Origin of the sequence: Nonomuraea phyllanthi, from assembly GCF_006334985.2 — a bacterium.
GTDB classification, from domain to species: domain Bacteria; phylum Actinomycetota; class Actinomycetes; order Streptosporangiales; family Streptosporangiaceae; genus Nonomuraea; species Nonomuraea phyllanthi.
Genome location: NZ_VDLX02000006.1, coordinates 400911 through 457949, shown reverse-complemented (window position 1 = coordinate 457949; position 57039 = coordinate 400911). Strand labels below are relative to the sequence as shown.

At 70.1% G+C, this 57039-nt stretch carries 50 protein-coding genes and 1 pseudogene (1 of these 51 cut by a window edge); 35 read left to right on the top strand and 16 right to left on the bottom strand.

Translation table 11 applies throughout. The features are described 5' to 3' along the window. Positions 1-295 precede the first annotated feature (295 nt). The 5 genes from FH608_RS19175 (at position 296) to FH608_RS19155 (ending at position 3050) form a co-directional block, all read left to right on the top strand. Positions 296-787, top strand: coding sequence for a DinB family protein (locus FH608_RS19175; RefSeq protein WP_139631892.1), 492 nt, complete (start codon positions 296-298; stop codon positions 785-787). An 87-nt stretch (positions 788-874) separates the two neighbouring features. Continuing rightward, entirely contained in the window at positions 875-1222 is a 348-nt protein-coding gene (locus FH608_RS19170; protein WP_139631891.1) for a YciI family protein, read from the top strand. Beyond that, entirely contained in the window at positions 1219-2457 is a 1239-nt protein-coding gene (locus tag FH608_RS19165; protein WP_139631890.1) for an RNA polymerase sigma factor, read from the top strand. Before FH608_RS19170 ends, FH608_RS19165 begins: the two co-directional genes overlap by 4 nt. Positions 2458-2490: 33 nt before the next feature. Then, a complete protein-coding gene (locus tag FH608_RS19160) occupies positions 2491-2859 on the top strand; it encodes an NADPH-dependent F420 reductase (protein ID WP_226899683.1) in 369 nt (122 codons plus the stop codon). Between the two features lie 23 nt (positions 2860-2882). Then, positions 2883-3050, top strand: a complete 168-nt coding sequence (locus FH608_RS19155; RefSeq protein WP_226899682.1) for a hypothetical protein — start codon at positions 2883-2885, stop codon at positions 3048-3050. A 410-nt stretch (positions 3051-3460) separates the two neighbouring features. Here the strand turns inward: FH608_RS19155 and FH608_RS19150 are convergent, their stop codons facing one another. Next, positions 3461-4915, bottom strand: coding sequence for an alpha/beta hydrolase family protein (locus tag FH608_RS19150; RefSeq protein ID WP_139631889.1), 1455 nt, complete (start codon positions 4913-4915; stop codon positions 3461-3463). A 79-nt stretch (positions 4916-4994) separates the two neighbouring features. Between FH608_RS19150 and FH608_RS19145 the strand changes: the two genes are divergently transcribed. Both FH608_RS19145 and FH608_RS19140 read left to right on the top strand, forming a co-directional pair. Continuing rightward, the gene (locus FH608_RS19145; protein WP_139631888.1) at positions 4995-5558 is read left to right on the top strand and encodes an ArsR/SmtB family transcription factor; all 564 of its coding nucleotides are present in this window, start codon (positions 4995-4997) and stop codon (positions 5556-5558) included. 229 nt (positions 5559-5787) lie between these two features. Continuing rightward, the gene (locus tag FH608_RS19140) at positions 5788-6483 is read left to right on the top strand and encodes an MOSC domain-containing protein (protein WP_226899681.1); all 696 of its coding nucleotides are present in this window, start codon (positions 5788-5790) and stop codon (positions 6481-6483) included. A 95-nt stretch (positions 6484-6578) separates the two neighbouring features. On the opposite strand, the gene FH608_RS19135 is transcribed toward FH608_RS19140, so the two are convergent. Further along, positions 6579-7805: an MFS transporter gene (locus FH608_RS19135; RefSeq protein ID WP_139631887.1), complete on the bottom strand. Its 1227-nt coding sequence runs from the start codon at positions 7803-7805 to the stop codon at positions 6579-6581. A gap of 283 nt (positions 7806-8088) precedes the next feature. Between FH608_RS19135 and FH608_RS19130 the strand changes: the two genes are divergently transcribed. Then, positions 8089-8271 (top strand): MFS transporter, encoded by a 183-nt coding sequence (locus FH608_RS19130; RefSeq protein ID WP_139631886.1) that lies wholly within the window; start codon positions 8089-8091, stop codon positions 8269-8271. A 689-nt stretch (positions 8272-8960) separates the two neighbouring features. Here the strand turns inward: FH608_RS19130 and FH608_RS19125 are convergent. Beyond that, the gene (locus FH608_RS19125; RefSeq protein WP_226899680.1) at positions 8961-9479 is read right to left on the bottom strand and encodes a YceI family protein; all 519 of its coding nucleotides are present in this window, start codon (positions 9477-9479) and stop codon (positions 8961-8963) included. A 54-nt stretch (positions 9480-9533) separates the two neighbouring features. On the opposite strand from FH608_RS19125, the gene FH608_RS19120 reads away from it, so the two are divergent. Further along, positions 9534-9959, top strand: coding sequence for a MarR family winged helix-turn-helix transcriptional regulator (locus tag FH608_RS19120; protein ID WP_193318503.1), 426 nt, complete (start codon positions 9534-9536; stop codon positions 9957-9959). Positions 9960-10249: 290 nt separating this feature from the next. On the opposite strand, the gene FH608_RS19115 is transcribed toward FH608_RS19120, so the two are convergent. Next, on the bottom strand, positions 10250-10939 hold the full coding sequence (locus FH608_RS19115) for an MBL fold metallo-hydrolase (protein WP_139631883.1): 690 nt from the start codon (positions 10937-10939) through the stop codon (positions 10250-10252). Between the two features lie 365 nt (positions 10940-11304). Here FH608_RS19115 and FH608_RS19110 point away from each other — a divergent pair. Continuing rightward, a pseudogene (locus tag FH608_RS19110) lies at positions 11305-13158 on the top strand (DHA2 family efflux MFS transporter permease subunit); the annotation flags it as partial. A 189-nt stretch (positions 13159-13347) separates the two neighbouring features. Here the strand turns inward: FH608_RS19110 and FH608_RS19100 are convergent. From FH608_RS19100 to FH608_RS19090, 3 genes are all read right to left on the bottom strand, one after another. Continuing rightward, positions 13348-15630 (bottom strand): family 43 glycosylhydrolase, encoded by a 2283-nt coding sequence (locus tag FH608_RS19100; protein ID WP_226899679.1) that lies wholly within the window; start codon positions 15628-15630, stop codon positions 13348-13350. 23 nt (positions 15631-15653) lie between these two features. Beyond that, positions 15654-17297: a right-handed parallel beta-helix repeat-containing protein gene (locus FH608_RS19095; protein ID WP_226899678.1), complete on the bottom strand. Its 1644-nt coding sequence runs from the start codon at positions 17295-17297 to the stop codon at positions 15654-15656. A gap of 141 nt (positions 17298-17438) precedes the next feature. Beyond that, positions 17439-17657 carry a cellulose binding domain-containing protein gene (locus FH608_RS19090; RefSeq protein WP_226899677.1) on the bottom strand — a complete coding sequence of 73 codons (219 nt, stop codon included), beginning with the start codon at positions 17655-17657 and terminating at the stop codon, positions 17439-17441. A gap of 1159 nt (positions 17658-18816) precedes the next feature. Here FH608_RS19090 and FH608_RS19085 point away from each other — a divergent pair. The 6 genes from FH608_RS19085 (at position 18817) to FH608_RS19060 (ending at position 26139) form a co-directional block, all read left to right on the top strand. Continuing rightward, positions 18817-20181, top strand: a complete 1365-nt coding sequence (locus FH608_RS19085) for an ABC transporter substrate-binding protein (protein ID WP_139631882.1) — start codon at positions 18817-18819, stop codon at positions 20179-20181. Next, positions 20181-21134: a carbohydrate ABC transporter permease gene (locus tag FH608_RS19080; protein ID WP_226899676.1), complete on the top strand. Its 954-nt coding sequence runs from the start codon at positions 20181-20183 to the stop codon at positions 21132-21134. The genes FH608_RS19085 and FH608_RS19080 overlap by 1 nt, the downstream gene beginning before the upstream one ends. After that, positions 21131-22021, top strand: a complete 891-nt coding sequence (locus tag FH608_RS19075; protein WP_226899675.1) for a carbohydrate ABC transporter permease — start codon at positions 21131-21133, stop codon at positions 22019-22021. The genes FH608_RS19080 and FH608_RS19075 overlap by 4 nt, the downstream gene beginning before the upstream one ends. Positions 22022-22185: 164 nt before the next feature. Then, positions 22186-24537 (top strand): beta-galactosidase, encoded by a 2352-nt coding sequence (locus FH608_RS19070; RefSeq protein WP_226899674.1) that lies wholly within the window; start codon positions 22186-22188, stop codon positions 24535-24537. Then, positions 24534-25178: a bifunctional 4-hydroxy-2-oxoglutarate aldolase/2-dehydro-3-deoxy-phosphogluconate aldolase gene (locus FH608_RS19065; protein WP_139631881.1), complete on the top strand. Its 645-nt coding sequence runs from the start codon at positions 24534-24536 to the stop codon at positions 25176-25178. Before FH608_RS19070 ends, FH608_RS19065 begins: the two co-directional genes overlap by 4 nt. Then, on the top strand, positions 25171-26139 hold the full coding sequence (locus tag FH608_RS19060; RefSeq protein ID WP_139631880.1) for a sugar kinase: 969 nt from the start codon (positions 25171-25173) through the stop codon (positions 26137-26139). The genes FH608_RS19065 and FH608_RS19060 overlap by 8 nt, the downstream gene beginning before the upstream one ends. 70 nt (positions 26140-26209) lie before the next feature. Here the strand turns inward: FH608_RS19060 and FH608_RS19055 are convergent, their stop codons facing one another. Continuing rightward, complete coding sequence (locus FH608_RS19055; RefSeq protein ID WP_139631879.1) at positions 26210-26929, bottom strand: FadR/GntR family transcriptional regulator; 720 nt, start codon at positions 26927-26929, stop codon at positions 26210-26212. 181 nt (positions 26930-27110) lie between these two features. Here FH608_RS19055 and FH608_RS19050 point away from each other — a divergent pair, with 181 nt between their 5' ends. The 6 genes from FH608_RS19050 to dgoD are packed head-to-tail and all read left to right on the top strand — an operon-like array spanning position 27111 to position 33340. Continuing rightward, positions 27111-28445, top strand: a complete 1335-nt coding sequence (locus FH608_RS19050; protein ID WP_139631878.1) for an ABC transporter substrate-binding protein — start codon at positions 27111-27113, stop codon at positions 28443-28445. 1 nt (position 28446) lies between these two features. Further along, on the top strand, positions 28447-29328 hold the full coding sequence (locus tag FH608_RS19045; protein ID WP_139631877.1) for a carbohydrate ABC transporter permease: 882 nt from the start codon (positions 28447-28449) through the stop codon (positions 29326-29328). After that, complete coding sequence (locus FH608_RS19040) at positions 29325-30182, top strand: carbohydrate ABC transporter permease (RefSeq protein WP_139631876.1); 858 nt, start codon at positions 29325-29327, stop codon at positions 30180-30182. Before FH608_RS19045 ends, FH608_RS19040 begins: the two co-directional genes overlap by 4 nt. A 13-nt stretch (positions 30183-30195) precedes the next feature. Next, entirely contained in the window at positions 30196-31434 is a 1239-nt protein-coding gene (locus tag FH608_RS19035; RefSeq protein WP_139631875.1) for a cellulase-like family protein, read from the top strand. Beyond that, entirely contained in the window at positions 31431-32183 is a 753-nt protein-coding gene (locus FH608_RS19030; RefSeq protein ID WP_139631874.1) for an SDR family NAD(P)-dependent oxidoreductase, read from the top strand. The genes FH608_RS19035 and FH608_RS19030 overlap by 4 nt, the downstream gene beginning before the upstream one ends. Positions 32184-32194: 11 nt before the next feature. Further along, on the top strand, positions 32195-33340 hold the full coding sequence (gene dgoD, locus FH608_RS19025; protein ID WP_139631873.1) for a galactonate dehydratase: 1146 nt from the start codon (positions 32195-32197) through the stop codon (positions 33338-33340). Positions 33341-33435: 95 nt separating this feature from the next. Here the strand turns inward: dgoD and FH608_RS19020 are convergent, their stop codons facing one another. Both FH608_RS19020 and FH608_RS19015 read right to left on the bottom strand, forming a co-directional pair. Then, positions 33436-33861 (bottom strand): sensor histidine kinase, encoded by a 426-nt coding sequence (locus FH608_RS19020; RefSeq protein ID WP_139631872.1) that lies wholly within the window; start codon positions 33859-33861, stop codon positions 33436-33438. A 1371-nt stretch (positions 33862-35232) separates the two neighbouring features. Continuing rightward, positions 35233-36435: a DUF5685 family protein gene (locus FH608_RS19015; RefSeq protein ID WP_139631871.1), complete on the bottom strand. Its 1203-nt coding sequence runs from the start codon at positions 36433-36435 to the stop codon at positions 35233-35235. A gap of 108 nt (positions 36436-36543) precedes the next feature. Here FH608_RS19015 and FH608_RS19010 point away from each other — a divergent pair, with 108 nt between their 5' ends. The 6 genes from FH608_RS19010 (at position 36544) to soxR (ending at position 42668) form a co-directional block, all read left to right on the top strand. Further along, positions 36544-36753, top strand: coding sequence for a hypothetical protein (locus FH608_RS19010; protein ID WP_139631870.1), 210 nt, complete (start codon positions 36544-36546; stop codon positions 36751-36753). A 538-nt stretch (positions 36754-37291) separates the two neighbouring features. Further along, positions 37292-38098, top strand: a complete 807-nt coding sequence (locus tag FH608_RS19000) for an LLM class flavin-dependent oxidoreductase (protein WP_139631869.1) — start codon at positions 37292-37294, stop codon at positions 38096-38098. 446 nt (positions 38099-38544) lie between these two features. Next, positions 38545-40215, top strand: coding sequence for a YncE family protein (locus FH608_RS18995; protein ID WP_139631868.1), 1671 nt, complete (start codon positions 38545-38547; stop codon positions 40213-40215). Between the two features lie 138 nt (positions 40216-40353). Next, positions 40354-40497, top strand: coding sequence for a hypothetical protein (locus tag FH608_RS51550; RefSeq protein WP_193318501.1), 144 nt, complete (start codon positions 40354-40356; stop codon positions 40495-40497). 176 nt (positions 40498-40673) lie between these two features. Then, positions 40674-42164, top strand: a complete 1491-nt coding sequence (locus tag FH608_RS18990) for an MFS transporter (RefSeq protein ID WP_226899673.1) — start codon at positions 40674-40676, stop codon at positions 42162-42164. A 24-nt stretch (positions 42165-42188) separates the two neighbouring features. Continuing rightward, complete coding sequence (gene soxR / locus FH608_RS18985; RefSeq protein ID WP_139631867.1) at positions 42189-42668, top strand: redox-sensitive transcriptional activator SoxR; 480 nt, start codon at positions 42189-42191, stop codon at positions 42666-42668. Positions 42669-42832: 164 nt separating this feature from the next. On the opposite strand, the gene FH608_RS18980 is transcribed toward soxR, so the two are convergent. Beyond that, the gene (locus FH608_RS18980; protein ID WP_193318500.1) at positions 42833-43453 is read right to left on the bottom strand and encodes a TetR family transcriptional regulator; all 621 of its coding nucleotides are present in this window, start codon (positions 43451-43453) and stop codon (positions 42833-42835) included. A 128-nt stretch (positions 43454-43581) separates the two neighbouring features. Here FH608_RS18980 and FH608_RS18975 point away from each other — a divergent pair, with 128 nt between their 5' ends. Continuing rightward, positions 43582-44022 carry a MarR family winged helix-turn-helix transcriptional regulator gene (locus FH608_RS18975; protein WP_139631865.1) on the top strand — a complete coding sequence of 147 codons (441 nt, stop codon included), beginning with the start codon at positions 43582-43584 and terminating at the stop codon, positions 44020-44022. 75 nt (positions 44023-44097) lie between these two features. Beyond that, positions 44098-44994: a haloalkane dehalogenase gene (locus FH608_RS18970; protein WP_139631864.1), complete on the top strand. Its 897-nt coding sequence runs from the start codon at positions 44098-44100 to the stop codon at positions 44992-44994. A gap of 474 nt (positions 44995-45468) precedes the next feature. Here FH608_RS18970 and FH608_RS18965 read toward each other — a convergent pair whose 3' ends face one another. Continuing rightward, positions 45469-46398, bottom strand: a complete 930-nt coding sequence (locus FH608_RS18965) for an acyl-CoA desaturase (protein ID WP_193318511.1) — start codon at positions 46396-46398, stop codon at positions 45469-45471. A 220-nt stretch (positions 46399-46618) separates the two neighbouring features. On the opposite strand from FH608_RS18965, the gene FH608_RS18960 reads away from it, so the two are divergent. From FH608_RS18960 to FH608_RS18940, 5 genes are all read left to right on the top strand, one after another. After that, on the top strand, positions 46619-47974 hold the full coding sequence (locus FH608_RS18960) for a cytochrome P450 (RefSeq protein ID WP_226899672.1): 1356 nt from the start codon (positions 46619-46621) through the stop codon (positions 47972-47974). Between the two features lie 2 nt (positions 47975-47976). After that, positions 47977-49557: a peroxidase family protein gene (locus tag FH608_RS18955; protein WP_139631862.1), complete on the top strand. Its 1581-nt coding sequence runs from the start codon at positions 47977-47979 to the stop codon at positions 49555-49557. After that, positions 49554-51689, top strand: coding sequence for an alpha/beta hydrolase family protein (locus FH608_RS18950; RefSeq protein ID WP_139631861.1), 2136 nt, complete (start codon positions 49554-49556; stop codon positions 51687-51689). The genes FH608_RS18955 and FH608_RS18950 overlap by 4 nt, the downstream gene beginning before the upstream one ends. Before the next feature lie 14 nt (positions 51690-51703). Then, on the top strand, positions 51704-51946 hold the full coding sequence (locus FH608_RS18945) for a hypothetical protein (RefSeq protein WP_139631860.1): 243 nt from the start codon (positions 51704-51706) through the stop codon (positions 51944-51946). 219 nt (positions 51947-52165) lie between these two features. Continuing rightward, on the top strand, positions 52166-53551 hold the full coding sequence (locus FH608_RS18940) for an acyltransferase family protein (RefSeq protein WP_139631859.1): 1386 nt from the start codon (positions 52166-52168) through the stop codon (positions 53549-53551). Here FH608_RS18940 and FH608_RS18935 read toward each other — a convergent pair. From FH608_RS18935 to FH608_RS18920, 4 genes are all read right to left on the bottom strand, one after another. After that, on the bottom strand, positions 53490-54731 hold the full coding sequence (locus FH608_RS18935) for an RNA polymerase sigma factor (protein WP_226899671.1): 1242 nt from the start codon (positions 54729-54731) through the stop codon (positions 53490-53492). The genes FH608_RS18940 and FH608_RS18935 overlap by 62 nt on opposite strands. Next, entirely contained in the window at positions 54713-55090 is a 378-nt protein-coding gene (locus tag FH608_RS18930) for a YciI family protein (RefSeq protein WP_139631858.1), read from the bottom strand. The genes FH608_RS18935 and FH608_RS18930 overlap by 19 nt, the downstream gene beginning before the upstream one ends. Before the next feature lie 17 nt (positions 55091-55107). After that, positions 55108-55686 (bottom strand): dihydrofolate reductase family protein, encoded by a 579-nt coding sequence (locus FH608_RS18925; protein ID WP_139631857.1) that lies wholly within the window; start codon positions 55684-55686, stop codon positions 55108-55110. A gap of 183 nt (positions 55687-55869) precedes the next feature. Then, on the bottom strand, positions 55870-57039 hold the 3' portion of the coding sequence (locus tag FH608_RS18920; protein ID WP_139631856.1) for a ricin-type beta-trefoil lectin domain protein. Its footprint extends 297 nt past the window's final position; 1170 of the gene's 1467 nt are visible here — the last part of the coding sequence; its start codon lies off the right edge, out of view; the stop codon is at positions 55870-55872.

Here is a 57039-nt window from a genome sequence, read left to right as displayed (position 1 = left end):
CTGGCACGCCAGCGGCGAGACGGCCTGGCAGACAGCGGACTGTGCTGACTGCTGGTGGACCTCTCGGTCTTCGGCTCCCCCGCCCTGCGCTCGGCGGGCACCCGCCCCCTCACCGTGCTGTTCACGGCGCTGCCGGGGCGCTACCACGCCCTGGCGGCGAACCGGATCCGTCCGCCGACCCGCCCACGACTGCCGGCACTCCGACGATCGGGAGCCGCCAGCCGTCGGATTCCACGCTGTCCCGATCGTCGTACGGGCAAGAAGATCGAAGATCGCGGCAGATGGGAGATCCGGGATGGGGCGTGAAGCCGAGGTGCTCCTCGGGCGGTTGGCAGGACAGCGCGGGCATGTGCTGGGGATCTTGGAGGGGCTGACGGAGGAACAGCTGCGCCGCCCGGTGTTGCCCTCTGGCTGGCACTGCTTGGCGCTGGTCAGGCATCTGACGCTGTCCGACGAGCGGTACTGGTTCCGCTGCGTGGTGGGCGGCGAGCCGCGGGACATCCTGCCGGCCGAGAAGGGCGGCGACTGGCGCGTCGGTGCCGACGAGAGCGCCGAGCATGTCTTCTCGGCCTACCACGAGGAGATCCGCCGTGCCGACGCCGTCCTCGCGGCGACGGACCTGGACGCGCCGCCCAAGCAGCCGGACCCCGTATGGGCCCGCTGGGGCATGGACTTCCCCGATGTGCGCTCCATCGTGGCGCACGTCCTCGTCGAGACCTCCGTCCACGCCGGGCACCTCGACACGGTGCGCGAGTTGCTGGACGGCCGACAGTGGGTGGTGCAGTGAGGCGACGACCCGGAGCAGTGTCGGATCCGGGATCGCCCCGTTCGTCGTATAGTCGTCCACACCGTTGAGCAGGCAGGAAACCCGCACATGAGGTACATGATGTTCGTCGTCGCCGATCCGGACGCCACCGCCGAGGCCGAGCCCACGCCCGGCGACCTGACCATCGAGGAGTGGCTGGCCGACGTCGACGGCCGCGGCAAGCGGATCATCGGGGAGCGGCTGCGGCCGCTCAGCGATGCCACGACGGTACGGGTCAGCCGCGGCCAGGTGCTGGTCACCGACGGCCCGTTCACCGAGTCCAAGGATTGGATCTGCGGCTTCGACATCCTCGAATGCGAGGACCTGGACGAAGCCATCGCGATCGCAGCGCGGCACCCGATGGCAAGGGGCGGCAAACTCGAACTGCGCCCGTTCTGGCCGGGCGACCACGCGTGACGGCGTCGACGGCCGAGGCGGCTGCCGCGGCGGCGGCTTCGGCCGTCGCCGCGGAGCGAGCGGGCATGGTGGCGAGCCTCATCCGTCTCACGGGCGACTGGGCGTTGGCCGAGGACTGTGTGCAGGACGCGGTGGAGAAGGCGCTGCGGCACTGGCCCGAGGCCGGCCTGCCGCGGTCGCCCGCGGCCTGGCTGACCACCGCGGCCCGCAACCGCGCGCTCGACGTGCTGCGCCGCCGCCGCACAGAGCGGGCCAAACTGACCGAAAGGGCGCTGCTGGACGATGCGGCGCGGACCGACAAAAACCGCGACGACCGACTGAGCCTGATCTTCACCTGCTGCCATCCGGCGCTGCCGCTGGACGGCCGGGTGGCGCTGACCCTGAAGACCGTGGCCGGGCTCAACACCGCGCAGATCGCCGACGCCTTCCTGGTCTCCGAGAGCACCATGTCCCAGCGGCTGCTGCGCACCAAGCGCAAGATCAGCCATGCCGCGATCCCGTACCGGGTGCCGCCTGCCGATCTGCTGGCCGAGCGCACCGACGGGGTGCTCGCTGTCCTCTACCTCGTCTTCAACGCAGGCTACGGACAGCCCGAAGGCCGCCTTGCGGACGAGGCGCTGCGCCTGGTGCGGCTGCTGGCCGACCTGATGCCGTCCTCCGACGAGGCCCGTGGCCTGCTGGCCCTGATCATGTTCCAGCAGGCCCGCCGCGCGACCCGGTTCGACGCCGCAGGTGATCTGGTGCCCATGGAGGAGCAGGACCGTGCCCGCTGGGATCCGGTCCTGACCGCCGAGGCGCACCACGAACTGCGCCGCGCGACACGCTCCGGCCGCCCGCCGGGCCCGTACTGGCTGCAGGCGCGGATCGCGGCCTGCCACGCGTCCGCTCCGTCCGCGCGGGCGACGCCCTGGCATGCGATCGTGCCGCTGTACGACGCGCTGCTCACCGCTCAGCCCTCCCCGGTGGCCGCGCTCAACCGGGCGGTGGCCGTGGGCTTCCGCGACGGCTTCGCGGCCGGGCTCGACGCGCTGGACGCGCTGGACGCCGACGCGCTGGCCGGCTACCACCTGCTTCCCGCGGCCCGCGCGGACTTCCTGCGCCGCCTCGGCCGGACACGGGAGGCCAGGGCCGCGTACGAGGATGCGTTGCGGCTGGTGGCCGAGGACGGACCCGAGGCCCGCTTCCTGCACCGAAGGCTCGCGGCGCTGCCGATCAGCCAAGGCGAGTGCACTTGACGTGGCGAATATGCCTGACGGATCCCCAATACTGTGGGGCAAGTTAGGCGCCGACCTTACCGCGCGCTAGCCCACCGCGAGGAGACCTCGATCGCGCAGGAAGTCGCCAAGGCGGCCCCGGCCGGCGCCGGCGTGGTGAAGGCGTTCAACACCATCTTCCGTCATATCCTGGAGAAGGGTCGGCCCGACGTCTTCATCGCCGGCGACAATGCGCAGGCCAAAGCAAGTGTGGAGGCGTTCATCGAGAGCCTCGGGCTGCGTCCGCTGGACGTCGGCGGCCTGAAGATGGCGCACTGGCTGGAAGGAGCGGGCGTGGTCACGGTGGGCCTCGCCAACCACGGGGTGGGGAACGTGGACTTCGCCCTCAGCATCACCGAACTTCCCATCCGAGCAAACGGTTGACGGGTCACCGAAAGGACTCGCCGATGAAGCTCGGTTTCGCACTTCCCATAATCGGGCCCGCCATCAGCAGCGCCGCCGGCCTGAGCGCGTTCTGCCGCGGGATCGAGGACCTTGGCCAGGGCACGCTGTGGGTCGGCGATCGCCTGGTCCAGCCGGTTCAGGCCGGGCTTGTCGGCGATCTTCCCTCGTAGCTCGCCCCGTTCGAAGTCGCCGAGCTTGTCGGTCTCGGCGATCAGGTCGGCCGGTTGGGCGAGGAGTTGCTCGCGCATGCCGGTACGAGGGCTGTGCGGGGACGCCACCCGGCTCGACGAGCTGGACGCGCCCGGCCCCTACGACCTGTTCTTCGATCTGAGCTGCTACTGCGGCATCCCGCCGCACCGCCGCGAGTCCTACGCCCCCGGGCTCAGCCGCCGCGCCGTCCCCGGGGCGCGGCTGCTGATGTTCGGGTACGGACCCGAGGCGTTCGACGACCTGATCTCCGGCGTCACCGGCGAAGAGCTGCGCGTGCCAGGTCCGCCGGCCGGGAGCTGGCCGACACCACGCGGGGGACGAACGAGGCGCCCACCTTCTGGTTCACGCTGCGCCGTACGGGCTGAGGGCTTCAGGGGAGCAGCAGTCCCCAGTACAGCGCCCACGGCACGAAGACCGCGCCGCCCGCGACCAGCAGCCCGAGCCGTACCTTCTCGCCCCGGGCGGTGACGCGCCGCCAGTGGATCGCCGTGACCGCGGTGGCCACAATCGTCATGACCGTGACCGCCTGGAGCGCGAGCCAGACGACGGGCCTACCCGCCAGCAACGGCCCGGGCGTGGCCAGCTTCCCGCCGGTCATGAGCACGTAGAACAGGTACGAGAACCCGCCCGCCAGCACCGCGAGCCCGCCGGTGCTGACCAGCCGCGCGGCCCGCACCGGCGCCACCTCGGTCCGGGTACGCCTGAACCGCCGGACCAGGGCCACCACGGGATACCCGCCGAATCCCACCAGGAACAGCACCAGCACGAGGAGGTGCACGAACCCGGACTCCCACCACTCGGTCGGCGGCACCCCGACGGAGTCGCCGGCCTGCACCGGAGCCGGCCCCGACACCTGGGCCACGGGAGCGTGCCCCGAGGTGGCCTCGCCCACCCACGCCCCGACCAGCTCCGGGTAGCCGGGAGCCAGCTCGGGCTGCCGGGTGACCCCGCCGTCGGGCGTCAGGTGGGCCGCGTGGTCGGCGCCGGCGAAGAACCGGAACGTGTAGCGGTCGTTCCCGCCCGCCCTGAGGGACTCGGCGAAGATCGGCGGCGTCTCCCTGGGCGGCGTCAGCAGGTCGTGCACCCCCCAGATGGCGAGCACGGGCTGGCGCACCTTCGCGAGGACCGGCGCCGGGTCGTGGTACGGCTCCGGGAACATGCCGCCGTCCGCGACCACCCGGTAGAGGGTGGGCTCGGCCCGGTCCACCATCGACCCGCTCACCCCCGCCTTCCGCAGACCCGCCGCCACCGCCCAGGTCTGCTGCCGCAGCGGGTTCAGGGCGTTGGCGCCGACGACGATAACGAAGGAGATGTGGGCCGAGCGGGAGGCGGCGAGCGGCGCCACCCACCCTCCCTCGCTGAGTCCCCAGATGCCGACCTTGCCGGGATCGACCCCCGGCCGGCTCCGCAGCGTCTCGACGGCTCCGAGCGCGTCGTCCGCGAGCACCGAGTACGACCGCTCGAACGTCGAGTACCCCTCGGACCGCTTGTCGTAGACGAGCACGGACAAGCCTTGCCGAGCGAACGCCACGGCCTCGCCCAGCAGCTTCTCCCGGGGCGTGCCGGTGCCCGCGCCGTGCACCAGCACGATGCCCGCCCGGCCGTCCCTGGCGCCGGCCGGGCTGATCACGCTGCCGTGCAGCAGCAGGTTCCCGCTGCCGCGGAAGCTCACCTCGGCCGAGGTCAGGCCGTCCGGGAGGGAAGGTGGCGCGGTGGCGGCAGCCGCAGCGGGGGTTGCGGCGAGGGCCGGAGTGGCAGCGGCGGCGGGCCCCAGGGGCACGACCAGCGATAGCGCGGCGGCGAGGGCCGCGAAGGCTCGTTTCATGTTGCCGAGAGTAGTCTGCAGAGAAATGTCGGCAAAGCGATGTCTGCAGATATCGTTCTGGAGGACTAGCCTGATCGTCATGAAGGATGACGAGCCGTTCGTGCTCGACGACCCCGGCCGGCTCAAGGCGCTGGCCCACCCGATGCGGCGGCGCATGCTCACCCACCTCAACGTGCACGGCCCCGCCACCTCCACCACCCTCGGCGAGCTGCTCGGCGCCAAGACCGGCACGACCAGCTACCACCTGCGCCAGCTCGAGAAGTACGGCTTCATCGAGGAGATCCCCGAGCGCTCGACGGGGCGCGAGCGGTGGTGGCGCCGCGCCCGGATCCCCCGGGACCTCCGGCTGCCCACCCCCGACGAGGTGGCGCCCGGCGACAGGGCGGTGCTGGAGGAGTTCCACCGGGTCGGGTACGAGGAGGACCGGGCCCTGTTCGAGCGCTTTCCCGCCGCCTACCGGGCCGATCCCGGTTGGGCGCGAGGCTCGCGCGGGCTGGCCAGGATGACGAGGGAGGACCTCGACGCCTTCTACGAGGAGTACATCGCGCTGCTCCTGCGCTACAGCCGCAGGGCCGAGGAGGCGCCGCCGGACGCCCGTCCCGTCTACGTCCGCTTCTTCACCCTGCCCGCGGACGAGGACTGAGGCCGGGCGTTGTGCCGTGGGGCGGCCACCCGGAAAGTTCTGCCTTGATATCGGGTCAGTTTTGAAAGGGAACCGATGCGGAGACCATGGCCACCGTCGTCGAGCTGACCTCCTACTCGATCAAGGGCTGCGCGGGCATGCCGGTCGTGCGCGAGCAGGGCGTGTTCCGTACCCAGCGGCGCGACCCGAAGCCGGCCACGATCCGGCCCGCCGTCAGCGCCGGCGGGCAGTGGCTGACCCTGCGCGCCCCGGGATCGATGACCTCGACCTGCGCGTCGACACCTCGGGCGAGCGGCGCGAGGTGGAGTCGTTCGGGCGGCCGTACCTGGGCATCGACCAGGGTGACCCGGCCGCCGCCTGGCTCACGCACGTGCTCGGCCACGACAGCCGGCTCGTCCGCGTGCCGCCCGAGCACCACCGCGTCACCACCGGCAGGACGCCCGGCACCTCCGGCTACGCCGACAGCACCGCCCTGTTCGTCCTGTCCCGCGCCACCCTCGACCTCCTGAAGGAGCGGCTCGCCGCCCGGGGGCCGCCGGTGCCCATGAACCACTTCCGTCCGAACATCGTCGTCGACGGCTGGGACGAGCCCCACACCGAGGACCGGGCCCACCGGATCAGGATCGGCGAGACCGAGTTCGGGTACGCCAAGATCGCCATCCGGTGTGCCGTCACCATGGTCGGGCGGAAGGCGGGGCCCGAGCCGCTGCGTACCCTGGCGGGCTATCGCCGGGCGGCCAGGGCGGAGTGGCGTTCGGCGCCAAGTACTCCGTGCTCAGGCCCGGCAGGCTGGCGGTCAGTGACCTGGTGGACGTCACCTCGTGGGTGGCGGGCCCGGGTCAGTGTGGGGCGAGTCGGATTCGTGCGCGCGCCACTTCGGCGCCGAGGCGGAGGGCCTCGTCCACCGTGGCCGGGAGGTCGGTGACCGGGTAGAGGACGTGGCGGATCGTCCGGGCGGCGTCGGCGACGATGACGGCCCACGCCCTTGCTTTGCCGTTATGACCGCATCGGATTGACTGGTTAGTCACGCTCGCCCGCATCACGCCGCAGGGCGGAGCGATCGCCGCTGTCGATGCCTCTGGCCTGCGCCGTCTTGGCACACGCCACCCCGGCGGCCACGAGTGCCGCGGTCACCGCGAACGCCGTGCTCCAGCTGCCGGTGTCGGCCAGGCGCACATAGAGCGGCGGCCCGAGAAACGTGCCCAGGCTGCCGGCCTGGGTCACCGCCCCGATGGCCCAGGCGGTGCGGGCACCGGCCACGGCGGGCAGGGCCGCGAACACCGCCGAGACGGCCAGGCCGTTCAGGCCCAGCACGGCCGCCGCACACAGCGCCACCAGCGCTGCCGCCACCGGGGCAGGCGCGGGAACGGGCAGGAACGTCCCGGCGCCGGCGGGCACCATGAGCAGCGCCGCGCCGATCAGCCGACCGGGAGCCGTCCCGGCGCGCAGCGCGGCGCCGGCGGCCAGGCTGCCCGGCACGCTGGCCGCGGCCACCACGGCGGCCAGCAGGCCCGCCGTCGAGCCGGGCAGCCGCAGTTCGGTTGTCAGGAAGGCCGGTAACACGGTGACGACGCACACCCCGACCGTGGCGATCATCGCGAACCCGGCCGCGAGGGCTGCCACCGCCGCCTTCGGCGTGCCTGCCGGTGCAGGCCGAAAGCGCTGGACGTCCGCCGGTGCCAAACCGGGCGAGACTGTTGGCGCGGCGTCGCGGGGCAACGTACCGGCCAGTGCCGCCACGCCCATGGTGAGGGCGCCCACGCCGGCGATCGTGGCGCGCCATCCGGCGGCCGCGGCCAGCGCCCCGGCGGTGTTGGCCAGCGCCAGCCCGGCGGGGATGCACAACCCCCACAGCGCCAGCGCGCCGCGCCGTGCCCGGCCAGTGAGCAGCCGGGCCAGCAGGCCCGGGCCCGCGATCATCACGACGGCGTATCCGGCCGCCTGCGCCAGCCGCAGGGCGGCCAGCATCACCGCGTCGCCCGTGACGGCGGCCATCGATCCCGCCGCCCCCAGCACTGCCAGCGCGGCCATGAAGATCCCCCGCAAGGGGCGGGGGTCCAGCCAGAGACCCAGCGGCAGGCACGCCGCGGCGGCCACCACGGTGATCGCCGACGACAGCCAGCCGACGGTGGCCGGCGGCAGCGTGAACTCCTCGCCCACGACGGTGAGGAACGGGATGAATTCCCCCAGGGCCGTACTGGCCGCCACTCCCGCCGCCAGCACGACGGCAGTGATCCGAACGTTCATCCGGGCGCACCTCCCACAGATCGGGGAGACGCGACCGGAGCACCGGCCCGATCCTCAAGCCCCTCGGGGTGGGGCGACGTCTCGGCGAGGATCCTCTGAGCAGTAGCAGGCGGCCCAGGGCCGCCGACGCCCATCCTAAGCCCACCATTTTCCGATTCGGTCACATCGGTTTGCATGCTGGCACAAACCGATGTGAACTGGGGCTGTTCGTCGTGGTCGAAGCGCGTCTGGCCGGCCCGCCCACCTGGTGCGGCCGCGGGCGATCTGGCCGGCCAACCTGGCGATGCTGCTGACCGGCGCCTGCCTGAACCCGATGTGGTATTTCCCGACCCTGTCCATGCAACGCGTCCTGGGCTATGGCCCGCTGCAGACCGGACTCGCCTTCCTGCCGCCGGATTCCGGTGGCAAGGCACCGTCGAACTCGCAGGGTCCTATCCGGCGGCTGTCCTCGGCCCCGCCCTTTTGATCTCGCTCGCGCCGACGCCGGAGCCGCTTCCGGGCTGTTGAACACCGCCAAGCAGATCGGCGGCGCGCCGGGCCTACCACCCTGATCGCCCTGACCAGCGAGTCGTCCGGCGGCCTCGGCGGCACCGAGCAAGCGCCGGCGGACGGTTACGGCCAGGCCTTCCCGCCCATCGCCCTGCTGATGGTCATCGTCGCCGTGCTCGCCCTCACTCTTCCTGCACGACAGGACGGCTCCCCCATCTCCTCCTCCCCAGCCGACGAAGTAGCCGACCGGCAGCACGTGGACTGACCCACGACGCTGCAGCGGTGCGGGCCCGGAGCACCATCCGCACGGTGAAGCACGCGCACCTGCGATCCGTCCGTCCCAGGCTGGACCGGCGTCGGAGCGAGATCCGCATCGCCGAGCCGTCTCCTCACAGGGTCAGCGAGGATCCTCGCTTGGCGCGCCGAGCGCGGTGGTGCAGTGCCCGACAGGCGTGGACGGCCTCCTGGCACGGCTGACGTCGGTGTGAGGTCGGCGACCAGGTAGCCGGGGAACGAAGCCCCTTCTCCCTGGATACGCCGGTCCTTCAGCGCTCCGTTCCCGCCTCAGCGCCTGGTTTCGGGTTGCCTGCGGAGTGCCGACGTCAGCCTGGCTCACCGGTCGCTCGAATCGTGGGGTGGCTCCCGCGGGGTTCGGCTCCCGGGGTTTCAGCTCTGCTGGAGGATGGCCAGGATCGAGAGTTGGATGGAGACGCGGTCGCCGGCCATGACGCCGCCGGTCTCCAGGACTTTGCTGAAGGTGACGTTGTAGTCGTTGCGGTCGATGTCGAAGGTGGCGCTGCAGCCGGCCCGCGGCACACCGTCGTGGCCGGGCGTGAAACCGCTGATCTCGACCTCGGCCGTGATCCGCCTGGTCACATCCTTGATGGTGAGGTCGCCCTCGACGAGGAAGCCCTCGCCGTGGCGTCGGATGCCGGTTGAGGTGAAGGTCAGGGTCGGATACGTCTGCACCTCCAGGAAGTCGGCGGAGCGGAGGTGGTCGTCGCGCATGTCGTTGTTGGTGTCGATCGAGTCGGCGGCTGGTTGTCGAGGTGCTGCTTGGGGAGAGGGCCGGGTCGGCCGACTCGGTGGGAGACCGTGGCTCCGGGCACCCCGGCCCGGTCGCGGCGATCGCAGGTCGCAAGCGGTGTGCGTGTGATGGTGAACATCAGCGCGAGCCCTCCGCACGGTTATCAGCTCGACTGATACAGTGTTATCAGCCGAGCTGATAACATGTCAACCATGAGCCGACCCCTTCCGCCGTTCATGCAGTTGCAGCACCTCATCCGGGTCCAGTTGCGCGAGGCCCTCGCCAACCTCGACCTCACGCCGGAGCAGAGCACGGTGCTGAATCTCGTCGCCGCCACCCCGGGGATCTCATCGGCCGAGCTCGCGCGGCTCCTGCACGTCACCCCGCAGACCATGCACAAGATCGTCACCGAGCTCGGGCGCCGCAGTTTGCTGGAAATGCACCCCCGCCCAGGGCACGGCCGCATTCTCGGCGCCGAACTGACCGCGCGGGGGCAAACGCTCAAGGGCCAGGCAGACGTTTTCGCCCAGGCCGTCGAAGATCGCATGGTCGCCGATCTTGACGCCCACCAGCGTCGGCAACTCGCCTCCCTGCTGCAGCAATGCGTCACCACGATCGGCGGGCCCTCCAGCGGCTGACGATCGGCGGCTACTGCCCTGACCGGCGGGGCCGCCGACCGCTCTCGTGACGTGACGCGCAGCAGGGCCTCCCCGTCGTCACCGTCGTCCTCGTCGTCACCGGCCAAGACTGCCTACGAACGCAGTCCGTACCAGAGGTCGAAGCCGGGGCACGAGCTGGGTCGTCGGTCCGGCCCTACAGGCGATCGGCCGGCTGGTCGGCGCGCGCCGCAGGTGGCGCGGAGCTCCCGGGCCCTCTCAGCTGGGGTGCGCGAATCCCGCTCGCGCGCTGCCGAACCGGGAGCCGCACGTCAGCGAGGTGGCCGCCAGGGCGGGTTGTGGCTGTCGACGTACCAGGCGAATCCTTCGCCGACCAGGGCCTCGATCTGGTGAGAGTCGACGCCGTCGCCGGGGCGGCGCAGATGGAGAGGCGGCGGGTAGAAGCAGTCGCCGAGCAGCATCACGCCGGAGTCGGGGACGGCCACGACGGTGGAGTCGGGTGCGTGATGGCCGCCGAGGTGGCGTACCTGGATGCCGCCGGTCAGTGTCAGCCGGTCGGTGAAGGTGCGGGAGGCCGGGACGACGGTGAAAACGTCCCAGTCCTGGACGGCGCGGGCGCGGGCGCGGAAGCTGGGGCCCAGCCGGGAGTCGGCGGCGATCTGCTCGCGCAGGTATGCGGGGCTCCAGGGGCGCAGGGCCTCGGCCGCCATCAGGTCGTGGCCCAGGGCGTGCCCGATGATCTCGACGTTCTCCCAGGCGCACGCGCCCCAGGTGTGATCCCAGTGGTGGTGGGTGTAGACCAGGCGGCGCACGGGTGGAAGGCCTGCCTGCGCGATCATCTCGCGGATGTGGCGGGCGAGGTCGGGGCTGTGCCCGGCGTCCACCAGGGTGCTGCCGGCGTCGTCGGCGATGACGGCGACACTGCCCTGGATCATGTCCGGGTCCGGGTCGGCGGGGTGGATCCAGACTCGGCCGGACAGGTGCTGGAGCGAGGTTCGCATAGACAAGGCCGCCTTCCGAAGGGCTATGGCCGATCGTCGCAGGATGCGTCCAGTGGTGCGGCGTTTGAGGAGATGGATGAGCCGGCGGCGCTGCCGCTCCTCGGGCCCGGCCACCATGCGCCCTGGGATGGCTTGGGCCTTGACGCCCTCCCCACATAGGAGCCGTCCTCCCCTGTCGGCCAGGTGAGCGTTCAGGGTGCGGCCGTGGCCCGGCCGATCTGCAGCGTCAGCAAGTCCGGTGACGGCCCGGAGGGTGCTGGAAGTGCAGAGCAGGTGGTTGGTGGTGGGTTCATCCTTGACACAATATCAGCCTGGCTGATAATTCTATATCAGCCAAGCTGATAAACCTATGAAGGGAGGACCTCATGTCACCGTCTATGAGCTCCCGCTCAACGCCTGTGAACAGGCGGTGGTGGGCATTGGCTGTGATCGCCTCAGGCCAGCTGATGGTGGTCTTCGACGTCACGATCATGAACGTCGCGCTGCCGTCGATCAGCCAGGCGTTAACCGTGCCGGCCGCCGACCGGCACTGGCCGATCACGGCCTATACCCTGGCCTTCGCCGGGCTGCTCCTGCTCGGCGGGCGCATCGCCGACCGCATCGGACGCAAGCCCGCCTTTCTCATCGCCCTGGTGGGCTTCGCCCTCGCCTCGGCCGTAGGCGGCATGGCCGCGAACCTGGCCATGCTGGTGGCGGCCCGAGCCTGTCAGGGCGCCTTCGGCGCGTTGCTGGCCCCGACCGCGCTGTCGCTGGTGGCCGCCACCTTCCCCGACCCGCGCGAGCGGGGCCGGGCCTTTGCGGTGTTCGGCGTGGTGATGGGCGGCGGCTCCGGCGTCGGGCTGGTGCTCGGCGGCCTGCTGACGGAGTACCTGAGCTGGCACTGGGTGATGTACCTCAACACTCCGCTCGCCCTGTCGGCCGCGCTCGGCGCCGCTCTCGTGCTGGCGGACAGCCGCAGCACCGAGCGGCCGCGGCTGGACCCGCTCGGCGCGGTGCTGTCCACGACCGCGCTGGTGACGCTGGTGTACGGGCTCGGCTCGGTCGCCACCCACGGCTGGTCGGCCCCCCTGACCCTGGCTGCCCTCGCCACCGGCCTCCTCGCGACGCTCGCCTTCGTGGCGATCGAAGCCCGGGTCGGCGACCCGCTGCTGCCGCTGCGCATCCTGGCTCACCGCACCCGCGGCGGCGCCTACCTCGCCTTCGTCCTGGTCATGATCGGCATGTTCGGCATGTTTCTGCTCGTGTCGTTCTACCTGCAGACCGTCGCCGGCTACACCGCGCTGCGGACCGGCCTGGCCTTCCTGCCGTTCGCCGCGGCCGTGCTGATCACCTCCGTGATCGCCGGCAGGCTGACGGTCCGGCTGCGGCCCGGCCCGCTCCTGTCCGCCGGGCTGCTGCTCGCGGCGGCGGGCACGGCCTGGCTGACCCGGCTCGGCGTCAACAGCGGCTACGCCGCCCATATCCTGCCCGCACTGATCCTGTTCGGAGCCGGACTCGGCACGATTTCACCGATCGCCGCGAACCTTTCCACCATGGAGGTCGCCGACCGCGAGACCGGCGTCGCCGGCGCGGTCTTCAACGCCTCCGAACAGGTCGGCGCTTCACTCGGGCTCGCCTTGATGAGCACCATCGCCGCCACCGGCACGACCGCCTACCTGGCCGCCCACCCGCACGACGGCGACCTGGCCGCGGTCGTGCACGGCTACACCACGGCCACCGCCTGGGCGGCAGGCATCCTGGCGGCCGGAGCGCTGGGCGTGCTGATCCTCCTCAACGCACCGTCGAGTTGGTTGAGCGGCGTCGCCGTTCGTTCCTCGGTGCCCGTCCGGCGCATTCTGCGGCTGTTTCGCCCGCACCGAAGCACGCTCACCACCGTCGCGCTGCTGGTCGGGATGTCCTCCCTGGTGTCGGTGGCTTCCCCGTTCCTGCTGCGCGAGGTGCTGGACACGGCCATCCCGCAGCGGCGCCTCGGCCTGCTCAGCCTGCTGATCGGCGGCATGCAGGCCACCGTCACCTCGACCGCCACCTCACTGGTGTCCAACCTGACCACCGTCGTGGCCACCGTGATCGCGATGCTCGCCCTGGACTGGAGACTGACCATCGTCTCACTGCTCCTGCTACCCCTGTTCGTCGCCGTCAGCAGGCGGGTGGGCGCCGAACGCGAGACCATCACCGCGCGCCGCCACAGCCACCTCGCCACCATGTCCGCCGACGTGCAGGAATCCCTGTCCATCAGCGGCATCCTGCTCGGCCGCACTACCGCGGTATTCCGGCGATGTCCCAGCCGACGTCGCGCCATACCACCGGCACGTCCGCCAGGCAGACGCCGCCTGCATGACGGCTCACCGGTTTCCTGCCGGGCGGCGCAGGCAGAGGCGAACGGCGTGCCTGCGCCGACGTGCGGCAAGCTAGACAGCGGCGCCGATGTCGAGGTAGTCGAGGTTGGGCAGTCCGGATGTGGTGGTCGGATCCAACCGGATGGTGTTGCCGCCGGCGTTCAGCGGGACGTTCACGATCTTGCTGGCCCACGTCGACCAGGCGCCGGTGGACTCGAACGACACCGTCGCCACCGTGGACCCGTTGACGACCAGGTTGGCGGCCCTGGCACCGCCGGCACCGTTGGCGAACCGGATCCCGAGCGCCGCCGTACCACCCGCCGACGCGTTCACCGTGAACTGGGCGTAGGCGCCGACCGCATTGTCGCCGTTGCAGAAACCAGCACCGGAGAAACCAGCCCAATTCGCATCGATCGTGCCCTGACACACCGCCGGCGCGGACTCCGCCTCGTAACGCTGCCCCGCCGGCGGCGTGTCCCCGGACGTCCTGACGAGGGCGAGGCCGTCGACAGTTAGGGTTCCGCCGCTGGTCCGGACAGTGACGGTGGCGGTGCCGGCGGCCAGCGGGACACCGGCGAGTTCGCGACGGGTCCAGCCGCTTGACGAGGGGATGTTGAGAGCGCGCGTGGCGCCGCCGGCGTCGGTGACCGACACCTGGGCGCCGCTGACCGATCCGGCGGTCTTGGCGTACGCGGACAGCGTGTAGGTGCCGGCCGGCACGGTGATCTGTTGCCGCACGCCGGCCGATCCAGAGCCAAGCTGCAGCGCGAAGCGGCTGCCGTTAGCGCCGGGGCTGACGTTGGTCACGCTCCCGCCGGTGTTGGTCCATCCGGTCAGGGTCGAGACGGTGACGCGGTCGGCCTGGAAATCGGGGTTGAGGATGTAGTTGTTGTTCTGCCCGACACGCCATTCGCCGGTCGTGGCGTTGAACTGCCACTGGCTCACCGGGCTCAACTGTGGCCGCGACCCGGACTTGGTCACAGGCATCCACTGGTTGTAGCCGATGCCGTTCCAGGCGAAGTCGGCCCAGCGGTCGCCGGCGAAGATGGCGGTGGTCTGTTTGGTGCCCTTGACCGTGACGAAGAATCCGGTCTGTGTCACGTGGCTGTAGTCCATCTCGGTACCGGCCATCGTGTACTCGCTCGTGTAGGTGCCCTGAATGTTGCTGGAGGTCGATTCGATGACGTGCGCGACCGAGGCGTTCCAGCCGTGCAGGTCCGACGCCGCGTGGTAGTACTTGCCGTCGAGCTTGAACATGGCGTTGCCTTCACGCCCGGCGGAGTTGTAGCCGATCTGCACCGCGGGCTCGATCCGTAGCGAGTCGGACTCTCGCAGTTTGGCGACGAAGGCGCGGGAACGCCCTGACCGGTTGGAGAAGATCAGGTAATCCCTGCCGTCGTCGTCGGTGAAGACGGTCTGGTCCCCGGTGCCCGTCGTCGGCGAGTTGACGACCTGGTTCTGGTAGTAGCCGTAGTCGAAGGTGTCGGTCGGCGAGTCGCCCCGCAGGAACAGCACCCCGTTGCCGTCCCCGCCGAGCGACGGGAGATACACCTGGACGACGAGCACGTACTTGCCGGTGTTCTCGTTGTAGGAGACGCCAAGGCGTCCCACCCAGCCGGCCTGGCCGAGGGTGGCCCCGTTAGCCAGGCTTGTCGACCTGGTGGCGACATTGTTCTCGAACTTCCAGTTCACCAGGTCCTTCGACGAGTAAACGGGGATGGAGACGAACGAGACGTCGCCGTCGTACTTCCTGGTCGGATTGGCTCGGTAGAGCTCGGCGCCGGTGTAATGCACGCCGTACCAGTAGTAGGTGTCACCGAACTTGAAGACACCTCCGCCCTGCGAATAGATGGGGTTGCCGCTCGTGTCGTTCCAGAAGACATCGTTGGTGATGGTCTGGAACGTCCCCTCGTCGGCCGCCACCAGGTTGCCGGCTGCGGTCACCAGCGCCGTCTTGGCGGCGGCGACGTCCGACGCGGTCGCCGACGCGTCGGCGGCGACGCCGTCCGCCTTGGCCAGCGCCTCGGCGAAGGGCGACCAGGAGCCGCCCGTGTACGTGCCGGCGGCACGGGTCTTGTAGTCGGCGACCAGATCCTTCAGGCCCCGAACCATGACCAGGCCATCAGTGGCCTGCTGGAGTCTCTCGCGGGCAGTGGCGTCGGCTCCGCGTTGGGCGAGCGTGTCCCTGGCCGACGTGTAAGCCGCCCACGAACCGGCGGTGTAGTCCGCGGCTGAGTAGTGCGCGTCGGGAGCCGCCAGGGGTTCGGCGGCCGCCGGGGTGGCACCGGCTGCCGCCACCGACATGACCAGCCATGCCGCGGCGACGAGCCCGGTTCTCCGTAAGGTACCGATCATGGTGCTGCCTTTCGTCCGTCGTTCTACGCGTTGGCGTCGAGGTAGTCGAGGTTGGGCAGTCCGGCTGTGGTGGTCGGGTCCAACCGGATGGTGTTGCCGCCGGCGTTCAGCGGGACGTTCACGGTCCTGGTGGCCCACGTCGACCAGGCGCCGGTGGACTCGAACGACACCGTGGCCACCGTGGACCCGTTGACGACCAGGTTGGCGGCCCTGGCACCGCCGGCACCGTTGGCGAACCGGATCCCGAGCGCCGCCGTACCACCCGGAGGCGCGTTCACCGTGAACTGGGCGTAGGCGCCGACCGCATTGTCGCCGTTGCAGAAACCAGCACCGGAGAAACCAGCCCAATTCGCGTCGATCGTGCCCTGACACACCGCCGGCGCGGACTCCGCCTCGTAACGCTGCCCCGCCGGCGGCGTGTCCCCGGGCCGCTCGAAGGCGCCGAGGTCGGGAGCCTGCCCGGTGTACGGGAGGCCGACGTTGATGCCCTTGTCGATCAGGGCGCTGTCGGCGGCAAGGCGGAGGTGCGGCAGCGTGGGCAGGCCACCGTCCGTCCGGCGGGGTGCATCCCAGCCGGAGGTCGACACGCTCTGGAACTGGGAGTCCGAGAGGGTGACGCCGAGGTCCCATGAGTTATGTGCGGAGCTGGTTCCGGTCATGTTCGACGTCAGCGTGCCCGTGTAGGCGATGTTGTTGCGCAGGGTGCCCCGGCCGACGGCGGCGCCGCTCGAGTCGATTCCCAGCATGTTGAAGTCGGGGTGGTTTCCGTAGCTGGTGTTGTCGAAGTAATCGTTGGCCACCGGGTGGTGGTTGGAATAGAAGCCCGCCGCCTTGTTGAGGAACGCCACCGAGAAGCGGACGGTGTGCTTCACCGCGCCGGCGTCGTACTCGCCGCCGAAGCCGCCCACCTTGAAGCCGACGCCGTTGCCCGAGGGCGTCGTCGTCCCCGGCTGGTAGCCGTTGCGCCAGGACCACGAGTTCTCGATGGTCACGGGCGAGTAGGTGGAGATGAGGTCGTAACCGTCATCGGCGTTCCACCATGCGCGGCACCCCCGGAACACGTTGGCGGGACGGCCGGCCGGCGTGTAGTGGGAGCCGAAACCATCGGCGTTCTCGCCGGGCCCGTCCGAGCTGTTCAGGTCGTAGTTGTCATGCGAATCGGAGTTGAGAACCAGGTTGCCGCCCCCGCCACTGATGAACAGGCCGGTTCCCATGTGGTGATGCGTGTTGATCATCTCGAAGGTGTTGTTGCTGCCCGAGACCCAGATCCCCCAGGACTCGGCGTTCAGGTCGTTGTTCTGCGGTACGCCCCTGGCTTCCAGGCCCTTCAGGTGGATGTAGCTGCCTGTGACGCTGAATCCCTTGATCCGGCAGTTGTCCGTCATGCGGGAGAAGTCGAAGACAGGCTTCTCCCCGGGGTAGGCCCAGTAGCGGATCAGGTTGCCGGGACTACCGCTCTTGTTCAGGGTGATCGCATCGACTCGGGCGGTCTGGCTTGAGCAGGTGCTGTTCGCCCTGGTGTAGGCGTAGGTGCCGCCTCGGAGGTAGACCGTGTCTCCGGGCTGGGCAGCGGCCTGCGCACGGGCAATCGAGGCGAACGGCGCGGCCTGCGTTCCCGCGGCGCTGTCGCTGCCGTTCGGCGCGACATAGTAGACGGCGCCGGCCACCGCGTGACCGGCAGTCGCGACCAGCGCGGTGGGACTCACCACGGCGATTGCGACCGAGACGGCGTGCGCCGCCGTCCTCCAGTGTTTCATCATGGAACTCCGTCAGAGGTTGGAGACATCCCCGCTGCGGGGTGGTCTCGGTCAGCGAGGGCGTCGACGGCGCCCGACGCCATGACGCCGAACGTGATTGAGACATGGGCGGCCACAGCCGTTGTAGGAGGCATTGCGAACCGATACGGCTGTGCCGCTGGTGCTCAGCGTGCCGTTCCACAGCCGGCTGATGGCCTGGCCACTGGCCAGAGTCCACCGGACGGTCCACCCGGACCGTGCTGCCGGGGTTGCCGTGTCGACGCACGACATCGGGATCGTGGCCTTGATCCGGGGATCGTGCCAGGCGGTGAGCCGGCGGTGTTCAGCGCCGGCGTACGGGTGATGATTTCGGAGACGTCCCTGGAGCGATCGGCGTGATGGACGTCGGCGAAGTCGAACCGGAAATGGGGGGTCAGGACGATGAGGCGCTCCTCGTTCGGGGGGTCATGCGAGGGCTCATCCACTCTCGGCGTTGATCCTGCGTGTTATAAAACGATTCACTTAAGGACGCATGGGAGCGCTCCCGAAACCTCTTCGGAGTGATGGCGAATCCGCGGCGGGGCAGACCGGCGGCGGCGAGGCAGTTCGTGCCGCCGGTCACCGTGACGTTGGGCGGGCTTCGCGACAGAGACGGGAGTCGGTTTTCGGCATGTCACTCCGATCTGGCGAAATCCCATTTCAGAGAGACTTCGGACGATCGTCGTGGCGACCTGGTCATGATCCAGGCGCTGCCCGCTGATCCGCGGCCCGGGCGGGCGCAGGGGGTGGCCGGGAGCGCGAACACCGGGAAGCCGCGACTGTGAGAGCTAATCGGGCGGGATTCATCGAGGAACTCCTGGAGTGTCGGAGTTTTAAATCGATATAACGACTGCGAGGGTAAGAGCGTGAACATCGGACCGTCAAGGCCTCAATTTCCGAGCCCCTGGCCCGACCTCGAACATCAATGGAGCTTCCGGGGTGGCGGGCGGATCGCACCTGAAACTTTCACGTCGACCTACGCGCAGCCCTGCCCTCGGCACACAGCTAGTAGTACTTTTCTCCCTGAGTCATAGTACTGGTCGACTCCCCCGAGAGGGCGCTGCCGAGGTTCGCCTCCCTGGCGGCGCCGGGGCCTCCTTCACCACCGGCGCGCGCCTGTCCGGACCGACGAGAGCGCAGCTGAGTGGGGGCGTGGTTGCTCCAGGCCTGTTAGTCGGGACGGGCCGCAGCAGCAAACCAGGGGGGCGGCATGGCCTTCGACCAGGCCAATCCCCCTCCCGCTGAGCATCTGCCGCATCCATAGACCATACCGTTCGGCGAAGTAATCATATTTTTGTTGACATCAGTGATGCGTGGCGGCATCCTGCTCGTCAAGCCCCGCATCGCTTGGCGGAACCAGCAGTGTTAACGCTCCCAGAGAGTTCCGCCGGGCCAACGGAGGGAACCCCCCATGTCAGACAGACGCATGAGCCGTCGCCACCTCCTCGCCAGTTCGGCCCTGACCGTCGGTGCCGCCGCGGCGACGCCACTGCTCGGGGCCTGCAGCGCCAGCTCGGGCCGCTCGGGCGGCACGTCCGGCGGCGGCAAGGTCGTAACCCTTACCGTCATGTTCAAGAGCGACGAGCTGACGAAGGAGCACATCGCCGACTTCGAGTCCAGGAACCCCGGAATAAAGATCAACTTCATCGAGTACGACGGCACGCGGCTCAATGCGATGCTCGCCTCGAACGAGGCACCGGACTTCGTGCGCGGAGCGGCGGTCGGCAGCGCGAGCGGCAACGCGCAGGAGCTGGCCACCGCGCTGGACCCGTACCTGGACAAGAGCAGCGTGTTGAGGAAGGAGCACCTGCTGCCGGTCAACGACAGCTTCCGGTGGGACGGCAGGCGCATCGGCCAGGGCCCCTTCTACGGAATCGTCAAGGACTGGAGCCAGGACGCCACGCTCTGGTACAACCGAGCGCTTTTCGAGGAAGCGAAGATAGAACCACTGAGTACGACCGAGCCGGTCTCGTACGACGAGCTGTTGGAGATCGCGAAGAAGCTGACCAAGAAGAGCGGTGGCAAGACCCAGGTCTACGGCCTCGGCGTGGAGTGGGCCTGGAACCTGTGGGCGCCGATCTCGACGATGATCCTGCAGCAGGGTGGCCGGCTGTACAACGCGGACCTGACCGAGACCGACATGACCACGCCGGAGGCTCTGCGAGCGCTGAAGTGGTACGTCGACTTCGCCCAGGCGGGCGTGGGGCCCACCCCGCTCGACCCGGCGCCCGACGGTGCCGACCTGTCACTCTTCCTCGCCAGGCGCATGGCGATCACCCAGGACGGTTACTGGTTCGGCGGCAACTTCGTCGAAGAATCCGACGAGATCAAGAACAACGTCGCGATGGCGCCCGCCCCGGTGATGGGGGACAAGCGGATCAGCCCCACCTACGTCGGCTGGGGTGCGTTCATCCCCGCGAAGGCCCAGCACAAGGACGAGGCGTGGAAGCTCATGGAGTACTACATGGCCGGCCCTCCGTCCGAGGAACGGGCGAAGAGCGGCTGGGGCATACCAGCCTTGAAATCGCAGATGTCCTTGATGCCGCAGCAGTTGCCGTACCAGAAGCAGGCGTACGAGACCCAGCAGGCCGAACTCCAGTACGCCGGCCAACTGCCCGACTCTCCGTACATCGGTGCCGCCGGCGCCTGGAACCCCGTGCTCGACAAGCACCTTCAGCGGGCCGTCAAGAAGGAGATCACCGTCGAGGCCGCCGGCAAGGCGATCACCGATGAGGTCAACAAGCTGCTGAGGCAGGGCAAGGAGCAGATCGGCTAGTGGCCGCCATCGCACCGGAAAGGGTGAGGCGCGGGCGGCGCGGCTGGAAGCGGTACCCCAGCCGGACGTTCTATCTGTTCGTCTCGCCCTGGGTCCTCGGTTTCGCGCTGCTCACCGCGCTGCCGCTCGGCTATGCGTTCGCGGTCAGCCTGACCAACTTCAACGGCGTCAGCGAGCGCTGGCGCTGGGTGGGCCTGCGAAACTACGTCGAGCTCATGAGTGACACGGCGGCCATCGACAGCCTGGTCCGGACGCTCGCGTTCACCGCGATCGCGGTGCCTCTCACAGTGATCGGCGGGCTCGCTCTGGCAGTGCTGCTCAACCAGCGGCTGAAGGCGGTCGGCCTGTTCCGGACGATCTTCTTCCTGCCGTCGGTGGTCCCGGTCGTCGCAATGGCGATCATGTGGAAACTCATCTTCAACCGGGACGCCGGCATCCTCAACACCATCCTCGAGAAGATCAGCGTCGGCCCGATCGCCTGGCTGGTCGACCCGTACGCGTTCTACGCGCTGATCATTCTCACCCTGTGGGGGCTCGGCGGCGGGATGGTGATCACGCTTGCTGCACTGCAGGGAGTTCCGGCCGAACTGGAGGAGGCGGCGCTCGTGGACGGCGCCAACCGCTGGCACGTGTTCCGCCACATCACCGTACCGATGATTTCGCCGGTCCTCCTCTTCCAGGTGGTGACCGGCATCATCGCCGCCCTTCAGATCATCATCCAGCCGCTGCTGCTGGCCCAGACGAACCAGGTCGGCAGGGTGGCCGAGGTGCCAGAAAGCACACATCTCTACATGGTTCAGGTCTATCAGGAATTCTTCGCTAACAACCGCTACGGCTACGGCTCCGCGATGCTGTGGGTGTTCTTCCTGGTCATCCTGGCCATCACGCTCTTGGTGCAGCGGACCAGCAGGCTCTGGGTCCACTACACGGTCGACAGCGAGGCCGACCGATGACCATGACGAAGACCACCATCGCAGCGCCCACCGTCAGCCCGCGGCGGCCGACCCGGCGCCGTCGGCGGCCCGCCAGGACGGCCGGCGCCTACTTACTGCTGATCACGCTCGCCATGCTGTTCGCCGGGCCATTCGTCTGGCTCGTGCTGGCCGCGTTGAAGACCAAGGCGGAGTGGGTGGCGATACCGGCGAAGATCCTGCCCGAGACACCGCGGTGGGAGAACTTCACCCAGGCTCTCACCGAGATCAACTTCCCGGCGTACCTGGGGAACTCGCTGTTCCTGTCGTTCCTGTTCGCGATCCTGGTGACGTTCTCCAGCGCGGCAGTCGGGTTCGGCTTCGCTCGCCTGCGCGGGCGCGGCAAACGCCCGCTGTTCGTCCTGTTGCTGTCCACCATGATGCTGCCGCAGATTCTGACCCTGATCCCGACGTACGTGATGTTCGCCCGAGCCGGGCTGGTCAACACGTACTGGCCGTGGGTGGTGTGGGGCCTGGCCGCCTCACCCTTCCTGGTGTTCATGTTCCGCCAGTTCTTCGCGGCCATCCCAGCTGAACTCGAGGACGCGGCGATCATCGACGGCTGCGGGTACGGCCGCATCTTCCTGCAGATCTTCCTGCCGCTGTCCCGGCCGGTGCTGTTGACCTCCTTCGTGCTCTCGTTCACCTGGACCTGGGGCGACTACATCGCACCGGCGCTGTTCCTCGACCCCGACCAGACCACGCTGTCCGTGGCCATCTCCGCGTTCTACCTCGACCCGCACGGCAACCCCGACGCCACGGTGCAGGCGGCGGCCGCCGCCCTCTACGTAATGCCCGTTCTGGCGATCTTCCTGTTCGCCCAGCGGTACTTCATCCGCGGCGTGGTCAGTTCGGGCTTGAAGGGTTAGCAAGCCCACGAATGACCTCCGCGCACCGAACCAGTACCACGACCCTGTCGTTCGGCTCTGTGGACCACCCTGCACCGGCCACCGGCCCACATGAACTAGTAGTATTTTTTTCCATAGTCATAGTACTGTGCACCCATTGTGTGGCCTGAAGGAAAGGTGCAGCTGTGCGACGACTCGACATCCCGAGCCAGATTCCCCCTCCCGTGGAAGGCCATCTGCGGCTGGGCGATCTGCCCCACCGGCCCGACGCGATCACCGTGAACTCCCGGTACTTGAGCCGGAGGGGCGAACCGTGGTTCCCGATCATGGGAGAGTTCCACTACGGCCGCTACCCCGCGTCCGAGTGGCGGGAAGAGCTGCTGAAGGTGCGAGCGGGCGGGGTGACGGTCGTCGCCACGTACGTCTTCTGGAACCTGCACGAGGAGCGGCGCGGAATCTTCGACTGGAGCGGCGACCGCGACCTGAGCCGTTTCGTGACCACCTGTGCCGAGCTGGGGCTCGATGTGGTGGTGCGGATCGGGCCGTGGGGGCACGGGGAGTCGCGCAACGGCGGCTTCCCGGACTGGGTGCTGGAGGCCGGCTGCGTGCCACGGACCGACGATCCCCGCTACATCGAGCTGGTCTGGCCGCTGTTCGAGCAGATCGGCAGCCGGCTCGCCGGCCTGACCCGCAAGCACGGGGGTCCGGTGGTGGCGGTGCAGGTGGAAAACGAGCTGTACGACCAGCCGGATCATCTCGTCACGCTGAAGCGCATCGCCCAGGCGGCGGGCATCGACGCGCCGCTGTGGACGGCGACCGGGTGGGGGCACGCGCAGTTGCCGCCGGATGAAGTGATCCCGCTGTTCGGCGGGTATCCGGAGGCCGCGTGGGACACCGCCGATGACGGCTGGCCGCAGCAGAGCCGGGCCCACTACTTCTTCGGCCCCGGCCGGGACGACGACTCCATCGGCTCGGACCTGCGCACCACCGAGGTGACCGGCTCGGACGAGAGCCACCTGGCCCGCTACCCGTTCGCCACCTGCGAGCTCGGCAGCGGGATGTACACCTCCTACCACCGCCGGCCGATCATCGAGGCCCCCGACATCGCCGCGCTGGGGCTGGTGAAGCTGGGCAGCGGGTCGGTTTGGCAGGGCTACTACATGTACCACGGGGCGTCCCAGAAGATCGGCGCGCTGTCCACCCTGCAGGAGTCGCACGCCACCGGCTACCCCAACGACTGCCCGGTGATCAGTTACGACTTCCAGGCGCCACTCGGCGAGTACGGGCAGTTCCGCGACTCCTTCCACCATCTGCGGCTGCAGCATCTGTGGCTGGCCGGCGACGGACCGGACCTGGCCACCATGACGCTGGTGATGCCGCCGGACGCCCCCGACGACACGGCCGACCGGAAGACGCTGCGCTGGTGCGTGCGCTCCGACGGTCGTTCGGGATTCTTGTTCGTCAACAACCACCAACCGGTCGAGACACTGCCCGCCCACGAGGAGGTGGAGTTCACGGTCGAGTTGGGCGGTCGCGAACTCGTCGTCCCCCGCGAGCCGGTGACGGTGCCCTCTGGCGCGTATTTCGTCTGGCCGCTCGCCCGCCCGGTCGGCGGCAGCCTGCTGCTGAGCGCCACCGCACAGCCCATGGGAGTGCTGGACGCCGACGAGCCGGTGCACGTCTTCTGCCAGACCGCCGGCATCCCGGTGGAGCTCGTCTTCGACGCCGCCACCGTCGCCGAGGTCGAGGGTCCCGCGACGGTGGAACACGACGGGGACCGTCTTGTGCTCACTGATCTCGCACCGGGCTCCGATTGCCTGCTGCGGATGCGCGACGCCTCCGGCGCCCGCGCGGCCGTCCTGGTACTGGACGCCGCCCGCGCCCTGACCGCGGCTCGGGGACGGCTGTGGGGGGCTCATCGGCTGGTCCTGAGCGAGCGGCCCGTAGTGATCGAGGAAGGCCGCCTGGTGGTCTACGGCCAGGGCTCCTCCGACGTACGGATCTTCCCCGCCCCGGCGTCCGCGACGCGGACCGACGGCGTGTTCGGCCTGCTGCCGGCGCCTGTCGCTGCCGGTCAGGCGCCCGAGGCGAAGGTGGAGCAGGTCAGGCAGGCGGGCCCGGCACGGCAACCGGTGATCGATCCCGCGTCCGGGCGGGCCTCCGCGCCCACCGACGCGGACTTCGACCAAGCCGCCGTGTACCGCATCACCATTCCCCGAGAGGCTTTCACGGGCGACGAAGAGGTGCTGCTGCGGTTGGACTGGATCGGCGATGTGGGCCGCGCCTACATCGGCGGCCGCCTGGTGGCCGACCAGTTCTGGTACGGCCCGGCCTGGGAGATCGGGCTGCGGCGCTTCCGTGAGGAGATTCTGGAGCACGGGCTCGAGGTGAGGCTGCTGCCACTGAGCGAGGACGCCCCCGTGTTCCTCTCCCCCGAGGTGCGGCCAATGGCCTATCCCGGCGGCTCCGTCCTGGAACTGCGCTCGGTCGACCTCATCCCGGTGCCCCGCACTGTGGTCATCGAGGACGAGCTGTGACGACACTGGACGAGGCGCTGGCCGCTCTGCCCGTCATCGCCATCATCAGAGCCGCCGGCTCCCGCCACCTCAACTCCGCGCTGGAGACCCTTGCCGACACCGGCGTCCGCGCGATGGAGATCACCATGACGACCCCCGGCGCGGCCGAGGCCATCCGATGGGCGACCGGAGGCGGGCTCCAGGGAGTAGCGGTCGGGGCAGGCACCGTGCTCGACGCAGCCTCGGCGCGCCAGGCCGTGGACGCGGGCGCCGGTTACCTGATCACACCTGCTGTGCTGCCCGAGGTGATCGGGGAAGCGCGGCGACTCGGCGTCCCCGTCCTCCCGGGTGCGTTCACGCCGACGGAGATCGTGCAGGCGTGGTCGCAAGGGGCCGCCCTGGTCAAGGTCTTTCCCGCAGGGGCGGCGGGCGGCCCCGGCTACGTCAAGGACGTGCGGGCCCCGTTGCCGCAGATCCCGCTCGTGCCGACCGGGGGCATCCGCATCGAGGATGTACCCGGCTACCTGCAGGCCGGGGTACGCGCTGTGGGGATGGGCTCGCCGCTGTTGGGCGACGCGTGCGCGGACGGTGACACGGCAGCGCTGGCCGCCCGCGCCAAGCGGCTGGTCGAGATCGTCGGGCGGAGGGGCTCGGATGGGTGAGCTGGTCACCTTGGGCGAGGTCATGGCGGTGACGCGGGTGTCCGGCATCGGCACGCCGTCACCCGGTGCCGCGGCCATGCTGTCGTACGCCGGCGCGGAGGCGACCGTCGCGATCGGGGTGGCCAGGCTGGGGCACCGCGCCACCTGGTTGGGGCGGCTCGGCCGGGACGCGGCAGCGGACATGATCCTGACCTCGATGCGGGGCGAGGGCGTCGACGTCTCCCGTACGGCGCGCGACGGCGACCGGCCCACCGGGCAGATGACGCGTTACCGGCGCACCGCCGATCGGGTGGTGGTCGCCTACCACCGCAGGGAAGGGGCCGGGGTGCGGCTCTCTCCCGGCGACGTCGCCACCGAGGCGATCGTCTCGGCGGACGTGCTGCATCTGACGGGGATCACCCCGGCGCTCGGCCCCGAACCCGCGGCCGCGGTGGAGCGAGCGCTGGCGGTCGCCGAGCAAGCGGGCGTGCCGGTCAGCTTCGACGTCAACTACCGCGCCCTGCTGTGGCCGCCCGAACAGGCCGGTGAGGTGCTGCGGCGACTCGTCGGCCGGGCGGAGGTGGTGTTCGCCGGCCTGGAGGAAGCGCGGCTCCTCGCGAACCGAGCATCGGCGGCGCAGGCGGACGCGAACGATCCTGGCGTGCTGGCCCGGCTGTTGCTGGATCTGGGGCCGCGCGAGGTCGTCATCAAGCTGGGGCGCGAGGGTGCGTACGTCACCGACGGGAACGTGGTGCTGCGGGTGCCTGCCCGCGAGGTCAGCGAGGTGGACCCGGTCGGGGCGGGCGACGCCTTCGTCGCGGGCTACCTGTCCGGGCGGCTGGACGGGCTCGACCTGGCCGGCCGCGCGGGGCGCGGCGTGACGTGCGGGGCGTTCGCCGTGGCGACGTGGGGTGATTGGGAGGGGCTGCCGCGGCGGCGCGAGCTGGACCTTCTCGCGGCGGGTGACGGTGTGGCCCGTTGACGGCCGGCCTTGATCGTCCGGCCTCGCCACCGTTCGGCGTCCGGCCTTGATCGTCCGGCCTTGCCGCCGTTCAGCGTCCGGCCTGCTCTCCGTGCACCTTCTTGGCCAGGTCGACGTCCGCGATGGAGCGCTCGACCAGCGCTCGCATCGCGGTCTCGGCCACCTTCGGCCGCTGCTTGCGCACGGCGAGCAGCACCTCGGCGTGCTTGTCGGTGGATTCGCTGGTGAGCGTCGCGTGCACGAACTGGTCGCGCAACCGCAGCCCTGCCTCGATCGCGGTGGCCATCTGCGTCATCAGTTCATTGTGCGCGGCACGCAGCAGGGTGTGGTGGAAGACCAGGTCGGCTTCTACGTGGTCGGCGGCCGGTCTGCCCACCGCCGTCCGCATGGCGGCCAGGGCGTCTTCCAGATCGGCCAGGTCGCGATCGGTGCGGCGCAGCGCCGCCATGCGCGCCACGGCCGGCTCGACGGTCAGCCGTACCTCGCCCAGCTCGTCCAGGAACGTCTCGTCCACTCGGTCGGCGAAGCGCCAGCGCAGCACGTCGGCATCCAGGAGCGCCCAGTGCTCGCGCGGCGCCACGAAGGTGCCTCGCCTGGGCCGGGCTCCCACCAGGCCCTTGGCGGCCAGCACGCGCAGCGCCTCGCGCACGGCGGTCCTGCTCACAGAGAAACGCTCCTGCAGCGCTGCCACGTCGAGGTCCTCGTCGGGTGTGATGTCGCCATTGACGATGGCCATGCCCAGACTGCCGACCACCCGGTCGTGCGCGCCGACTCTCCCGATCTCCGTCATGGCGGAATCATGCCATGCCCGCACTCTCGACCACCGCCCCCATGGATCGCCTACATCACCTCTAAAGCATACTAGTGCAAAAAGTAATCGTATTTATTGTTGACTTTGGCGTGGTGGGACGGCATCCTGCTCGTCAAGTCCCGTATCCGGGCACGTGAATCCCCCAACGAAGGAGTCGACGATGAGCGACGTGACGCGGCGTACCTTCCTGCGTCGAACCGGTCTGATCGGCGGTGGTCTGCTCGCCGCGCCGGTCCTCGGCGCCTGCGGCGGCGGGGCCGATGGCGGCCCGGCGGTCACGTCGGGCGCCGTGACGATCAACTTCTGGACGCACGACCCAGGCTATGTGAAGACCTTCACGGAGTCTGCCAAGCGGCTCAGCGATGCGCCGAACGGTGCCTTCGACTACACCGTGAAAGCCACCCAGGCCGACAGCGAGGCCCTGGTCACCAAGATGATCTCGCAGGGCGCGGCCGGCACCGGGACTCCCGACATGATCGGGATCGTGATCAGCGTCTTCCCGCGGGTCATGACCGGCGGTATCGGCAAGCAGCTCCTGCTCGACCTGGACAGCGTCGTCGCCCCGGTCAAGGACGACCTGCTGCGCACTTCCCCGTACAGCATCGACGGCAAGCTGTACGCGCTGGAGTCCGACACCTGTCTCAGCGTCATGTACTACCGCGAGGACGAGTTCAGGAAGAACGACATCCCCGAAGACGTCGGCACCTGGGAGGAGCTGGCGGAGATCGGCGCCCGGCTGCACAAGAAGACCGGGCAGTCGCTCGGCACCGTCGCCACGGGCGACAACACCTCCATCACGAACGCATTCCTGCAGTTGCTGCTGCAGCGTGGCGGCGGCTACTTCGACCAGAGCGGCAACCTCATCCTGGACTCCCCCGAGGCCGTCGAGGTGCTCGACTTCATGGCCAAGGGCGTGGCCAGCGGCTTCCTGCTGTCCCTGCCGGACCCGTACGGTGCGCCGAACACCGCCGCGCTCAAGAACGACAAGCTCATCGCCACCGTGATGCCGAACTGGTACAACGTCTACGGCTTGCAGACCAACGTGCCCGAGCAGAAGGGCAAGTGGCGGATCCGCACGCTGCCGCGCTTCGCGGGCGGCGGCCACATCGCCTCCAACCTCGGCGGCACCGGCTTCGCCGTGCTCAAGGACAAGCCCAACACCGCAGCCGCCACCGAGCTCCTCAAGCAGACGTATCTGACCAAGGAAGGGCAGCTACTGCGCTTCCAGCAGGGCGGCTTCCTGCCCACCCTCAAGTCGCTCTACCAGGACAAGGATTTCCTCGACGTCGAGGACGCATACCTGGGCGGGCAGCGCCTGTTCGACGTCTACACCCCCGCCTCGGAGGACAGCCCGGTCTTCTATCAGCATTCCCAGCTGAACGTGCTCATCGAAGCGCTGGGCGGCCCCATGCTGGAGACGCTGCAGGGCAAGAAGAAGCCCGCTGAGACGATCAAGGAGGCGGTGGCCGCCTACAACAGCAAGAAGGGCAACTGACGTGCCATCTGCCGCCGGGCGGCGAGCGCTGGCGCCTTACGCCTTCATCTCCCCCTTCTATCTGCTGTACGCGCTGTTCCTGGTCGTCCCGATCGGCATCGGCGGCTACCTGAGCCTGACCGAGTGGGCCGGACTCGGCACTCCGCTGTGGGTTGGGCTGGACAACTACACCCGGCTGTTCGGCGACGGCAGCTTCCTGACCGCGGTCGTCAACACCATGCTGTACGTGCTGTTCTCGGTGTGCGTCGTGGTGCCGGCCGCGCTGCTGATCGCCCAGGGCCTCAACGCGCGCGGCCTGCGCGGCCGCGACTTCTTCCGGTTGACGTTCTTCATGCCCGTCGTGCTGTCGCCGATCATCATCGCGCTGGTCTTCACGCTGTTCTACGACCGCGAATACGGCCTCTTCAACGCCGCGCTCCGGGGCTTCTTCGGCTGGGGCGGCATCGACTGGCTGGGCGAGCCGTCCTGGGCGAAGGTCAGCGTGATGCTTCTGGTGCTGTGGCGCTGGACCGGCTACTTGACGATCTTCTTCCTGGCCGGTCTGAAGAACATCCCGCGTGAGCTGTACGAGGCCGCCAGCATCGACGGCGCCGGCCGCGTGCACAGCTTCTTCAACGTCACCCTTCCCATGCTCAAGCCCGTCACCGCGTTCGTCGCCGTCACCGTCATGGTCGGCACCGCGCAGATTCTCGAGGAGCCCATGCTGTTGACCGAGGGCGGCCCAGGCGAGGCGACGCTGTCGGTGGCGATGTTCATCTACCGGGAGGCCTTCACCCGGCAGCAGCTCGGCTACGCGGCTGCGGCCGGCGTCGTGATGTTCGTCATCGTCTTCCTCATCGGGCGCGCTGCCAACGCGGTGTTCGGGGTGGGGAGGGAGAGATGAGCGCCTCGCACGCCAGGCGCGTCCCGGCAGGCCCGGCGACCCGCCGGCCCCGGCTGGTGTACGTCCTGCTGATCGCTCTCGTGGTGATGTTCGTGCTGCCGCTGTTGTGGGCGCTCAGCTCGTCGTTCAAGCATCGCGGCGACATCTTCACCTACCCGCCGCAACCACTGCCGTCGCCGTTCACGCTGGAGAACTACACCCGCCTGCTGGAGACGCAGCCGTTCTGGGGCTGGTTCGCGACCAGCACCATCGTGGCGGTGGTGTCCACGGCAGTGTCGGTGTTCGTGTGCGCGCTGGCCGGCTTCGCCTTCGCCAAGTACCGCTTCCGCGGCAAGCGGCTGCTCTTCGACGTCATGTTCAGCTCCATGGCCGTGCCGTTCGCAGTGATCGTCGTGCCCCTGTTCGTCATGCTCATCAAGGCCGGCGTCACCAACGTCTACTTCAGCCTGATCGTGCCGTGGGTGGCCCCCGCGTTCGGGATCTTCATGATGCGCCAGTATGCCGAGCAGGCCGTGCCCGACTCGGTGCTGGAGGCCGCCCGCATCGACGGCGCCTCGGAGTTCGGGTTGTTCACCCGGGTGGTGCTGCCGCTGCTGCGCCCCGCGTTGGGCGCGCTCGCCGTCTGGAGCTTCCTCAACAGCTACAACAGCTTCTTCTGGCCGCTCATCGTGGTCTCCGACCCGGCTCAGTACACGTTGCCGCTGGGCATCCAGTCGCTGTACGCCGCCGAGGCCCGCCAGGTCGACCTGGTGCTGGCCGGCAGCGTGCTCGCCGCCATCCCCAGTCTGATCATGTTCATCCTGCTGCGTAAGCAGCTGCTCGACGGCCTGACCGCGGGCGCCGTCAAATCCTGAGGGAGCCGACCTCTTGTCCAAGTTGACCATCACGCTCTGGGACTTCACCTGGTACAGCAGGACCGGGCCCGGAGAGCCGTTCCAGGACCTGGATCGTGCCTTCACCGAGGCGGTGGCGCGCGGGTACAACACCGTGCGCATCTGCGCCATGCCGTACCTGCTGTTCGGATCAGGGCTGGACACCTCTGCTCTGACCTTCACCCCCTTCGGCCGCGGTTACGGCCTCGGCACACGCTGGTACGACGTCCGTGGGAGCACGACGCTGGACGGCCGCGCACACCTGCTGGCACTGTTCCGGGCCGCCCGGCGGCACGGCTGCCAAGTGATCGTCTCCTCCTGGGAGTATCAGCAGAGCTCCAGTTTCCTGGGTGACCCCGCCTGGTATGAAGCGCTGCGCGCGGTGCCGGCCGAGCGGCGCGCGAACGCGCTTGCCGAGGCCCTCGCCGACCTGGTGGACTTCGTGGCCGGCCACGGCCTGGCCGAGCAGATCGCGTTCGTCGAGCTGCACAACGAGATCCAGTCCACCTGGCTCACCGATGCGCTCTCGCCCGGCGAGTCCCGGGTGCTCGGCCTGCGGCCGTACCTCGAGAAGGCCATCGACGTGTTCAAGGCCCGGCATCCGGGCACTCCCGTGACGGTGAACTACGCCCGTGTGCCGCATGCCGAGATGCGCGGCATCCCCGCCAACATCGATGTCGCCGTCTTCCACCCCTACGTCTACGGCGTCCTGGACGAACTCATCGACACCTTCGCGCTGCGCGACACCACCGTGCCGTTCCCACAGGAGCGCGCCCGGCGGGAACTGCTGCGCCCGGACGCTCCTGACCTGCGGGAATGGCATCCGGAGCAGCAGTGGCGCAGCGCGGCAACGGTGGTGCCGGCCCGCGAGGTGTACCTCCACGACTGGTGCGACCCGGCACGGTTCGACCGCTGGCTGTACGACCGGCACGCCGCCTACCGCTACGGCATGGCCGAGAGGCTGCGCATCTGGATCGAGGTGGCCGCCGACTGGGCCGCCGCCCGCGATCTGCCCCTGGTGTTCGGCGAGGGCTGGGTCGGCTACACCCCGCTGCACGGCACTTTCGAGGAAGGGCCCGTGGGAGCCGGAATCTGCCTGGACGCCGTTGAGCATGCCCGGCGCGTCGGCGCGTGGGGCACCGTGGTCTGCTCGAACGCGGCCCCCCACCATCCGATGTGGGCCGATGCGGACCTGCAGGTCACCGCCAACGCGCTGTTCGCGGGGCAGCGATGAACGGCCGCTTCGAGGCCAGGACGGCCCTGGTCACCGGCGCGGCCTCGGGCATCGGCGCGGCCACCGCCCGCCGCCTGGCCGCCGAGGGGGCACGGGTGCTGCTGGCCGACATCGCCGACGAGCAGGGCCGCGACGTGGCCACCGCGATCGGCGAGCGGGCCGCCTTCGTGCACCTGGACGTCGCCTCCGCCCGCGACTGGGCCGCCGTCCTGGAGGAGGTGCGTGATCGGTTCGGCCGCCTGGACGTCCTGCACGCCAATGGCCCCGGCCGGGTCGTGCCCGCCCGCCCTGCGCACGAGATGCCCGAGGAGGACTGGGACCTGCAGCTCGACGTCTCGCTCAAGGCCGCCTATCTGGCGGCGCGCACGTTCTGCCCGCTGCTGGCCGAGACCTCGGGGACGCTGGTCATCACTTCCTCCGTGCACGCGCAGACCGGCATCCCCGGCTGCGCGCCGTACGCCGCCGCCAAGGGCGGCCTGCAGTCGCTGACCCGTCAGCTCGCCGTCGAGTACGCCCCTCAGGTGCGCGTCAACGCGATCGTCCCCGGGCCGATCATGAGCCCCGCCTGGGACGGCATCGACGACCAGGGTAGAGCCGCCACCATCGCCGAGACCCCGGCGGGACGCTTCGGCACCCCTGACGAGGTGGCCGCCGCTGTCGCCTTCCTCGCCGCGCCGGAGGCCTCCTTCATCACCGGCGCCTGCCTCAACGTCGACGGCGGCTGGAGCATCTCCACCACTTCCTCCTAGAACGGAGCACCATGAAGATCGTCTCCATGGACACCTTCCTCGTCCCACCCCGTTGGCTGTTCCTGCGCATTCGCACCGACGAGGACGTCACCGGCTGGGGCGAGCCGGTCGTCGAAGGCCGGGCCGAAACCGTCCGGGCCGCGGTCGCCGAGCTGGCCGACTACCTGATCGGCGAGGACCCGCTGCGCATCGAGGACCACTGGCAGGTCCTGAGCAAAAGCGGCTTCTACCGGGGTGGTCCGGTGCTGTCCAGCGCGGTCGCCGGCATCGACCAGGCGCTGTGGGACATCGCCGGCAAGGCCGCCGGGCTGCCCGTGCACCAGTTGCTGGGCGGCCCGGTACGCGAGAAGGCCCGCATGTACGCCTGGATCGGCGGCGACAGGCCCGCCGAGGTGGCCGAGCTCGCCGCCGCTCAGGTCGAGGCCGGGTTCACCGCCGTCAAGATGAACGGCTCCGCCGAGCTGACCGCCATCGACACCCCGGCCCGCACCCTGGAGGTCGTCCAGCGCGTCGCCGCCGTGCGGGAAGCCATCGGCGAGCACCACGACCTGGTGGTGGACCTGCACGGCCGGGCCTCCACCGCCATGGCCCGGCGGCTGCTGCCGCTGCTGGAGCCGTACCTGCCGATGTTCGTGGAGGAGGCGGTGCTGCCGGAGCACTCGCGTAACCTGGCCGCGCTCGCCACGAGCACATCCATCCCGCTCGCGACCGGTGAGCGGTTGTTCTCGCGGTGGGACTTTCGCGACGTCATCGGGCACGGCATCGCGGTGGCCCAACCGGACGTGAGCCACGCCGGCGGAATTTCGGAGGTCCGCCGGATCGCCGCGATGGCCGAGACCTACGACGTGACCATGGCCCCGCACTGCCCGCTCGGCCCGATCTCCCTGGCGGCCAGCCTGCAACTGGCCTTCGCCATCCCCAACTTCCTCATCCAGGAGCAGAGCGTCGGCATCCACTACAACCAGGGGAACGACATCCTGGACTACCTCGTCGATCCCGCTCCGCTGACCTTCCCCGGCGGGTACGCCACCCGCACCAGCCGCCCCGGGCTCGGCATCGAGATCGACGAGGCCGAGGTGGAGCGGATGGCGCGGCAGGGCCACCGCTGGCGCAGCCCGCTGTGGCGCCACACCGACGGCTCCTTCGCCGAGTGGTGACGGTTACCAGGTCCGGAAGGCCGTCAAGCTGGTGAGAGCCCGATGAGGGCTGCCGTAGTCGAAGAACGTGGTGTCCTCGGCGGTCAGCACACGGACTATGCGACCTCCTCGGGTACTTCTACCGCCAGCAGGAACAGGCTGTCACGGACGGTAATGAGCCACGTGCCGGAGGCGGCGCGCGTTCGCTCGGCCAGTCCGGAGAGCCCTGTGCCGGACAGGGTGAAGGCAGGTGGGATGGGGGTCGGGCCGGGTGCTCCCGCGGAGTCGGCCGCCGAAGAGTCCCGGACGCCGTCGTTGACCATCTCCAGGCGTACCGCGCCCTGATGGCGAGTGAGGCTGATGGTGCAGGTGCGGGCGTCGCTGTGACGCAGCAGGTTCGTGGTTCCTTCGCGGATCGCCCAGGCCAGGGCGTTCTCGGCCGGGCCGGACAGGGGCGGCAGGTGGGCCACGTCCAGGCGGGTGTCGACGCCGGCGGTGCCGAGCAGGGCAGCAGCGCCGTCGATCTCGGTGCGCAGCGACACGGACGCGGACGCCGCCCTCGACGGTCTCGAGCTCGACCACGGTGAGGAAGTCGTACGGGTCCACGCCGGGGATGAAGTCGGCGAGCGAGGGCCCGGCTCCGACACCTCGACGAACTTCTTGCGGGACTCGGTGCTCAGCGGCATCCCGTGGCCGTGGCCGCCCTTGACCTGTACCGGCGCTGTCGTCGACCGGCCCTGACACAACGCGAGTGGGCCGTGCCGTGCGGGGTTGGGGTTTCGCCGCGAACGGAGCACGGTTTACACGAACGGAGCACGGTTACACGGACGGGACACTGAGCCCGTGTGAGACGAGCGGGATCCCACCCCGGGTGGCGGGGTGGGATCCCTCGGTTCAGGACCGGAAGGTCACTTGGTCGGGGCGCAGTGCTGCTCGTAGCCCGACTTGTAGCCTCCCATGAAGCCTTCCCGATAGGAGCCGGTGCGCATGTGCTTGGTCCTGGTCCTGAGACTCATCGGCCGCTTGTGCTTGCAGTCAGCTCGGCCTTGGGCGAAACCACTCTTCCGGCCGCGCTGGTACTCCTTCTTCCTCTTCTCGCTCGGCGGGGCGCTCGCGACATCCGTGCTCGTGTGAGAGCTGGTCGCGGTTGTCTGCGCGAGGGCCTGGGTGGCTGAGGCCGGAGAGGCTACAGCCGGTGCGAGTGCGACAGCGGTGAGAAGCGCCGGGCCAGCCAGCATCGTCGTGATGCGCATTGTGGTCTCCCTTCCTGTCGCTCCTCAGCGTGAACGGGGTCGTGTCACCGTGCCGTGACAGTGCCGTGACGGTGCCGTGACGTGGGCGTCACCGGGCTTCGGGTGAGCGCCCGTACGGCGGGGTCTGGACCCGCGACCCGTTCGCGGAAATCGCGCGGCGGTTGTGTGCCGAGACTGGCGCGGAGATGACGCGCTATAGGGGTTGAGGTTTAGGCCGCGAGCGGAGCGGTACGGCCTGTGCCGGGTTGGTTGCCGCGCACGTGTCCCTCGACGCCCGCAAGATCATCCCCGCGGGGGTTGCTCGGCCTGGCAGTCATGAATGCAGTCGGTCGTTTCCACATGCGGACATGGTGAGCCGGGCTGAAATCGTGGGCGGCGATGGTAATACTCCAGCGAGGGCGAGAAGTTGCTGTGCCCAAGCGTGGATAAGGGTGCTCGCGTGTGGGATGACGCCGGCTCGTGACCGCAGGGGGAGGTCCTGGCGAAACCGCAGCAGACCGGCTACTAAGAGTGGTTTCGCAGGGGTGTACGTGGCGCCCGCTTCGATCTGCTGCAAGGCACTGACGTTGGCCTCGGCTGCGTGGACTGGTTCGCGGTGCCGCGTGTCCTCTACCGTGTTCCCCCGGCGTGCCTGGCCTCGGCAGTGAGCAGTCGCGGCCGTCAATCGCAGCCGCAGCTGCAGCCGTCGCACCCGCAACCGCCGTCCTCGCCCGAGCAGCAGGAACAACAATCACCGCAGTTGCCGCAGCACTCGTAACCGGAACAGTCGAAGCGCTGGCAGCAGGAGCCCTCGCGGTCCTCGTCCCAGGCGGGCCGGTACAGGCCGCAGGTGCAGCAGGCCAACGCCGCGCACGCCAGCGACAGCAGCCCGCCGGGATCCCGCTTCGGCGGCCGTCGTCGCGGCGGTGCGCCGGGATCGCCGGGCGGGTGGCCCGGTGAATGACCCGGTGAGTGACCGGGGCCGTGCGTGCCTGCGGCGGTCTGCGATCCGGCGGCGGCGAAGGCTCGGGAGACGGCGTTGCCGGTTTCCCGTACCAGCAGGGCGCGGGTCAGGGCGGGGCGGGGCAGGTCGAGCGCGTTCACGGCGGCGCGCAGGTCGGCGTGCGCGGCGTCGCAGTGGCGGCGCGCCTCGTCCAGGTCGGTGCCGGTGGCGGCCAGCGGGTTGTACGCCCCGGACGCCCGGTCGTCGGCCAGGTCCTCCACCGCGTCGATGAGGTGGGCCAGCCTCCCGAACCCGCGACCGGCCGCCTCCAAGGCCTCGCGGTTGTGGGGCTTGCCCGCGAGCACCCCCGTGTGCGCGAACGCCGCCGCTACGGCGTCCTCGGTGGGCCCCGTCAACTCCCGCAATCCGGGCGCCGCGCCGCTGCCCGGGGGCCTCTGGGCGGGGATGCGTTCCAGGAGGGCCTGGCGGGCGGCCGCCGCCGTCAGCGGGGTGGGATCGAAGCCCAGCGTGCCGGCCGTTGCCGTACCGGCGGAGGACCAGCGGCCCGCCAGGCGTCTGGCGCCGGCGGCCAGGGGGCGGCGGGCGTACATGCCGTCGCCATCCGCCACGTGGTCGTTCACCTTGCCGGCCGCCAGGAGCAGCGACACCGAGGCCGCCAGCCGTACCCCTTCGGACTCCACCACGTCGGCGCCCTTGAAGCCGCGCAGCGCGCACGGCCCTGCCTTCCGGCGCGACGTGGGCGCGGACCTCTGGGCCTCGGTCAGGACGGAGACGAGCAGGCCGTCGTAGTTGGTCACCAGACGGGACAGATGTCCGTGCTCGTCGCGGAGGGCCAAGCAGAGTCCACACAAGTGGCCCATCCAGTCCGCGTAGAGCCCCTTGCACAGGACGTGCTGGCACGGGCGGACAATGCCGAACATACGTCCCCTTATGATCACAATGGAGAGCCAACCGTAGCAGCAGGCCGTCAGAAGATGCGGCAACGGCGGGAGAATCCCCAAGAAACGCCGCTCCGGAGCCGGGCCCACGTGCTCCTGTGGACACCGATCGCGATCACGGTGGCCGGTGTCGTCGGTGGCCTGGGGCTGTTCGCGGTCGCCGACGCCGACCCGACGTACGGTTCGTCCGCTCTCGGCTATCTCGGCCTCGCCGTATGGGGCGCCCTCGTGGTCGGGTCACCGGTCCTGCTCGGGTCGTTCACCGCCGGGCTGATCATGCTGAACCGAGCGCGCCGCTGATGCTCCGCGCTGAGCGGGTCCCAGCGCCGTTCGTGCTCATCCGTGAGGAGCCTTGTCGGCCCGGTACGCCGTCGATCGAAGGGTGGAGGGCGTCAATACTCGCGCTCGTGGTTTGAGCCGGGGCTCTTTCGCCGAGCCGTGCGCTCGGCGGTACTCGTTCATCGCTCCGCCGAGGGTCTTGTGGCGTTCGATCCTGCCTTCCATCGGCATCCTCGATGCGGGAACCCGTCCTTGACGTGCCCGAACAGCGACTCGATCCACGCCTGGTCATGGGCGTGCCGGGACGGCCGAAGTGCTGGGCGATCCGTGCCCCGGCCATGAACGTCCTGGTCGCTGAGGAGGTCATCTGCGGCCCGTTGCCGGAGACGGCCAGCAGCACCGGGAAGGCGTCGTGGTCGGGCGCCTGTTTCTCCGCTGAGACGCAGGAGGACGGCCACCGGTTCGCTCACCTGCATCGTGCCCGCGGGCGTGATGGCGGTGTCATCGCTGAGGTCAATCTGATGACGGAAGTGTCGGTGCCGGGTGCTTGGGTGTGGGCATGCGTTACGGCATCGACGTCGCGATCCTCGGTGAGCTCGCGGAGCCGGCGCGCCTGGTCGCTCTCGCCCGGGCGGCCGAGGCGGCCGGATGGGACGCCGTGCTGGTGTGGGATCATCTGGCCTTCGCCTGGGGCTCACCGTCGGCGGACCCGTGGGTGGCGCTGGCCGCTGCGGCCCAGGCGACCTCGCGTATCAGGCTGGGCACGGCGGTGACGGCCGTGGCCCGGCATCGCCCGGAGATCCTGGCCCAGACCGTGGCGACGCTCGACAGGCTGAGCGGCGGCCGCGTGATCTTGGGAGCCGGGCTGGGCGGCGTGAGGGAGGAGTTCACCGCCTTCGGCTCAGCGCGTCCGGGCGGGGCGGTGCTTGATGAGGCACTCGACGTGATGGCCTCGCTCTGGTCCGGTGACGAGGTCCATCACCGCGGCGCTCGTTACACCGTGGACGGGGTGCGGCTCGCGCCGTTGCCGTTCCAGCGGCCCCGGGTCCCGGTGTGGGTCGGCGGCACGGCCGCGGGCGCCCTTCGGCGGGCCGCCCGCTGGGATGGCTGGATCGTCGCCGGCGACGACCAGGAGGGCCGCATGACGCTCTCGCCTGACTCCCTGGCCGCTCAGGTCGGCGAGCTGCGCCGGCACCGGGCCACCGCGGGAGATCTCGACGTAGCGGTCATCGGAGTGAGCGAGCCGGGCTCGCCGGTGCGGGCCTACGCCGAGGCGGGCGCCACGTGGTGGCTGGAGCACCTCCACGGCTACCGGGGGTCGGTGGAACGGCTGGTGCGGCGTGTGAAGGCGGGCCCGCCCGCGTGAAGCACCTGCGGTGCGGGCGCGGCACCTTGGCGTCTGCGGCTGCGGGTTCGTCCGGCGTCGCGAGCCAGTAATCGAACCACGGCCTCGTCGTCGCGCCGTCTCATACCCGGATACGCACCTGCCCGCGAGCCCGCCCACGGCGAAGGCTCCAGGTGTGGTGGTCGGCCTGGTCGGCGCCGCGCCGACGATAACGACGGACCTCGGGTGGCGCCCGATCCCTGCCGAGGGGCGACTCGTTGGACGGGCGGCCGAGAAGACGGTGGATGCCACCCCTCACGGCGCACGCACACCGTGCCCATCGTGGTCAGGACCTGGTCGGCGACGCCCCGTACGAGGTCCGCCTGGGGCGGCGGGCGATGGGACCACCTTCTCCGAGATCGTTCTGGACGACGATGATCCAATGTGCGAACATGCGTTCGACAATCGTCCTTCAGAATGGAGTGCATGTGCGTCTCTCAAGCTCTGGCCGTGCTTCTCTTTCCCGCCGATTAGTCGCCCTGGTCGGGTCCCTGTTCCTGGCAGCGGCCCTGCTCGTCGCTCAGGCACCCGCCGCCTCGGCCGCCGACACCGTCACCGACCTCGGCGTCGCCTCCGACAGGGGCGGCGACGTGGTGGGGCACAGCGGCAAGATCTTCGTCGCCGCCGACGATCGGATCGTGGTCACCAGAAGCGACGGCGCGCCCATCGACACGATCAGCGGCCTGGCCGGTGCCGTGGCCCTGTCCGTGGCGGACAACGGCAGGAAGGTGTACGCGGCGCTGCGTGATTCGCATGAAGTGATCGAGATCGACATCGCAACGCTCGCCGTCACCAAGCGGATCGACCTCACCGCCTACCCGTGCCCGTCCACACTGGCCCAGTCGTACGAGCTGATGTGGGTCGGATACGGGTGCGGCCAAGCGGGAGAAGGAGGCGTCGTCGCCCTTGAGCTGTGGAGGCCGACACCCACCCTCGTCCCGGTCGGGCCAGGCACGACGCAGCCTCCGCTGCTCGCCGTCGCCGGAGGCACTCTGGTGGCGGGAGAGCCGGGAGCCGACCCCGCCTCGATCAGGGTGTATGACGTCAGCACCACCCCGGCCACCCCGCGCGGTGAGATCCGCGCGGACACGTCCCTGCGGGACCTGGCCCTCGCCGACCACGGGTCAGCGGCGCTGTCGGCGCTGGCCGACACCCACCGGTTCGACGCCTGGGACACGACGACCGACGCCAGGACACGCGCCTACGACAGCGGCGAGCTGAGCGAGCACGGCCTCCCCACCGCCGTCGCGGCCGGCCCGGACGGCGCCTACGTCGTGGGCGGCTGGAACTCCTCCGCGGGCGACGCGGCGGAGCTCGTGGTGTACGACCCGGCCACGGCGGAGGTGATCTACTCGGCCGGCCACCAGGGGAAGGCGCTGGTGGCGGGCAGCATCGCCTTCTACGGCGTACTCACCTATGCGGTGCTGAAGGAGCCTGGCACCGGGCGGATGCACCTCTGGCGGCTGCCGCATTCGCCTTACCACGCCTCCACCCTGACCATGACGGCTCCCTCCGAGGCGACCGCGCTCAAGCAGCTGACCTTCAGCGGGCGGCTCACGCTGAGCACCGGCGCGCTGCCCGGCGTGCAGACGCTTGAGCTGCACCGCTGGCTCCCCGACGGCACCTCCCGGCCCTTCCAGGAAGTCACCACGGAGGCGGACGGCACGTACCAGTTCACCGATACCGCACCGAAATGGGGGTCGTACGAATATCGGTTGTACTGGCCGGGCAACTCATGGTTCAGGGGCAGCGGCGCCTCGGCCATCGTCGATGTGGGCCTGTACCAGCCGGTGCTCACGGTGACCGGCCCGGCCACCGGCGTCGTCGGCGAGCGACTCGAATTCGACGGAACGTTCGCCGCCGACGGCATCACCTTCCCGCTCACCATTGTCACCGTCGTACGCAAAGTCTCCAACCCCGATGGCACCACCTCGAAGGCCCTGGCCAAGATGGCTGCCGCTGCCGACGGGTCGTTCAGCTTCGCTGACACGCCGACGACGGCCGGCAAGCACACGTACGTCATCCAGCTGGTGGGGAACTCGACAACCGAGCCGGCGAAGACCACCCACGTGGTCGTCGTCTCCCAGCCCTCCGCGTAACCTCCCGGCGGGGTGACGGCGATCCGAATCGCCGTCACCCATGTCGTTGGGCACGCCGAACCACGGAACTCGGTCCGCTTGGGTCTTCCCGCCACGACGTGCACCTCGTCGTGGTCGCCGGGCGCGTGCTCCGGCCGGATGGCAGCATGTTCGCCCGCGATCGCGTCCATCTCGTCCGTGCGCAACTGGCGGATCCTCACCGAACTCCGCCTCAACCCGGCCCTGGCCACCATGCTGCTGCGCGCCCTGCTGGTGCTGACCACCATCGAGACCACTCGATGACGGGTGATCACTCGCCCAGTGAACTCGCTCTTCTGGGAACCAAGGTTCCTCAGAGATCAAATGTCCACCGAACCAGGGCAGGACCGCCATGGCGCTGAACTGGGGATTTGACCTCAATCTCAGTTGAGGTGGTGGGCTGTTCGCGATCGGCCTTCTGAGCAGAAAGAGCGAACCGTATGGACTCCATGGCCACAGATTCCTCCCCGCATCCGGCGGCGCTGGACCGGCCGTCACCGTTGACGCTTCCGGTGGTCCTGATCGGTGTCGTCCTGGTGGCGATGTCGATCTCGGGGACGGCGGTCGCGCTGCCCAGTATGGGGCGCGACCTCGACACCTCCGGGTCCGCGCTGAACTGGGTCGTCGCCGGGTACAACCTCGCCTTCGCCGCCATGACGCTCGTCGTGGGCTCGACCGCCGACCGGATCGGGCGGCGGCGGGTGTTCATCGGCGCGGCGGTGGTCTTCGCGGCCGGGTTCCTCGCGACGGCGGTAAGCCCGGCGATCGTCATCACCGACGTCGCCCGTATCGTCTCCGGCGCCGGCGGTGCCGGGATCATGGCGGCGGGCGGTGCCATCCTCGCCTCCAGTTACGACGGCGCGGCTCGCAACCGTGCCTTCGCCCTGATGGGGACCATGGCCGGAATCGGCATCGCCATCGGTCCGACCTTGTCGGGCCTGCTGATCACGGCCACCGGTTGGCGGGGGAGCTTTGCGATCTTCACGGTCATCGCCCTGCTGGTGGCCCTGGGCGCGACCCGCGCCCAGGAATCCCGAGCGAACGGTGCCGGACCGGTCGACTGGGCAGGCAGCGTCCTGTTCATCGCCGCACTGTCGCTGCTCATGTTCACGCTCCTGGAGGCGCCCGCGCTCGGCTGGACCCATCCGGCCATCCTGGTCGCCGGAGTCGCCGGCCTGGTCGCGCTGGTGATCTTCGGAGTGGTCCAGCGGCGCAGTGTCGCCCCCGTGCTGGCTCCCTCCCTGGTCGCCAACCGCGGCTTCCTGGGCTGGAGCCTGGCGACACTGACCACCTCGATCGGTTTCCTCGGCGTTCTGGTCTTCCTGCCCACCTACCTGCAGGCCGCGGCCGGGCTCTCTCCCGCTTCCGCCGGGGTGGCCATGCTGTTGCTGACCGCTCCCGTCCTCGTCATGCCCATGGTCGCGGTGACCCTGGTGAACAGGGGAACCTCAGCCCGTCTCCTGATCATGATCTCGCTGGCGCTGGTCGTGGCCGGGAACCTGTGGCTGACGGGGCTGAACGCCGACGACGCGGTCGCGGTCGTCGCGGCGCCGCTGGTGCTCATCGGCGTCGGCATGGGGGCGTCCTTCGGCATCACCGACGGTCAGGCCATGGCTCTGGTACCGGTGAACGCCGTCGGCATGGCGGCCGGGTTCCTCAACACCCTGCGGGGGGCGGCCGAGGCGCTCGTGATCGCCGCGTTCAGCGCCTCGCTCATCGGCCTCCTGACGGCCAGGCTCGGCGACGCCGGCAGCGCCGGCGCGGTCAGCGCCGGACGGCTGAGCACCGGACCAGGGGCCGCCGCCGAGTTGGCGGCCTTCACCTGGTCCTGGCAGGTGACCCAAGTGGGCGTCGCCCTGCTCTGTCTCGTACTGTCGGTCATCGTGGGCGCGCTGATCCTCCGCGGTGCCAGGACCCGCAACGCCACCTGATCACCCTCGCAGCAAGGAGATGCCGTGCGCGCCAATCCGGACGATCGCCTCACCATCGGCGAGATCATCCGCCGGACCGGCGTGTCCGCGTCCGCTCTGCACTTCTACGAACGCAAGGGCCTGATCTTCAGCGAACGCGGCACCGGTAACCAGCGGATCTTCTCCCGGCACATGCTGCGCCGGATATCTTTGATCATTGTGGCCAAGCGCCTGCACATCCCGCTGTCGGACGTCGCCGACGTCTTCGCCACCCTCCCCGCCGACCACGCTCCCACCCACAAGGACTGGCAGCGGGTCTCCCGCGCCTGGAGGAAGCAGCTGCAAGAACGCCGTCGCGCGATCGAGCGCCTGGAGCACGAGCTCACCGGCTGCATCGGCTGTGGATGCCTGTCCATGAAGGCCTGCCTGCTGCTCAATCCTGACGACACCCTGCAGGGCCGTGGCCCCGGGCCGGTACGGCTCCAGAACTCCGCTGATCGCCCTCGTCGCTCATCCACACCATGAGGTTCCCCTCGTAGGATCTGAGCCGCTCGATCGCGGATTCCTCTGGGCGCTGGGCGGCAGAGACCAGAGCGTTCGTCACCGGGGTTACGCCGCGATCAGGATGCCGTCATCGCCGGCCTCACCGTCCGTCGCGGTGGGAAGCCGCCCGTCTGTTCGTCCGTCTGTCAAGGCGCGGCGAGGTGCAGGCTTGCCGGGATGGCTTCGAAGGAGTCCTTCAGACGCCGGATGAGGGCCTGCCGTCCGCCACGCCCGTCCTCGCGAACCCAGTCGCGGCCCGAGACGCTCCAGGCGGTGACGGCGAGTTCGGCCAGGACGTGCAGGCGCAGGTCGTCGATGTCCAGGCCTAGCTTGTCAGCCAGACAGCCGATCATGTCTTTCTTGACGCCGGAGCGGTGGTGCTCCACGTACGCGAGCAGGGCGGGGGCGGTGAGCACCAGACGGCGGGTGGCGACGTAGCGGTCGTCCCAGTCCGGCTCCAACGCGGCGGCGGTCTCCAGCAGCGCGTCCCGCAGCTCGGCCAGGACGAGACCGGTCACCTCCCGCCTCTCCAGCGTGGTCAGGTAGGCCGACCACAGCTGGGTCTCGGCCTCGATCGCCACCGCCTCCTTGGCCGGGAAGGCGCGGAAGAAGGTGCTCTTGGACACCTCCACCTCCTCAACCAGTTCCTCCAGCGTGGTCGCGTCGAAGCCCTTGTCGGTGAACAGCCGCAGGGCGGCGTCGGCCAGCGCGCGGCGGGTGCGCAGCTTCTTACGTTCGCGCAGCGGACGTGAGCGGTCGTCGGTCATGCGCGGCATCCTACCCGAAGCGACCCCCAGTCACGAATGACTCTCAGTAAGAATTGAGACTTGCACTCAAATGAAACTCAGTGTCATCATGGGCGGCGTCCAGAAAGTCACCCAGCCAAGGAGAGACCATGACCACCGCCACGCCGACCGCCCTCAACCCCCAGATCCTCGGCCAGGCCGAGAACGCCCACCGAGCCCTGCTGGAGCGCGCCCTGACCGGAACCGGCCTCACCTACCGCCACTGGGTCACCCTCAAGATCGCAGCGGCCGGGGGCCCGGCCGTCCAGCAGCAGCAACTCGCGGGACAGGTCGCCGGCGCCCTGAAGATCGACGCCCAGGCGGCCGGCGAATCCATCGCCCGCCTGACCGCCGCCGGGCTGCTGGAGGTCCGCTCCGGCACCGCCGGCCTCACCGCCCAGGGCCACGACCTGCACCAGCGGCTCAGCACCGCCATCGGCCAGACCATCTCCCAGCTCTACAGCGCGGTCTCCCCCGAGGACCTGCAGGTCGCCGGACGCGTGCTGGCCGCCATCACCGCCCGTGCCGACGCCGAACTCGCCACCGCCTGACCACTGGCGCCACGCCGCCATCCATACCACCCCAAAGCACGCTGCCATCCGTACCACCCCAAAGGACGACACACCATGCCCTCCACGACCGTTCTGGACTCCCACATCCACCACATCGAGACCGGGGCCGGAGACCCGCCGGTGGTGTTCCTGCACGGCAGCCCCACCTCCTCCCACCTGTGGCGCAACATCATCCCGCACGTCGCCGACCGCGCCAGGGTCCTGGCCCCTGACCTGATCGGGATGGGCGCCTCGGGCAAACCCGACATCGCCTACCGCTTCGCTGACCACGCCCGTTACCTTGCCGCCTGGATCGAAGCCCGACATCTGGACCAGATCGTCCTGGTCGGTCACGACTGGGGCGGCGCACTGGCGATGGACTGGGCGGCCCGCCACCCCGGCCGGGTGCGCGGCGTCGCCCTTCTGGAGACGTTCCTGCGGCCGCAGATGTGGGCCGAACTGCCGCAGGACGTGATCGACCACTCCAAGGCGCTGCGCACCCCCGGGCTCGGCGAGCGGCTGCTGCTGGAGGAGAACGCCGCCATCGAGTACGCCCTGCCCCACCCGTTCGCCATCAAGACCGGCCTCCGCCCGGAGGACCACGATGTCTACCGCGCGCCCTACACCGACCCGGCATCGCGCCGTCCGCTACTCCAGTGGCCTCGCGAGATTCCCTACGACCGCGAACCGGCCGATGTGGCCGAGCGCATGGACGCGTACGGCGAATGGCTCGCCGCCAGCCCCGAGGTGCCCAAACTGCTCCTCACGGTTGAGAACGGTGTCGGTATCGCCTCCCCCGAGATCGTGGACTGGGCCCGCCGGAACATCGCCGCCCTCGAGATCGAAGGGATCGGACCCGCCGGCCACCAGGCCCCCGAGGACCAGCCGCACGCCATCGGCCAGGCCGTCGCCGACTGGCTGAACCGCCACCACCTCCTCTCGCCGGCGTCGCCCGGTCCGACGACGGTTTGAAGCGGCACAGCGGCACAGCGGCACAGCGGCAGAGGCGACGGGGTGGGCAGGTGTGGCGGCACCGACGTGGTCGGCTACCTCCCCGACCTCACCGGAAGTTGTCCGGTCGCGCCGAGTTCGCTGAACCACCGCGGCCCTTGTGCCGTTGCCCGTTCGAGGTAGATCTGCAGCAGGGTGGCGCAGGTAGGGCTGTCGACGGCGTGGAAGAAGCCTTGCGCGCAAAGGGTGCGGTAGGCGTCGGCGGGGGTGATGCCGCTGTGCTGGGCGGGCCGGGCAGGGCTGCCAGCGCGGGGCCGGGAAGACCGTGGCGCTGCAACTCAGATCCCCGGGCGCGCCGAGCACGCGGTCCCGCGGGCGGCGGTCGCCGTCGATGCCGCCGCCCGCGATCAGGACAGCGCGGCCCCCGTCAGCCGGCCCCAACCGGCCAGCCCGTCCGGCGATGTCCGTGTACGCAGCAACCGAATACGGAGTCGATCAGCCGGGATCGCGGTCGGCGCGAAGAGTCGTCAGGCGGTCGGGGCTCGGCCAGCGTACGCCGTGGGCCCAGCCCGCCCGCTCGAACCAGCGGATCAGCCGCGCACTGGGGTCGAGCTGGCCCTTGAGCACGCCGTGCCGGGCGCAGGTCGGCTCCACATGGTGCCAGTTGTGCCAGCCTTCGCCGAGCGTCAGCATCGCCACCCACCACACGTTGGATGAACGGTCCCTGGTGCGGAACGGGCGGTCGCCGAAGGTGTGGGCGATGGAGTTCACCGACCAGGTGACGTGGTGCACCACGGCGTAGCGGACCAGACCGCCCCACAGGAGCGCGCTCCATGCGCCGGACCATGACATCGACCACAGCCCGCCGGCGGCGGCCGGGAGCGCGAACGACAGGAGAACGATCACCGGGTAGGCGGCGTCGAAACGTCGCACGTCCGGGTCGTTCAGCAGGTCCGGCACCCAGTGCCGGCGGCTGGAGCGGCGGAGGGCCGTGTAGAACCAGCCGATGTGGGCGTGCAGCATGCCGCGCAGCAGCGCGAGGCCGCTGTCGCCGTAGCGCCACGGCGAGTGCGGGTCGCCTTCGCGGTCGGCGTACTTGTGGTGACGGCGGTGCTCGGCGGCCCACAGCGTGAGGGGGCCCTCGACGGCCATGCCGCCGGCCAGCATGAGCACGATCCTCAGCGCCCGGTTGGCCTTGAAGGCCCGGTGGGTGAAGAGGCGGTGGTAGCCGATGGCGATCCCGAAGATGCTCACCAGGTACATCGCGACCGCGATGACCAGGTCACGGGGGCCGACGCCCCAGCCCCAGGCGGCCGGCACCGCGAGGGCCAGCAGCAGCACGGGCAGGAGCACCAAGACGATCAGATACGCGACGCGGCGGCCGGTGGTGACCGTCACCGTCTCCGCCGTGGCCTGCCGCGGCATGGGTGAGGTCACGTTTCCTCCCGGGTGGTTCAGGACGATCAGGCTCTTCATTCAACGGCCAGCCCCCTGGAGTGCGGCAATGCCCTGACAGTAATGGAACGATTACTCTTAGGAAGCAAAACCATGGACTCTGCTGCCTGAGAAAAAGGCGTGATCTAGATTGTGATCGCACGACGCGATCGCCTCTGTACGCTCCGACACCAGGCGGAAGGTCAACGGAATGGGTGCTGTCGATCACGCGACCACGGGCGGCCATCTGGAGAGATACGAGGAGGCGCTGGCCAGGGACCCGATGGCCGCGTTCGGCCTCGTCCGCGAGTGGATGCGCACCGACTGGCGGAGCCTGTTCGCCGAGTTGCGCGAGCGGCGCCCCATCTTCGTCACACCCGCCTTCACGGTGGTGACCCGCTTCCCCGACGTCATCGAGGTGCTCTCCCACGAGCAGGTCTTCTCGGTACGTGCCTTCGGTCCTCGCCTCGACGCCGCCCTGGGCGCCCCGTTCATGCTGGCCAGGGACGCCACACCGATGAACTGGCGGGAGAAGGGCCTGATGCGGCTCATGCTCGACCCGCGGGACGCGGACGGCGTGCGCGAGCTGGCCGGCCGCCTCGCCGACGAGCTGCTCGACGCCGCCTGGCCGGAGGGGCGCATCGAAGCGGTGGGCGGGCTGTTCCGCCCCGTCGCCCTCGGCGTGTGCGCACGATACTTCGGCGTTCCCGGCCCCGATCCGCACACCCTGGGCCGGTGGACGAGGGCCGTCGTCACCGACGGCTTCGCCAACTTCCTCGGCGATCCGCAGCTCCAGGCCGCGTCCGTCAGCGCGGGCGCCGAGCTGGTCGCACACCTGCGAGACCGCCTCGCCGAGCAGCGGGCCGCGTTGCGGGCCGGACACGACCTTCCCGACGACGTCTTCGCCCGCCTCGTCCGCTCCTCCCTGCCCGCCGGTGCCGGCGTGACCGACGACCGCATCGTGATCAACATGGCGGGACTGCCGCTGGGTTTCGTGGAGAGCGCCCCGGGAGCCATGGCCGAGGCGGTCGAACAGCTCCTGCTGCGCCCTCGGGTGCTCGCGGAGGCCACGGCCGCCGCCGGAGACCCCGAACGGTTCGATCCGTACGTCTGGGAGGCGCTGCGGTTCAGCCCGTTCTTCAAGCTGCTCCCCCGGCTGTGCGAGCGCGATCACGTCCTGGCCGCCGGCACCTCGCGCAGCACGGTGATCCCCGCGGGCACGTTCGTGCTCGCGGCGCCGGCCTCCGCCATGTTCGACGCGGCCGTGGTGCCGGAACCCGACGAGTTCCGCCTCGACCGCCCTCGCCACCATCAGCTGTTCTTCGGCTCCGGGCATCACGCGTGCCTCGGGGTGCACGTGGCCGGCCCGGTGATCGCCGAGACCGTACGCCGCCTGCTGCTACGTCCCGGCGTCCGCCCGCTCCCGCCACCGGCGGGCCGCGTCGAGCGGACGCTCGGGATCTTCCCCGACGCCTTCGAACTCGAGCTCGGGGTCGAAGAGCGGTTCAGGACCGAAGAGGGGTTCAGGACCGAAGAGCGGTTCGAGGCCGAGGGGCGGGAAGGCTGACGATGGCGCCGAGCCGAGCACGCAGCATCGCTACGGACGGTCTCGCCAACCGGCTCAGGTTCCTGGCCCTGACCAGCGGCCGGCCGTTGTGGGACCTCCTGCAGACAAGCCGGCCGCTCCGGAGCCGGATCAACGCCTCGCTGATCGACCACGCGATCCGCGAGATGCCGCCGCGCCCCGAACCGCTGAGCACCATGGCCGGCTACACCTCGTGGGCCTCACTGACCGATCGCACCTACAGCGGCAGGCACCTGCCCCCGGTCCCCTCCGGCGGGGGGAACCGGCCCACTCCCGAGGCCGCCGGCGGCCTGTTCACCCGCGGCGAGTCCATGATCCCCTGTCCGCGTTCCACCGTGCTCTTCGCGTACTTCGCCCAATGGTTCACCGACGGTTTCCTGCGCGGCGACACCAACATCCCGCGCGACCCGCGCAAGAACAGCTCCAACCATCACATCGACCTCAACCAGGTGTACGGGCTCAACGAGGCGGCGACGGCCGCGCTGCGCACGTTCGACGGCGGGCTGCTCAAGAGCCAGCTGATCAACGGCGGCGAGTTCCCGCCCTACCTGTGCGAGAACGGCGCGATCAAGCCGGAGTTCGCCCCGCTGAGCGTCATCCGCTTCGATCGGCTCTCCGACGCGCAACGCGACACGCTGTTCGCCACCGGCAGTGACCGGGGCAACGGCCAGATCGGCTTCACCATGCTCACGGTGCTGTTCCTGCGCGAGCACAACCGGGTGGCGCGGCTGCTCGCCCTGGAACATCCGCGCTGGGACGACGAGCGGCTGTTCCAGACGGCCCGCAACATCCTCATCGTGCTGCTGATCAAACTGGTCGTCGAGGAGTACATCAACCACATCACCCCCTACCACTTCCGGTTCACCCTGGACCTGGGGCTGCCGGCACGGCTGGACCGCGCGCCCTGGCACCGCCAGAACTGGGCCTCGGTGGAGTTCAACCTCGTCTACCGCTGGCACAGCCTGATCCCGTCCCACCTGTCGGTGGGCGGCCGCGATCTGCCGATGGCCGAGACCTTCTTCGGCAGCGCGCTGATCCCCGGCCCCGGCCTCGGGCGATTGTTCGAGGACGCCTCCCGCCAGCGGGCCGGCCGCATCGGCCTGTTCAACACCGATCCCGTCCTGCGCGAGATCGACGTGGCCAGCATCGCCGACTCGCGGGCGCTCGGCCTGGCCCCGTACAACAGCTATCGCGAGCACTGCCGCTTCCCCCGGGTGCGCGCCTTCGAGCAGATCTCCGGCGACCGACGGGTCAGCGGCGCGCTGCGCGAGCTCTACCCCGACGTGGACGACGTCGACCTGTACGTCGGGCTGTTCGCCGAGGAACCCGGATCCCCCGCCGCGATCCTGCCGCCGCTGCTGACCAAGATCATCGCTATCGACGCCTTCTCCCAGGCGCTCACCAACCCGCTGCTGGCTCCCCGGATCTTCAACGCCGCCACGTTCTCTCCGGCGGGCCTGCGGGTCATCGCCACCACACGCAGGCTGTCGGACGTGCTGCACCGCAACACGCCGGAGGACCCGAGCCCCCGCCTGGTCAGCATGTCCCGGCGGACCCGGCCATGACCGGGCGGAACGCTCCGGATGCCGGGCGGCTGCGCACCGCGGCCCGCGAACTGGTCGACGTCGCGCTCACGATCCAGGAGGCTGCGGCTCACGCCACGGCCGCGCTCACCGACGTCGCGCCGCTGCGCGCCCTGCCGCAGGCTCCCTCGGCGGCCTGGCCCGCCTACCGTGCGCTGCTGCGGACCACGACGAACGGTCAGGGCCTCGGGTGCGCGTTCACCGGCGGCGGCCGGCTGTCCACCGCGGCCGCCAAGGCCGGCGCCATGGTGGGGGCCGAGAGCCTGGCCGTGCGCGTGCTGGCCACGTCGCTGCGGTTGCGCGTGGCGGCCGTGGCGGTCGCCCACCCCGAGCTGACCGCGGACCCCATGCTCGCCCGGCTCATCGACGCGGCCGCCGCCGACCGGGATCTGGAGGCCGTCCGGGCCCTGCGCGCCCTGCTCAAGGACCGTGGCGCGGTGCGCGCGCTCAGCCAGCTCGCCCCGGTCTTCGGCGAGGTGCTCGCGCTGCGCGCGCTGCTGGACGAAAATCCGCTCAACGACGCCGCCGCCTGGCTCATCGCGACCGGCAAGGGCTTCGCCACCGCCGATCCGATCACCGGGATGAGCAACAGGGCCATCGCCGTCCTCGACACCGGCGAAGGCGCCGCGCGCCGGATCGAGCTGACCGCGGCCGAGTCGGCCCGGCTGTGCACGCGGGGGTCGCTGCTCGGCTTCCTGGGCAACATCAGCGCACTCGGCACCACCGGACGGGCCCTCATCCAGAGCGTGGAAGGACCCGACGGAGTGATCCGCCACGTCCTCCAGGCACCCGGCATGCGCGTGGGACGTCCCGACGGCGAGTCGCCCCAGGACCTGCTGGGCGCGTTCAGCAGCGCCGTCCTGGCCAGCAGCCCCTACAGCCGCGCCCTGGCCGAGGCCGTCGCCGACTACGGGCCGCCGCCGGGAGCCGAGCTCGCGCTCGTCGGGCACAGCGCGGGCGGAGCGGCGATCATGAACCTGGCGCAGGACCCCGGCTTCTGCGCCCGTCACACGGTCACCCACGCCGTCGCCATCGGCTCGCCGGTCGACTTCAAACGCCCCGCCGGCACCTGGGTGGCCAGCGTCACCAATCAGCACGACATCATCCCCACCCTTGACGGGCAGGGCGCCGGCACCTGCTTCGACCTGCACCCCGACTGGTACGTGGTCGATTACGGCGATTCCACCCACCTGTTCCCGCTCTGCCACAGCATCGACCACTACCGCGCCAACCTCGCCGACGACCTGCCCGAGGCTCGCGACCTCATCGACGAGCGGCTCACGCCGTACCGGGGGCGGGTCGTGCGGTCCCAGGCGTACCTGCTGTTCGACCGCGCGCCCGAGCCGGAAGGGTCCCCCTTCCTGACCGTGCCCACCCGCGCCTTCGACGGTCCCGAGGGAACCGTCGACCTGCCGATCAGGTGCCGCGACCGCGACGCGCTCACGGCGTACTTCGCCGTGCACCCGGCAGCGACGGCCGGCCTGCTGGAGGGCACCGGGCTCGGGCCCGCCGTACAGGTGGCGGGCCGCGTGCTGGTCGCCGTGCACGTGGCCAGGAACCGGCACACCACCGTGGGTGGCTACGGAGAGCTGCAGGTCGGCGTCGTCGTGCCCGGCCCGTTCCGCCGGCACCGCCGCTCCCCTGCCTGGCCTGACCTGCTGCGGGCGGCGGACCTGCGCCGCTCCGGCAGCTTCCTCGTCGGCTCCGCCGTCGACACCCCGATCATGCGCGCCCTCGGCCCGCGGCTGTGGGGCGGCGAGACGTATCTGACGCCCCTGGAGATCCGGCTCGGCGCCCGCTCTGCCCACGTCACCGCCGATCTGATCCTCACCCTGCGCGGGCGGCTCGGCCCTGGACTGCCCCTGAGCGATCCCGGCCTGGTCGGCTACGCCCGCGAGGGCGGCGCCGTGCTGCGGTCCTGTGTACGTACCCGCGGGCGAGCCCGGCTGCACGCGGCGCCGTCGCTGCGGCTGGTCGTCGAGCCGCGGTCGGCCCACCCGCTGGCCGACCGGCTCCGCGAGCTGGGGCTCGACGGCGCCCGCCCGCTGCTGTGCCTGTCCGCCACCACCCTCCAGACGCTCCGGGACACCGCGGTCCCGGTGCCGCCGGGCTGACGGAGGAGCCAGCCATGTCCGCCGAGATCGCCGCGATCATCGCCCACGCCGAAGTCCTGCGCTCGGACGCTCGCGCCCTCGCCGCCTGCGCCGAGCGCCTGCGGGCGATCGAGGCGGAGCTGAAGGCCGGCGGCGGGGCGCCGGATTGGCTGCACGCCTCGGTGACCGCCCACCTCGCGGCCTGCGCGGCAGCCGCCGCCGACCTGGAAACCGCCGCGCAGCGCCTGAGCCGCTATGCGGACAAGGCGAGCCCCTGACGCGCGTACAGCGCAGCGGGGCTCGCTCCGGGTGGCGGCGCAATGGCCGGTCAAGCCTTCCGCTGCTTCACGGCCGCCCTCTCCGCCGGCCCGATCGGGGCTACGGGCACCATAACGGCTGCCATATGGCCCTCGACCAAGCCGCGGCCTGCGCAACACCTCGCGGGGTAGAGGGCCGGCTCCAAGGGTTCACTCAGGTTGACCTCGTAGCGTTACCGGATGCCTAACAACTTGTCAGTGCGGGAAAGCGGGAGGCTCCAGGCCACAATCCAGACGCGAATCCCCCCGACAGCCCGCCGGCATGTCTGGCTGGACGTTCTCCGCGGTGTGGCCGTGCTCGCCGTGCTCTTCGAGCACCTGCTGGATCCGCTCTTCCCAGAAGTACGCGCGGCCGTCAGCCCGTGGTTCGACTTCGGCCAGTACGGCGTCATGGTGTTCTTCCTGATCAGCGGCTACGTGGTGCCCGCCTCGCTGGAACGGCGGGGCAGCGTCGCCGGCTTCTGGGTCGGCCGCCTGTTCCGCCTCTACCCCTTGTGGATCGTCGCCGCGGTCCTCGGCACCGTGTTCGGCCTCGTTCAGGTGTACTCGGCCCTGCCGGGCCAGCTGGGCGAGCGCCCTGTCGTGGCCGGCCTCGCTCACCTGACCATGCTCCAGGACTTCCTTCAGGTGGTCAGCGTCGTCAACGTGTTCTGGACGCTGTCGTACGAGATGGTGTTCTACCTGCTGGTGACCGCGATCTTCGTGCTCTGGCCGCGCCGCGCCGGCGCCACCGGCACGCTCACCGTCGCGATGGCGGGCGTGCTGCTGGGCGGCGCGCTTCCGGCCGGCGCCCTGTCACACGCTCTCGGCGGTGACATCGTCGTCGTGGGGGTGACCGCGGTGCTGGCGGCGGGGCTCGCCGGGATCGTCCTCGGCGGCCGGCGGGTACGGCTCTGCGGCGCGGCGGCCCTGGCCGTCCTGGCGATCGTGCTGCTCGCGGTCAACAGCCGGATCGGAGCCTGGCAGAGCCTGGCCATCGTCGCCACCATGTTCGCGGGGACGGCGCTCTACCGGCTGGACCAGGGGCAGCTCCTCTGGAGGCGGACCGGCCCGATCGTCGCGCTGGTGCCCGTCGTGTGCGTCGCCGCCGCGATCTGGTTCGGCCCCGGCTGGTCCATGGCCGACCAGCAGGCGCAGGCGTTCAGGTGGGGCTGGTCGGCCGCCGTGGTGGGGGCGTGGCTGACGTTCGGGATCGGCCGCCTCCTGCGCTCGGTGGCGCTGCCGCGCTTCCTCGTCCGGCTCGGGCTGATCAGCTACTCCGTCTACCTGCTGCACCCCCTCGTGGTGCAGGTGCTGCGGCGGCTGGTCCCGTACCCCGATCAGGTCTCGCTCCCCGGCCGGATCGCCTGGTCGGTCGTGCTGCTGGGCGTGGTGGTCGGCTGCTCCGCGCTGGGCTACCGGTTCGTGGAGCGGCCGGCCCAGGAACTGGGCCGGCGGCTCACCCGGTCGGCTGCCCGGAAGGAACGCGCCCCTGGCGATCCATACACCCAGCAACAGCAGAAGGTCAGCCGGACAGCTCCTTGGCGCGTCGTTCGAGAAAGGCTCGGACGGCCGGGTCCGTACTGAGAGTGGACGCTTGGTGGAAGGCCGCGACCGCGTCCTGGTGTCGGCCGAGGCGGGCGAGCAGGTCGCCGCGTACCGCGTGATAGGGCTGGAGCCGCTCCCGTTCGACGGGCAATGCCTCCAGCAGCGACAGTCCCGTCCGGGGTGAGCGGGTTCGGCCGATGACGGCGGCGTGGGCGACCCGGCTGCCCAGGCTCGGCGCGATCGCGACCAGAGCGGTGTAGAGGGTGCACAGTGCGTCCCAATCGGTGGCACCGCTGCGGGCCCGGTCGCAGTGGACCGCCTGGATCGCCGCCTCCAGCTGGAACCGCCCCGGCGCCTGGCCGGGCCGCTCGGCCCGGCGGAGATAGGCCTCGCCCTCGGCGATGAGGTGGCGGTCCCACTCGTCCGGGTCCTGGTCCTGCAACGGCAGATAGCGATCGCCGGGAGTCGTGGCACGCGCCGAGGCCAGGGTGAGCAGCGCCGCCAGCGCCCACGCCTCGGGCTCGTCGCCGAGCAGCCTCGCGGTCGTGACGGCCAGGTAGCGGGCCTCACCCGCAAGCGACTCCCCATCGCCCAGCTCCGGAAAGGCCAGCGTGTAGCAGCCGTACACGGCCTCGAGCACCGACGGCAGCCGCTGGGGCATCGCCTGTCGCCCGGGAATGACGAAGGGAATCCTGGCGTCCCTGATCCGCCGCTTGCCCCGTACCAGCCGTTGCGACATCGCCCCGGCGGGCACGGCGAAGGCCCGCGCGATCTGGGCGGAGTCGAACCCGAGCACGGCCTGCAACATCAGCGGGGTACGGAGGTTGGCGGCGATGGCCGGGTGCGCGCAGACGAACAGCAGGGCCAGCCGCCGGTCGGGGATCCGGTCCAGGTCGAGATCGTTCAGCGGCTGGACGGCGTCGCCCCCGATGTCGGTGGCCGCCTCCAGCGACTGGTTGCGGCGGTGGGCGGCGGACTTCCACAGATCCCGCTGCCGGTTGCGTGCGACCGTCAGCAGCCAGCCGTCGGGGTTGTCCGGTACGCCGTCGCGCGGCCACGTGGTCAGAGCCTGCTCGAAGGCCTGCGCCAGGGTGTCCTCGGCAAGTTCGAGGTCGCCGGTCGGGGCGGCCAGCAGGGCGACCAGCCGGCCATAGGACGCCCGTGCGGTGCGCTCGGCGACGTGCGCGGCCGTCTCGCCGGTCACGATGACGCGACCCACGTCCCGGCCTCGATGTGCACGGCGCCAGGCCGCACCTCGACGGTGCCCCACGACAGCGGCGGCGCCTGCCGCGCCCACTCCAGGGCGGCGTCCAGATCCGGCACGTCGATGACGATCACGCCCCCGAGCTGCTCCTTGGTGTCGGCGAACGGCCCGTCCTGGATCCGCGGCTCCCCATCGACCAGCGTGAGCGTGGTCGAACTGGCCGACGGCTGCAGCACCTGGCCGCTGACCAAGATCCCGGCCTGCTCCAGCGTCGCGGCATAGCCGGCCATGGCCCGCATCCCGGCGGCTATCGCCTCGGCCCCGATCGTGTCCTCGCTCGCCTCGCTGTAATGGAACAGCAACATGTACCGCATGTTCCGATCCTCCCCCGTCACTTGACCCCGTAGCGTGCGATCAGCACACCGGTCGTGGCGGTGATCGCCTCCTGAAGCGTCAGGTCGGTACGTTCTCCTTCGCCGAACAGCCGCGTACCCGAACCGAGCACGATCGGGTGGATCAGCAGAACATACTCCTCGACCAGGCCCGCCGCATGCAGGGAACGCACCAGCTCACCGCTGCCGATCACCCTGATGACGCCGTCGATCTGGTCCTTCAGCCGTGCGACGGTGTCGGCCGCCTCCCCCACCAGCAGCGTGGAGTTGGGGTAGGCGAGTTCGGCGCCCGCCTGGCGGGAGGCGACGTACTTACGCGAATTCACCAGCACCTCGGTGAACGGGTTGGGGTCGGTCACCGAGGTCCAGTGGCCCAGCAGGTCGTCGTACGACCGGTGCCCGAAGAGCATCGCCGTGGCCCTGTCCATCCCCCCGACGAACTTCCCGATCACCTCGTCGGCGAATCCGATGCCCCAGCCACCGTGACCGAAATTACCCCTGGTGTCCTCGTCCGCCCGGCCCGGCCCCTGCATGACGCCGTCTGCACAGACGTTCGCGAAAACGCTGATCGTGCCCACCTCGAACTCCTCATCTCGTGATAGTCCAGGCCGCGGTCGTGCCCGGCACAGTGATGACGAGGTCGGGAGGGCCAGACAGACACCCTCCTGGACGACGCTCCGGGGTGCCGTCCAGGATCACGTAGGCTGCTTGCCCCCGGTGGCCCATGCCTTCGTGTTCACGTGCTTCTGATGGGTGTGGCCTCAAGCGTTCCAGCGCTGGTTGGCGCCGCCCCAGCAGGTGTACTGCTGGAGGCGGGCGCCGTTCGCCGTCGACTGGCCGGACACGTCGAGGCACTTGCCCGAGTGCCGGGCGACGATCTCGACGTAGCTCGTGCCGGACACGGTGCGGAGTTGCCACTGCTGGTTGGTGCCGCTGCCGCACGTGTACTGGATGACGGCCGCGTTGTTGGCGGTTGAGGCGTTGTTCACGTCGAGGCACTTGCCGGAGTGCTGCGCCACGATGTTGTAGTAGCCGTTGCCCAGATCACGCAGTTCCCACTGCTGGTTGGCGGCCCCGGTGCAGGTGTACTGGATGATCTCGGCGGCGTTCGCGGTCGAGCCCTCCAGGACGTCGACGCACTTGCCGGAGTTCTGGTTGACGATCTGGGTGGTCGTCGGGCTGTCGCCACCGCCGCCGTCGACGTCGTCGCCCCAGCCGTAGCGCAGGCGGTTCGCGCCGGACTGGTTGCGGATCGTGAGGTTGAGGTCGGTGCCGCCGCCGCTCTTGGCGTACATCGAGTACCAGTCGTAGCCGATGTCGCCGGGCTTGCCGCCGATGGCCGGCCAGTAGGTGCCGCCCATGGCGTTGTCCCGCATCACCTGGGTGACGGCGCGGATGTGGCGGACGAAGTTGTCGGTGCTGTTCGCGTCGGCGTAGTTCAGGCCGTTGTTCATCGGAGCCCCGAACTCGGTGACGACCGCGCGCGAGGCGCAGGTGCCGAGGCGGGTCTGGACGTGGGACCGCCAGCCGTCGTACGTGTTCGCCGGGTAGAAGAACGCGTAGTGGTGGAACGAGAACAGCGTGCCGGCGAAACGCGAGTCGTTGCACAGGTCACGGAGGTCCTGGCTGTAGCCGATACCGCCGACGAGCACCCGGTTCGGCGGGGCCGAGTAGTGGTAGTCCAGCCAGTCGGCGGCGACGTCGCGCCACTCTGCCGAGCTGTAGCCGTGCGGCTCGTTCATCGGCTCGAAGTACACGAGGCTGTTCGATCCGTACTGGGAGGTCACGGTCGACCACATCGAGTTCCACGCCGACAGGTTGGTGATGCGGCCACCGGAGGCCGCGCCGTCCTCCCAGTACGCGAGGATGACCTTCCACCCGCGCGCCGTGGCGGCGTCGACGGCGCCGCGGTAGGCGTTCCACCAGGTGGT

What these genes read in the sequence shown, in the direction of transcription:
- FH608_RS19175 (WP_139631892.1), top strand. Translation starts at nt 296, where the DNA reads ATGGGGCGTGAAGCCGAGGTGCTCCTCGGGCGGTTGGCAGGACAGCGC.
- FH608_RS19170 (WP_139631891.1), top strand. Translation starts at nt 875, where the DNA reads ATGAGGTACATGATGTTCGTCGTCGCCGATCCGGACGCCACCGCCGAG.
- FH608_RS19155 (WP_226899682.1), top strand. Translation starts at nt 2,883, where the DNA reads ATGAAGCTCGGTTTCGCACTTCCCATAATCGGGCCCGCCATCAGCAGC.
- FH608_RS19150 (WP_139631889.1), bottom strand. Translation starts at nt 4,915, where the DNA reads ATGAAACGAGCCTTCGCGGCCCTCGCCGCCGCGCTATCGCTGGTCGTG.
- FH608_RS19145 (WP_139631888.1), top strand. Translation starts at nt 4,995, where the DNA reads ATGAAGGATGACGAGCCGTTCGTGCTCGACGACCCCGGCCGGCTCAAG.
- FH608_RS19135 (WP_139631887.1), bottom strand. Translation starts at nt 7,805, where the DNA reads ATGAACGTTCGGATCACTGCCGTCGTGCTGGCGGCGGGAGTGGCGGCC.
- FH608_RS19130 (WP_139631886.1), top strand. Translation starts at nt 8,089, where the DNA reads ATGCTGCTGACCGGCGCCTGCCTGAACCCGATGTGGTATTTCCCGACC.
- FH608_RS19120 (WP_193318503.1), top strand. Translation starts at nt 9,534, where the DNA reads ATGAGCCGACCCCTTCCGCCGTTCATGCAGTTGCAGCACCTCATCCGG.
- FH608_RS19115 (WP_139631883.1), bottom strand. Translation starts at nt 10,939, where the DNA reads ATGCGAACCTCGCTCCAGCACCTGTCCGGCCGAGTCTGGATCCACCCC.
- FH608_RS19100 (WP_226899679.1), bottom strand. Translation starts at nt 15,630, where the DNA reads ATGATCGGTACCTTACGGAGAACCGGGCTCGTCGCCGCGGCATGGCTG.
- FH608_RS19090 (WP_226899677.1), bottom strand. Translation starts at nt 17,657, where the DNA reads ATGTCGTGCGTCGACACGGCAACCCCGGCAGCACGGTCCGGGTGGACC.
- FH608_RS19085 (WP_139631882.1), top strand. Translation starts at nt 18,817, where the DNA reads ATGTCAGACAGACGCATGAGCCGTCGCCACCTCCTCGCCAGTTCGGCC.
- FH608_RS19075 (WP_226899675.1), top strand. Translation starts at nt 21,131, where the DNA reads ATGACCATGACGAAGACCACCATCGCAGCGCCCACCGTCAGCCCGCGG.
- FH608_RS19060 (WP_139631880.1), top strand. Translation starts at nt 25,171, where the DNA reads ATGGGTGAGCTGGTCACCTTGGGCGAGGTCATGGCGGTGACGCGGGTG.
- FH608_RS19055 (WP_139631879.1), bottom strand. Translation starts at nt 26,929, where the DNA reads ATGACGGAGATCGGGAGAGTCGGCGCGCACGACCGGGTGGTCGGCAGT.
- FH608_RS19050 (WP_139631878.1), top strand. Translation starts at nt 27,111, where the DNA reads ATGAGCGACGTGACGCGGCGTACCTTCCTGCGTCGAACCGGTCTGATC.
- FH608_RS19040 (WP_139631876.1), top strand. Translation starts at nt 29,325, where the DNA reads ATGAGCGCCTCGCACGCCAGGCGCGTCCCGGCAGGCCCGGCGACCCGC.
- FH608_RS19030 (WP_139631874.1), top strand. Translation starts at nt 31,431, where the DNA reads ATGAACGGCCGCTTCGAGGCCAGGACGGCCCTGGTCACCGGCGCGGCC.
- dgoD (WP_139631873.1), top strand. Translation starts at nt 32,195, where the DNA reads ATGAAGATCGTCTCCATGGACACCTTCCTCGTCCCACCCCGTTGGCTG.
- FH608_RS19015 (WP_139631871.1), bottom strand. Translation starts at nt 36,435, where the DNA reads ATGTTCGGCATTGTCCGCCCGTGCCAGCACGTCCTGTGCAAGGGGCTC.
- FH608_RS19000 (WP_139631869.1), top strand. Translation starts at nt 37,292, where the DNA reads ATGCGTTACGGCATCGACGTCGCGATCCTCGGTGAGCTCGCGGAGCCG.
- FH608_RS51550 (WP_193318501.1), top strand. Translation starts at nt 40,354, where the DNA reads ATGGCAGCATGTTCGCCCGCGATCGCGTCCATCTCGTCCGTGCGCAAC.
- FH608_RS18990 (WP_226899673.1), top strand. Translation starts at nt 40,674, where the DNA reads ATGGACTCCATGGCCACAGATTCCTCCCCGCATCCGGCGGCGCTGGAC.
- FH608_RS18980 (WP_193318500.1), bottom strand. Translation starts at nt 43,453, where the DNA reads ATGACCGACGACCGCTCACGTCCGCTGCGCGAACGTAAGAAGCTGCGC.
- FH608_RS18975 (WP_139631865.1), top strand. Translation starts at nt 43,582, where the DNA reads ATGACCACCGCCACGCCGACCGCCCTCAACCCCCAGATCCTCGGCCAG.
- FH608_RS18970 (WP_139631864.1), top strand. Translation starts at nt 44,098, where the DNA reads ATGCCCTCCACGACCGTTCTGGACTCCCACATCCACCACATCGAGACC.
- FH608_RS18965 (WP_193318511.1), bottom strand. Translation starts at nt 46,398, where the DNA reads ATGCCGCGGCAGGCCACGGCGGAGACGGTGACGGTCACCACCGGCCGC.
- FH608_RS18960 (WP_226899672.1), top strand. Translation starts at nt 46,619, where the DNA reads ATGGGTGCTGTCGATCACGCGACCACGGGCGGCCATCTGGAGAGATAC.
- FH608_RS18955 (WP_139631862.1), top strand. Translation starts at nt 47,977, where the DNA reads ATGGCGCCGAGCCGAGCACGCAGCATCGCTACGGACGGTCTCGCCAAC.
- FH608_RS18950 (WP_139631861.1), top strand. Translation starts at nt 49,554, where the DNA reads ATGACCGGGCGGAACGCTCCGGATGCCGGGCGGCTGCGCACCGCGGCC.
- FH608_RS18945 (WP_139631860.1), top strand. Translation starts at nt 51,704, where the DNA reads ATGTCCGCCGAGATCGCCGCGATCATCGCCCACGCCGAAGTCCTGCGC.
- FH608_RS18940 (WP_139631859.1), top strand. Translation starts at nt 52,166, where the DNA reads ATGCCTAACAACTTGTCAGTGCGGGAAAGCGGGAGGCTCCAGGCCACA.
- FH608_RS18930 (WP_139631858.1), bottom strand. Translation starts at nt 55,090, where the DNA reads ATGCGGTACATGTTGCTGTTCCATTACAGCGAGGCGAGCGAGGACACG.